General features: G+C 70.3%; 51 protein-coding genes (2 of these 51 only partly in view). 26 read left to right on the top strand and 25 right to left on the bottom strand.

The features are described from left to right. The 5 genes from HGN31_RS12535 to HGN31_RS12515 all read left to right on the top strand — a co-directional run. Positions 1-627, top strand: the 3' portion of a protein-coding gene (locus tag HGN31_RS12535; RefSeq protein ID WP_168783408.1) for a flagellar hook-length control protein FliK. It extends 123 nt beyond the left edge of the window; the window shows 627 of its 750 coding nt (coding positions 124-750); its start codon lies off the left edge, out of view; its stop codon occupies positions 625-627. 98 nt (positions 628-725) lie between these two features. Next, positions 726-1,619, top strand: coding sequence for a flagellar hook capping FlgD N-terminal domain-containing protein (locus tag HGN31_RS12530; protein WP_244961013.1), 894 nt, complete (start codon positions 726-728; stop codon positions 1,617-1,619). A 652-nt stretch (positions 1,620-2,271) separates the two neighbouring features. Beyond that, a protein-coding gene (locus tag HGN31_RS12525) for an IS3 family transposase (RefSeq protein ID WP_168783407.1) occupies positions 2,272-3,497 on the top strand; the annotation gives its coding sequence in 2 pieces (ribosomal slippage) (positions 2,272-2,614 and positions 2,614-3,497; 1,227 coding nt in all). A gap of 441 nt (positions 3,498-3,938) precedes the next feature. Next, positions 3,939-7,274, top strand: coding sequence for a carbamoyl-phosphate synthase large subunit (gene carB / locus HGN31_RS12520; RefSeq protein WP_168783406.1), 3,336 nt, complete (start codon positions 3,939-3,941; stop codon positions 7,272-7,274). 62 nt (positions 7,275-7,336) lie between these two features. After that, positions 7,337-8,662 (top strand): hypothetical protein, encoded by a 1,326-nt coding sequence (locus HGN31_RS12515; RefSeq protein ID WP_168783405.1) that lies wholly within the window; start codon positions 7,337-7,339, stop codon positions 8,660-8,662. 298 nt (positions 8,663-8,960) lie between these two features. Here HGN31_RS12515 and HGN31_RS12510 read toward each other — a convergent pair whose 3' ends face one another. Then, positions 8,961-9,458 carry a BrnA antitoxin family protein gene (locus HGN31_RS12510; protein WP_168783404.1) on the bottom strand — a complete coding sequence of 166 codons (498 nt, stop codon included), beginning with the start codon at positions 9,456-9,458 and terminating at the stop codon, positions 8,961-8,963. A gap of 225 nt (positions 9,459-9,683) precedes the next feature. Here HGN31_RS12510 and aroC point away from each other — a divergent pair, with 225 nt between their 5' ends. Beyond that, the gene (gene aroC, locus HGN31_RS12505; RefSeq protein WP_168783403.1) at positions 9,684-10,784 is read left to right on the top strand and encodes a chorismate synthase; all 1,101 of its coding nucleotides are present in this window, start codon (positions 9,684-9,686) and stop codon (positions 10,782-10,784) included. Here aroC and HGN31_RS12500 read toward each other — a convergent pair. The 5 genes from HGN31_RS12500 to recA form a co-directional block, all read right to left on the bottom strand. After that, positions 10,781-11,122: a carboxymuconolactone decarboxylase family protein gene (locus tag HGN31_RS12500; RefSeq protein ID WP_043130855.1), complete on the bottom strand. Its 342-nt coding sequence runs from the start codon at positions 11,120-11,122 to the stop codon at positions 10,781-10,783. The genes aroC and HGN31_RS12500 overlap by 4 nt on opposite strands. Before the next feature lie 75 nt (positions 11,123-11,197). After that, the gene (locus HGN31_RS12495; RefSeq protein ID WP_168783402.1) at positions 11,198-11,992 is read right to left on the bottom strand and encodes a class II glutamine amidotransferase; all 795 of its coding nucleotides are present in this window, start codon (positions 11,990-11,992) and stop codon (positions 11,198-11,200) included. Between the two features lie 70 nt (positions 11,993-12,062). Further along, positions 12,063-12,368, bottom strand: a complete 306-nt coding sequence (locus tag HGN31_RS12490) for a DUF1330 domain-containing protein (protein WP_036700055.1) — start codon at positions 12,366-12,368, stop codon at positions 12,063-12,065. After that, positions 12,365-15,025, bottom strand: coding sequence for an alanine--tRNA ligase (gene alaS, locus HGN31_RS12485; RefSeq protein WP_168783401.1), 2,661 nt, complete (start codon positions 15,023-15,025; stop codon positions 12,365-12,367). Before alaS ends, HGN31_RS12490 begins: the two co-directional genes overlap by 4 nt. A gap of 350 nt (positions 15,026-15,375) precedes the next feature. Beyond that, positions 15,376-16,449 carry a recombinase RecA gene (gene recA / locus HGN31_RS12480; RefSeq protein WP_036711437.1) on the bottom strand — a complete coding sequence of 358 codons (1,074 nt, stop codon included), beginning with the start codon at positions 16,447-16,449 and terminating at the stop codon, positions 15,376-15,378. A 232-nt stretch (positions 16,450-16,681) separates the two neighbouring features. Here recA and HGN31_RS12475 point away from each other — a divergent pair, with 232 nt between their 5' ends. The 3 genes from HGN31_RS12475 to HGN31_RS12465 all read left to right on the top strand — a co-directional run bounded on the left by HGN31_RS12475 (position 16,682) and on the right by HGN31_RS12465 (position 22,106). Then, complete coding sequence (locus HGN31_RS12475) at positions 16,682-17,842, top strand: RsmB/NOP family class I SAM-dependent RNA methyltransferase (RefSeq protein ID WP_168783400.1); 1,161 nt, start codon at positions 16,682-16,684, stop codon at positions 17,840-17,842. 44 nt (positions 17,843-17,886) lie between these two features. Next, complete coding sequence (locus HGN31_RS12470) at positions 17,887-20,010, top strand: ATP-binding protein (protein ID WP_168783399.1); 2,124 nt, start codon at positions 17,887-17,889, stop codon at positions 20,008-20,010. Between the two features lie 212 nt (positions 20,011-20,222). After that, on the top strand, positions 20,223-22,106 hold the full coding sequence (locus tag HGN31_RS12465) for a CHASE domain-containing protein (RefSeq protein ID WP_168783398.1): 1,884 nt from the start codon (positions 20,223-20,225) through the stop codon (positions 22,104-22,106). 923 nt (positions 22,107-23,029) lie between these two features. On the opposite strand, the gene HGN31_RS12460 is transcribed toward HGN31_RS12465, so the two are convergent. The 13 genes from HGN31_RS12460 to rsmI form a co-directional block, all read right to left on the bottom strand. Beyond that, a complete protein-coding gene (locus tag HGN31_RS12460; protein WP_168783397.1) occupies positions 23,030-23,875 on the bottom strand; it encodes a lysozyme family protein in 846 nt (281 codons plus the stop codon). Between the two features lie 64 nt (positions 23,876-23,939). Beyond that, positions 23,940-25,151: a cysteine desulfurase gene (locus HGN31_RS12455; protein WP_168783396.1), complete on the bottom strand. Its 1,212-nt coding sequence runs from the start codon at positions 25,149-25,151 to the stop codon at positions 23,940-23,942. Beyond that, the gene (locus HGN31_RS12450; RefSeq protein WP_168783395.1) at positions 25,148-25,726 is read right to left on the bottom strand and encodes a YIP1 family protein; all 579 of its coding nucleotides are present in this window, start codon (positions 25,724-25,726) and stop codon (positions 25,148-25,150) included. The genes HGN31_RS12455 and HGN31_RS12450 overlap by 4 nt, the downstream gene beginning before the upstream one ends. Beyond that, positions 25,723-26,235 carry a hypothetical protein gene (locus HGN31_RS12445; protein WP_244961011.1) on the bottom strand — a complete coding sequence of 171 codons (513 nt, stop codon included), beginning with the start codon at positions 26,233-26,235 and terminating at the stop codon, positions 25,723-25,725. Before HGN31_RS12445 ends, HGN31_RS12450 begins: the two co-directional genes overlap by 4 nt. Positions 26,236-26,242: 7 nt before the next feature. Then, on the bottom strand, positions 26,243-27,610 hold the full coding sequence (locus tag HGN31_RS12440) for a SufB/SufD family protein (RefSeq protein WP_168783394.1): 1,368 nt from the start codon (positions 27,608-27,610) through the stop codon (positions 26,243-26,245). Next, entirely contained in the window at positions 27,603-28,364 is a 762-nt protein-coding gene (gene sufC, locus HGN31_RS12435; RefSeq protein WP_043130836.1) for a Fe-S cluster assembly ATPase SufC, read from the bottom strand. The genes HGN31_RS12440 and sufC overlap by 8 nt, the downstream gene beginning before the upstream one ends. Before the next feature lie 22 nt (positions 28,365-28,386). Then, positions 28,387-29,916 (bottom strand): Fe-S cluster assembly protein SufB, encoded by a 1,530-nt coding sequence (gene sufB, locus HGN31_RS12430; protein ID WP_156113465.1) that lies wholly within the window; start codon positions 29,914-29,916, stop codon positions 28,387-28,389. 17 nt (positions 29,917-29,933) lie between these two features. After that, entirely contained in the window at positions 29,934-30,980 is a 1,047-nt protein-coding gene (locus tag HGN31_RS12425; RefSeq protein WP_168783393.1) for a cysteine desulfurase family protein, read from the bottom strand. Further along, the gene (locus HGN31_RS16555; RefSeq protein WP_168783392.1) at positions 30,977-32,557 is read right to left on the bottom strand and encodes a bifunctional phosphopantothenoylcysteine decarboxylase/phosphopantothenate synthase; all 1,581 of its coding nucleotides are present in this window, start codon (positions 32,555-32,557) and stop codon (positions 30,977-30,979) included. Before HGN31_RS16555 ends, HGN31_RS12425 begins: the two co-directional genes overlap by 4 nt. 440 nt (positions 32,558-32,997) lie before the next feature. After that, on the bottom strand, positions 32,998-34,512 hold the full coding sequence (locus tag HGN31_RS12415; RefSeq protein ID WP_168783391.1) for a YifB family Mg chelatase-like AAA ATPase: 1,515 nt from the start codon (positions 34,510-34,512) through the stop codon (positions 32,998-33,000). Between the two features lie 160 nt (positions 34,513-34,672). Next, complete coding sequence (gene gshB / locus HGN31_RS12410) at positions 34,673-35,617, bottom strand: glutathione synthase (RefSeq protein WP_036700083.1); 945 nt, start codon at positions 35,615-35,617, stop codon at positions 34,673-34,675. A 68-nt stretch (positions 35,618-35,685) separates the two neighbouring features. Further along, entirely contained in the window at positions 35,686-36,108 is a 423-nt protein-coding gene (locus HGN31_RS12405; protein WP_244961009.1) for a YraN family protein, read from the bottom strand. Continuing rightward, complete coding sequence (rsmI, locus tag HGN31_RS12400) at positions 36,108-37,028, bottom strand: 16S rRNA (cytidine(1402)-2'-O)-methyltransferase (RefSeq protein ID WP_168783390.1); 921 nt, start codon at positions 37,026-37,028, stop codon at positions 36,108-36,110. The genes HGN31_RS12405 and rsmI overlap by 1 nt, the downstream gene beginning before the upstream one ends. Positions 37,029-37,211: 183 nt before the next feature. On the opposite strand from rsmI, the gene HGN31_RS12395 reads away from it, so the two are divergent. The 3 genes from HGN31_RS12395 to murJ all read left to right on the top strand — a co-directional run bounded on the left by HGN31_RS12395 (position 37,212) and on the right by murJ (position 42,915). Next, positions 37,212-38,411 carry a penicillin-binding protein activator gene (locus tag HGN31_RS12395; RefSeq protein WP_168783389.1) on the top strand — a complete coding sequence of 400 codons (1,200 nt, stop codon included), beginning with the start codon at positions 37,212-37,214 and terminating at the stop codon, positions 38,409-38,411. A gap of 2 nt (positions 38,412-38,413) precedes the next feature. Further along, complete coding sequence (locus HGN31_RS12390; protein WP_244961007.1) at positions 38,414-41,215, top strand: [protein-PII] uridylyltransferase; 2,802 nt, start codon at positions 38,414-38,416, stop codon at positions 41,213-41,215. A 167-nt stretch (positions 41,216-41,382) separates the two neighbouring features. Next, positions 41,383-42,915 (top strand): murein biosynthesis integral membrane protein MurJ, encoded by a 1,533-nt coding sequence (gene murJ, locus HGN31_RS12385; protein ID WP_168783388.1) that lies wholly within the window; start codon positions 41,383-41,385, stop codon positions 42,913-42,915. A gap of 75 nt (positions 42,916-42,990) precedes the next feature. Here the strand turns inward: murJ and HGN31_RS12380 are convergent, their stop codons facing one another. After that, a complete protein-coding gene (locus HGN31_RS12380; RefSeq protein ID WP_168783387.1) occupies positions 42,991-43,701 on the bottom strand; it encodes a rhomboid family intramembrane serine protease in 711 nt (236 codons plus the stop codon). Between the two features lie 109 nt (positions 43,702-43,810). On the opposite strand from HGN31_RS12380, the gene trpS reads away from it, so the two are divergent. The 9 genes from trpS to ureG all read left to right on the top strand — a co-directional run bounded on the left by trpS (position 43,811) and on the right by ureG (position 50,600). Then, the gene (trpS, locus tag HGN31_RS12375; RefSeq protein WP_036706453.1) at positions 43,811-44,830 is read left to right on the top strand and encodes a tryptophan--tRNA ligase; all 1,020 of its coding nucleotides are present in this window, start codon (positions 43,811-43,813) and stop codon (positions 44,828-44,830) included. A gap of 227 nt (positions 44,831-45,057) precedes the next feature. Then, a complete protein-coding gene (locus tag HGN31_RS12370) occupies positions 45,058-45,915 on the top strand; it encodes an urease accessory protein UreD (protein ID WP_211096296.1) in 858 nt (285 codons plus the stop codon). Beyond that, positions 45,912-46,214, top strand: coding sequence for an urease subunit gamma (locus tag HGN31_RS12365; protein WP_168783386.1), 303 nt, complete (start codon positions 45,912-45,914; stop codon positions 46,212-46,214). The genes HGN31_RS12370 and HGN31_RS12365 overlap by 4 nt, the downstream gene beginning before the upstream one ends. Positions 46,215-46,223: 9 nt before the next feature. Continuing rightward, positions 46,224-46,787: a HupE/UreJ family protein gene (locus HGN31_RS12360; RefSeq protein ID WP_168783385.1), complete on the top strand. Its 564-nt coding sequence runs from the start codon at positions 46,224-46,226 to the stop codon at positions 46,785-46,787. Position 46,788: 1 nt separating this feature from the next. Then, entirely contained in the window at positions 46,789-47,094 is a 306-nt protein-coding gene (locus HGN31_RS12355) for an urease subunit beta (RefSeq protein WP_168783384.1), read from the top strand. Then, positions 47,095-48,798 (top strand): urease subunit alpha, encoded by a 1,704-nt coding sequence (gene ureC / locus HGN31_RS12350; RefSeq protein WP_168783383.1) that lies wholly within the window; start codon positions 47,095-47,097, stop codon positions 48,796-48,798. Between the two features lie 17 nt (positions 48,799-48,815). Beyond that, complete coding sequence (locus HGN31_RS12345; protein ID WP_231565608.1) at positions 48,816-49,280, top strand: urease accessory protein UreE; 465 nt, start codon at positions 48,816-48,818, stop codon at positions 49,278-49,280. A gap of 58 nt (positions 49,281-49,338) precedes the next feature. After that, entirely contained in the window at positions 49,339-49,959 is a 621-nt protein-coding gene (locus HGN31_RS12340; protein ID WP_244961223.1) for an urease accessory protein UreF, read from the top strand. Further along, positions 49,956-50,600 (top strand): urease accessory protein UreG, encoded by a 645-nt coding sequence (ureG, locus tag HGN31_RS12335; RefSeq protein ID WP_168783381.1) that lies wholly within the window; start codon positions 49,956-49,958, stop codon positions 50,598-50,600. The genes HGN31_RS12340 and ureG overlap by 4 nt, the downstream gene beginning before the upstream one ends. 162 nt (positions 50,601-50,762) lie before the next feature. Here the strand turns inward: ureG and HGN31_RS12330 are convergent, their stop codons facing one another. Further along, positions 50,763-51,842, bottom strand: coding sequence for a PA0069 family radical SAM protein (locus HGN31_RS12330; RefSeq protein WP_168783380.1), 1,080 nt, complete (start codon positions 51,840-51,842; stop codon positions 50,763-50,765). A gap of 165 nt (positions 51,843-52,007) precedes the next feature. On the opposite strand from HGN31_RS12330, the gene HGN31_RS12325 reads away from it, so the two are divergent. After that, the gene (locus tag HGN31_RS12325) at positions 52,008-52,205 is read left to right on the top strand and encodes a hypothetical protein (RefSeq protein WP_036700115.1); all 198 of its coding nucleotides are present in this window, start codon (positions 52,008-52,010) and stop codon (positions 52,203-52,205) included. A gap of 15 nt (positions 52,206-52,220) precedes the next feature. On the opposite strand, the gene HGN31_RS12320 is transcribed toward HGN31_RS12325, so the two are convergent. From HGN31_RS12320 to HGN31_RS12305, 4 genes are all read right to left on the bottom strand, one after another. Continuing rightward, positions 52,221-52,805 (bottom strand): HNH endonuclease, encoded by a 585-nt coding sequence (locus HGN31_RS12320; protein ID WP_036700180.1) that lies wholly within the window; start codon positions 52,803-52,805, stop codon positions 52,221-52,223. Between the two features lie 258 nt (positions 52,806-53,063). After that, the gene (locus HGN31_RS12315) at positions 53,064-53,729 is read right to left on the bottom strand and encodes an alpha/beta hydrolase (RefSeq protein ID WP_168783379.1); all 666 of its coding nucleotides are present in this window, start codon (positions 53,727-53,729) and stop codon (positions 53,064-53,066) included. Next, the gene (locus tag HGN31_RS12310) at positions 53,726-54,349 is read right to left on the bottom strand and encodes a DNA-3-methyladenine glycosylase family protein (protein ID WP_168783378.1); all 624 of its coding nucleotides are present in this window, start codon (positions 54,347-54,349) and stop codon (positions 53,726-53,728) included. The genes HGN31_RS12315 and HGN31_RS12310 overlap by 4 nt, the downstream gene beginning before the upstream one ends. Continuing rightward, positions 54,346-54,993: a GntR family transcriptional regulator gene (locus HGN31_RS12305; RefSeq protein WP_036700121.1), complete on the bottom strand. Its 648-nt coding sequence runs from the start codon at positions 54,991-54,993 to the stop codon at positions 54,346-54,348. The genes HGN31_RS12310 and HGN31_RS12305 overlap by 4 nt, the downstream gene beginning before the upstream one ends. 165 nt (positions 54,994-55,158) lie before the next feature. On the opposite strand from HGN31_RS12305, the gene HGN31_RS12300 reads away from it, so the two are divergent. From HGN31_RS12300 to HGN31_RS16550, 4 genes are all read left to right on the top strand, one after another. Further along, a complete protein-coding gene (locus HGN31_RS12300; protein WP_168783377.1) occupies positions 55,159-55,443 on the top strand; it encodes a hypothetical protein in 285 nt (94 codons plus the stop codon). A gap of 8 nt (positions 55,444-55,451) precedes the next feature. After that, entirely contained in the window at positions 55,452-55,925 is a 474-nt protein-coding gene (locus tag HGN31_RS12295) for a hypothetical protein (RefSeq protein WP_168783376.1), read from the top strand. Positions 55,926-56,008: 83 nt separating this feature from the next. Next, positions 56,009-56,758 (top strand): pyrimidine 5'-nucleotidase, encoded by a 750-nt coding sequence (locus tag HGN31_RS12290; RefSeq protein WP_168783375.1) that lies wholly within the window; start codon positions 56,009-56,011, stop codon positions 56,756-56,758. Between the two features lie 32 nt (positions 56,759-56,790). Further along, positions 56,791-56,819, top strand: the 5' portion of a protein-coding gene (locus HGN31_RS16550) for a hypothetical protein (protein WP_036700123.1). Its footprint extends 220 nt past the window's final position; 29 of the gene's 249 nt are visible here — the first part of the coding sequence; its start codon is at positions 56,791-56,793; the stop codon falls past the right edge of the window.

Genomic DNA, 56,819 nt, shown 5'->3' with positions numbered 1-56,819 from the left:
GACCGGAGCGGCGTTGCCGCGCCGCTAGAGGGGCTGCCAGCCACGTCGCCCAAGGTTGCGGCTATCTCCGGCACAGGCGAGCTCACCGGGCCGAAAGGCGTTCCGCCGGCCGAGCCGCTTCGCCAAATCGCGGATGCCATTGTGCGGACCCGCGACGGAATCGTCGAGATCACCCTCGACCCGATCGAACTTGGCCGTGTGACAGTGACCCTCGCGATGGACCGCCATGCGTCACTGGGGATCGTTGCCGAGCGCCCTGCAACGCTCGAGCTGATCCGCGGCCACACCGACCAACTCCTGCGCGACCTGCGCGATCACGGGATGCCGGACGCGCGTCTCGACTTCATCCGCGGTCCCGATGGCACCGCCGCAGAGCGTCACCTCCCCCCGCCCGCGCGGGCGGGCATCGACGACGGGCGGACGGGATCGAACCTCGCGGGCGGGCAGGGCTCCGGCAATCAGCCCTCGGGCGGGTCGAGCGACCATAACCAGTCGCAGCGACCGCCCGTCTACGACCGATCTCGAACGGTATCACTGGACGCAGTAGCGCAAACCGGGCCCGCGAGCGCCGACACCACCCCGGCGCTGCGTGCCCGGGGCAGCGGGCGCCTCGACCTGCGATTATGATCAGATCGAGGACGCTCATCAGCGACAGCTGAAACCTCCGCGGGCACCGGACCCAACTGCCCGCCGTCCCTCCATCCACGCAACACGCCGGACACTGCATGACCCAACTGCTCTCAGGCCTGCCGACCGTCTCCGCCACAACCGCGGCGCGGCCGCCTCTTCCCGGCTCCGCGACGGGCTACCCCGCGGCGTCTGAGTTTGCGGCCGCCCTCGACCAGAGCCCCCGCGCTGCCCCGGGCATCGCGACGTTTGAGCCCTACGCAGTCGGAGACGTCATGCGTGAAGCCCCCCCCGCCCTGCGTCTGATGAGCGCGAATGCACCGAGTCCAGCCACAGGCACAGCGGCCACTGCGCCCGACAGCGGCGAGCCGGCGCCGGACGCCGGGGTCACGGGGTCGGGGTTCGCTGGCGGGGATTTCCAGACCTTTCTCAAGATGCTGACCACGCAGATCAAGAATCAGGACCCCCTCAACCCGATGGAGGGCTCGGACTTCGCCGTCCAGCTGGCGACCTTCTCAGGGGTCGAACAGCAGGCGCGCACCAACCAGCTGCTCGAGCAGATGACGGCGGCGCGCGCGGAGGGGCTCGGCAGCGTGGCGGGCTGGATCGGGAAGGAGGTGCGCACGACGGCCCCCGTCTGGCATGGCGGCGATCCGCTACGGCTGGATATCCGCCCGGCAGAGAACGCCACTTCGGTGCAACTTGTGGCGCTCGACCGATACGGACGCGAGGCCGCGCGCGAGACGCTTCCCGCCCAGCCGGGCGAGATCACCTGGTCTGGCCGCGCGGCGGATGGAACAGGGCTGCCCCCCGGACCCTACAGCTTCAAGTTGGTCAGCCTGCGCGGGGCTGACATCGTGAAGACCGCCCCGGTCGGGGCCTACGCGCGGGTCACGGGCGCCGAGCTGACCTCGCAGGGCCTGCGGTTGACGCTGCCTGGCGGGGCAAGCGCGCTCGATAGCGAGGTGACGGCGTTGCGGGATCCGACGTGACGCGCGCGTGCGTTGCAGGAGAAGGCGTAACGCAACGAAGCTGTGGACGTGTGCCCGGCGGAGATGTGGGTCCGATCTCCACAGGGCGGCGACAGAGTGTGGAGGTTGTTGGGCGGTCATCCTGGTGCGGCGAGACCATGACGGCGGCGGAATCACTGCGGTGCGATGGAATCGCTGGGCAGGTTCCTGGTCGGGGCGTGCATTAATTAGCCACGTATGCCGCGCTGCTACTCGACGCATGGAAGCATCGCTCGCCCCGACAGCGAGCGAGTTGGCTGCTTTTGAAGCGGCCGAGCGCCGCGCCTGCATCGCTCCGATCCAAGGCCCCTTGTTGGCGCTAGCCAAGCATCAGTCCATCCGGTCAACTGCTCGCTTGCGAGCGGACTGGCTTTACGCCTCGCCCCTTTGCTGTCGATGGCCAGCCAGCAATTTCTTTCTGCCATCGTCCAGCAGTTCGCCAAGTAATGGGTGCGGCTGGCACAGTCAGGATGAGCCTATTTGGGTCGGCGTCCCACGAAGGCTGTGGGCCGATTTCAATCAATGCGCCACCATCCTCCCGCAATGGGTGATGGGTGTCCGGACAAGATATGCGTACATGAACTGGCCCCCTTTTCGACCGGACACCTGGGCATAATCATGGAGGCTTAGGCATATGCCTGAGCATGTGATCATGTCTGAGATCGAGATCATCACCGACGGCGGCCGCCGTCGTCGCTGGAGCGCGGCCGAGAAGCTGCGCATTGTCGAGGAGACGCTGGACAAGAGGGCCAGCATTTCGGTAGTCGCCCGCCGCAATGGCGTTGCCCCGAACTTGCTCTATCGTTGGCGCCGCCTGATGCTGGATGGGGGAGCCGTGGCCGTGTCGGAAGATGACGATGTGACCAGCAACCGGACCGTCCGGCAGATGGAAGACCGGATCCGCGAACTCGAGCGCCAGCTCGGCCGCAAGACGCTGGAGGCCGAGATCCTGCGCGAGGCCCTGGACAAGGCACGCTCAAAAAAACCGACCTTGCTCGCGCGGTCGCCTCTCAGGGACGGTTTCCGGTGAAGGTCGTCGCCGAGACCCTGGGGGTGGCCCGTTCCAACCTGATCGACCGCCTGCAAGGCAGGGCGAAGCCGCGTCGGCGCTATCACAAGGCGCAAGACGCGGCGGTGGTGCCGTTGATCATGGCGCTCGTGTCAGCGCGTCCCACATACGGCTATCGCAGGATCACGGCGCTTCTGAACCGCCAACTGCGGGCGGAAAGCCTGGCGCCCGTGAACCACAAACGGGTTTACCGGATCATGAAGGCCCACAACCTGCTGCTGGCGCGGGAATATTCCGAACGCCCCGAGCATGTGCACGACGGCAAGATCATCGTGATGCGCTCGAACCTGCGCTGGTGCAGCGACGGGTTTGAGTTCACCTGCTGGAACGGCGACATCGTCCGCGGCGCCTTCATCATCGATGCCCATGATCGGGAAATCATCGCCTGGCGGGCTGTGGTCAACGCCGGGGTCAGCGGCTCGGACATCCGGGACCTGATGCTCGAGGCCGTCGAGCGCCGGTTCGGCACATACCGTGCGCCTGCGGTCATCGAGATGCTGTCCGACAACGGCTCGCCCTACATCGCCAAGGACACGCAGGTCTTCGCCCGCCAGCTGGGCCTGAAGCCCTGCTTCACCCCGGTGCGAAGCGCGCAGAGCAACGGCATCTCGGAGGCTTTCGTGAAGACGCTGAAACGCGACTACGTCCAGGTCACGCCGCTGCCGGATGCCAGGACCGCCCTCGGATTGATCGGCGCCTGGATCGAGGATTACAACGAAAACCACCCGCACTCAGGGCTGAAGATGCGCTCGCCTCGCGAGTTCATCAAAGTTCAAACCGCAACGGCCTGAGTGTCCCGCGAAACGGGGGCAAGACCAGTACAGGCCACCGTCGATTGCAGCCGCTCTCGGCCTACCCAAGCCTGCGCGGGGAACCTGTCTACAAAATTAGACTGCCGTGTCGCTAGCGTAGGTAAGGCGCAAGGCGGGAGCGATCCGGGCTGATGCATAACGCGCAGTTTGCACCGTGAACCGTGTATGGTGACCGTGACCAATCCGTCGTCCGCGTCATCCCGGAGATCAGGCGCGACCCGCCCTCCTCCACCGAACACCCGCTTCCTCCACCGAAAACCCGCTCGCGACACCACGCCGCCCCCCCCCTCGCCCGGACGCGCCGCCCGAACGCAGGAAAGATCCCCCGTCCATCCCGCCCCTGCCACCCCACCCTTGCGCCCGAACCCGCGCCGACTATAACCCCGGACGATTTGCACACCGACGATCCGAGGGGCCGCCATGCCGAAACGTACAGACATCTCCTCGATCCTGATCATCGGCGCAGGGCCCATCGTCATCGGCCAGGCCTGCGAGTTCGACTACTCCGGCGCCCAGGCCTGCAAGGCGCTGCGCGAAGAGGGATACCGCGTCATCCTCGTCAACTCGAACCCGGCCACCATCATGACCGACCCCGAGATGGCCGACGCGACCTACATCGAGCCGATCACCCCCGAGATCGTCGAGAAGATCATCGCCGCCGAGCGGCCGGATGCGCTGCTGCCGACCATGGGCGGTCAGACCGCGCTCAACACCGCGCTGGCGCTGGCCGATGCGGGGGTGCTGCACAAGTATGATGTCGAGCTGATCGGCGCCCAGCGGGCCGCCATCGAGATGGCCGAGGACCGCAAGCTCTTCCGCGAGGCGATGGACCGGATCGGGCTGGAAAACCCCCGCGCCACCATCGTCAGCGCGCCCAAGCGCCCGGACGGGAAATACGACATCGCTGCCGGCGTGGCCGAGGCGATGACGGCGCTGGACGAGATCGGCCTGCCCGCGATCATCCGCCCCGCCTTCACGCTCGGCGGCACCGGCGGCGGGGTCGCCTACAACCGCGACGATTACGAACGCATCGTCCGCTCGGGCCTCGACGCGAGCCCCGTCGCGCAGGTGCTCGTCGACGAAAGCCTGCTCGGCTGGAAGGAATACGAGTTCGAGGTCGTGCGCGACCGCGCCGACAACGCCATCATCGTCTGCTCGATCGAGAACGTCGACCCGATGGGCGTCCACACCGGCGATTCTATCACCGTCGCTCCGGCCCTGACCCTGACCGACCGCGAGTATCAGCGGATGCGGAACGGCTCGATCGCGGTGCTGCGCGAGATTGGGGTCGAGACCGGCGGCTCGAACGTGCAGTGGGCGGTCAACCCCGCCGACGGCCGCATGGTGGTGATCGAGATGAACCCGCGGGTCAGCCGCTCGTCGGCACTCGCCTCCAAGGCCACCGGCTTCCCGATCGCCAAGATCGCCGCCAAGCTCGCCGTCGGCTACACGCTCGACGAACTCGACAACGACATCACCCGCGTGACGCCGGCCAGCTTCGAGCCGTCCATCGACTACGTCGTCACCAAGATCCCCCGCTTCGCCTTCGAGAAGTTCCCCGGCTCGAAGCCCGAGCTGACCACCGCGATGAAGTCGGTGGGCGAGGTCATGGCCATCGGCCGCACCTTCCACGAATCTCTGCAAAAGGCGCTCGCGTCGATGGAGAACGGGCTGACCGGCCTCGACGAGATCGCGATCCCCGGCGCCACCGAAGAGGGCAAGCCCGCCTTCATCCGCGCCCTGAGCCAGGCCACCCCCGACCGCATCCGCGTCATCGCCGAGGCGATGCGCGCCGACCTCACCGACGACGAGATCGCCCGCGTCACCCGCTTCGACCCGTGGTTCCTCGCCCGCATCCGCGAGATCGTGGACGCCGAGCACGAGGTCCGCCACCGGGGCCTGCCCGACGCCGACGGCCTGCGCCGCCTCAAGATGATGGGCTTCACCGACGCCCGCCTCGCCCATCTTGCGGGGCAGGACGAAACCCAGATCCGCCGCGCCCGCCGCGGCGCCGGCGTGACCCCGGTTTTCAAGCGCATCGACACCTGCGCCGCCGAGTTCGAGGCCCAGACCCCCTATATGTATTCCACCTACGAAGCCCCGGCGATGGGCGACGTGGAATGCGAGGCCCGCCCCTCGGACCGCAAGAAGGTCGTCATCCTCGGCGGCGGCCCGAACCGCATCGGCCAGGGGATCGAGTTCGACTATTGCTGCTGCCACGCCTGCTTTGCCCTGACCGCGGCGGGGTATGAGACGATCATGGTCAACTGCAACCCCGAGACCGTCTCGACCGACTACGACACCTCGGACCGCCTCTATTTCGAGCCGCTGACCCTCGAGCACGTGCTCGAGATCCTCCGCGTCGAGCAGGAGAACGGCACCCTCCACGGCGTCATCGTCCAGTTCGGCGGCCAGACCCCCCTCAAGCTCGCCAACGCGCTCGAGGCCGAGGGCATCCCGATCCTCGGCACCACCCCCGACGCCATCGACCTCGCCGAGGACCGCGAGCGCTTCCAGCGCCTCATCAACGACCTCGGCCTCAAGCAGCCCGTCAACGGCATCGCCCACTCCCCCGACGAGGCGCGCGAGATCGCCGCCCGCGTCGGCTTCCCCCTCGTGATCCGCCCGAGCTACGTCCTCGGCGGCCGCGCGATGGAGATCGTGCGCGACATGGACCACCTCGACCGCTACATCACCCACGCTGTCCAGGTCTCGGGCAAGAACCCGGTGCTGCTCGACAGCTACCTTTCGGGCGCGATCGAGGTCGACGTCGACGCCCTCTCGGACGGCGAAACCGTCCACGTCTGCGGCATCATGGAACATATCGAGGAAGCCGGCGTCCATTCGGGCGACAGCGCCTGCTCGCTGCCGCCGCACACGCTCGACGCCGCCACCATCGCCGAGCTGAAGCGCCAGACCGAGGCGATGGCCCGCGCGCTCAACGTCGTCGGGCTGATGAACGTGCAGTTCGCGATCAAGGGCGGCGCGATCTACGTGCTCGAGGTCAACCCGCGCGCCTCGCGCACCGTGCCCTTTGTCGCCAAGGCCACCGATTCGGCCATCGCCTCGATAGCCGCCCGGCTGATGGCGGGTGAGCCGCTGTCGGCCTTCCCCCACCGCGCCCCTTACCCCGCGGGCGTCGGCCCCGACACGCCGCTGCCCTACGCCGACCCGCTGACGCTGGCCGACCCGATCACGCCGTGGTTCTCGGTCAAGGAGGTCGTGCTGCCCTTCGCCCGCTTCCCCGGCGTCGACACGCTGCTCGGCCCCGAGATGCGCTCGACCGGCGAGGTGATGGGCTGGGACCGCAACTTCCCGCGCGCCTTCCTCAAGGCGCAGATGGGCGCAGGCACTCATCTGCCCGAGGGGGGCCGCGTCTTCGTCTCGGTCCGCGACACCGACAAGACGCCCGAGATGGCCGCCGCGATGCGCGACCTCGCCGCGATGGGCTTTTCGCTGGTGGCGACGGCCGGCACGGCGGATTTCCTGTCCGCGGAAGGGGTTGCGGCCGAGCGCGTGAACAAGGTCTACGAGGGCCGCCCGAACATCGTCGACCGGCTGAAGAACGGCGACGTGGCGATGGTGCTGAACACCACCGAGGGCACCCAGGCGATTGCCGACTCGCGCGACATCCGGTCTGTGGCGCTGTACGACAAGATCCCGTATTTCACGACCGCGGCAGGCGCGATCGCCGCGGTGGCCGCGATCCGCTCACGCGAGGAGGGGGACGTGGGGGTCAGGACGTTGCAGGGGTGATTTTCCTTGCGCGAGGGTACTATCCGCGCCACAATATCTAGTTATTGACGGGGAGGGTGGGAATGACCGCAGAGATTGCCATCTTGAACAAAAGCGCTGTCGCATTAGCGACGGACAGCGCGGTGACGATCTCTTCTGGAAGCTCGAACCATAAAGTTTTTGACAGCGCCGACAAATTGTTTGAACTTTCCTGCACGCAGCCCATTGGGATAATGATCTACAATGGCATGCATTTTGCGGGCATACCGCTGCAAGATCTTATAAAAGATTTCCGCTCTCAAAACGACAGTTATCAAACCGTCAAAGCGTGCGTCGAAAGCTTGCTGTCATTCTTAAACGAAAAAGGCTTAGCCGCTCCTTCTTCTGAAAAACGCTCATTCCTTCATAACTTAGTTTTTCCTGCCGCTCAAAAGATACGGAGAGACATTGAAGAAGAGGTTAGCAGACGCGTTTTTGCTGCCGTTCAGAACGGGAAAAAGATTGATTATCTTGGAAGAGACGCCGCCGAAGCTGTGTTACGCCAACTTAATAATGAAGTGGCAGGTCTTCCGCCTGGAAACTTCCTCTTGTCCAGCAACTCAAAAGATTTGGATGAGTGGGAGCGGGCGGAAATAACTGAGATCATAAGTGATGTGTTGGGCCATGTTGACGCTGATCAACAAGGGATGGCAGTCCAGTTAGTCGAGCGTCTTCTCTTGTCGCGTGACCTCTCCCCGAGTCGAACCGGTGTAATTGTTGCAGGCTTCGGAAGCGATGATATTTTTCCGACGTTACTGTCATTTGAGATGGAGGGGGTGTTAGCGGGAAGACTGAAATTTAACTGGACTGAAGAATGCGATATTGACCGAGCGGGACCTCGAGCTTTTATCAAGCCTTTTGCACAAAAAGAAATGGTCGAACGGTTTCTTTATGGACTGGACACCGGTACCCAAGATGAAATTGAGGAATTTGCTCGGCGGACGGTCGGAACTATCGCCGCTCGCGTGCTAGACCGAATAGCCTCTACTGACGATACTGCCCTTGAAGAGGTTCGGGCGGGTGCTCGGGAAGCTGAAGAGGCGTTCATCAAGAATTTACGAGACCAGGCGTTTACTGCGATCGTCGATAGGTCGCGACGGTCGGTCGAAGACATGATAGAGTTCATGCCAAAGCCGGAGTTGGCCAAGATGGCGGAGGCCTTGGTGGAACTGACGTCAATGAAACGTAAGGTCTCGGCTGGGCTTGAGACCGTAGGGGGCCCGGTTGACGTTGCGATTATCTCCCGATCGGAAGGGTTTGTCTGGGTGAAAAGGAAGCATTACTTCCCTATCGAACTGAACGCGAGGTACCTTACGCGCGTTCGTCCTAACTATGAGCCAAGGAGGGCGCAGAATGCAGGAGACGCTTAGCAGCCTCTGGAGGAAGGAACCCCTTCAGACCCGACGCTATAGTTTCGAGGATGTGGAAGCGCGCTTTCGCTTCGAACTTGACGAAGCGGTTCGGCGGACCAATCAGGAGATCACTGATGCTCTCGCAAGAACGCCTGTGCTGACGGCGGTGGAGGTACGAAGAGAAGAAGCGGCTTAGAAAGCTAGAACACTCTAGGACGAGGCGGGAGGAGAATGTCGCCTTTCTCCCGCCTCTGCACTGGTCAGGTGTCTGTTGTTCAACGAAATATCGACGGTACGTCACTAGAGGATGTTTCCTTTACTCCCTCACCCGTAACCAAGCCATCCGATCCGCCCGCTTCCCCGCCTTCTCCTCCCCCATCGGCACCCCCGGATCGTCGCTCATCCACTCCGCCATCTGCGGGTCGATATCGTCCATCGGCTTCTGCGTGTCGCCCCAGCCGGGTTTCGGGCCGTTCAGCCCCTCGCTGTCGCGGCGGCGCAGATAGTCCATCGTCTCGCGCCCCTCCAGCACGCCCGCCAGACGCGCGTGCATGAACCCGGCCAGCACCCGGTTCATCCGCGGCCCGTAGCCCTCGCCCAGGCTGCGGAAGAACCGCAGCACATCCTCCTCGATCATCAGCGTCACCCGCACCCGCTTGCCCGTGCCGCGCTCCCGCGCCAGCTCGTGCCAGGCGTCCGGCACCCGCCCCTCGGTCAGGATCTTCTGGTGCAGGTCCCACTCAAGCCGCCGCATCACGTCGGCCATGTAGTGATAGTTGACCCGCCGCGCCGCCTCGGCCTTGCTCTGCGCCATCGCCCGCCCTCCCCGGTTCACGCGCCCATCCTCGCCCCCGCGGGTTAACCGGGCGTTAACCACCCGGGCGGTGGCGTTCGCATGAACTGTGCATGAACGCTGCATGAACGTTGCACGAACGGCAGACGGGATGTGCATCCCCCTTTCGGGACCGGAGTCCCAAATGCGCGCCCCGCCTTCCCCTTCCCCCTCGCCTTGCGTATGTCCCCTGAAAACGGGGTTCTCATGAGCGTCAACAGCTTCGGCCGCATCTTCGTCGTCACCACCTGGGGCGAGAGCCACGGCCCCGCCCTCGGCGCCACCGTGGACGGCTGCCCGCCCGGAATTTCCCTTTCGGAATCAATGATTCAGCCGTGGCTCGACCGCCGCGCGCCGGGCCGCTCGAAGCTCACCACCCAGCGGCAGGAGGCCGACCAGGTCCGCATCCTCTCCGGCGTGTTCGAGGGCAGGACGACCGGCACACCGATCCAGCTGATGATTGAAAACACCGACCAGCGCTCGCGCGACTACGGCGACATCGCCGAGCGATTCCGCCCCGGTCACGCCGACATAACCTATTGGCAGAAATACGGAATCCGCGACTACCGCGGCGGCGGCCGCTCGTCGGCGCGCGAGACCGCCGCCCGCGTCGCCGCCGGCGGCGTGGCCCGCGCGGTCCTCGCCCAGCTCGCGCAACCCCTCCGCATCACCGGTTATATGGTGCAGATGGGCGAAAAGATAGCCGACCGCAGCCGCTTCGACCTGGGCGAGATCGAGCGTAACGACTTCTTCCTGCCCGACGCCGCCGCGGTCCCCGAATGGACCGACTACCTGACCGGCATCCGCAAGGATCAGGACAGCGTCGGCGCGATGGTCGAGGTTCTGATCCAGGGCGCGCCCGTCGGGCTCGGCGCCCCGGTCTATGCCAAGCTCGACACCGACCTCGCCGCGGCGATGATGTCGATCAACGCCGTGAAGGGCGTCGAGATCGGCGAGGGCATGGCCGCGGCCGGCCTCAAGGGCACTGAAAACGCGGATGAAATCCGCATGGGCCCGGACGGGCCGGTGTATCTGTCGAACCACGCCGGCGGCATCCTCGGCGGCATCTCGACCGGGCAGGACATCACCGTGCGCCTCGCCGTCAAGCCGACCTCGTCGATCCTCACCCCCCGCCGCTCGATCACCACGCGCGGCGAGGAGGTCGATGTGATCACGAAAGGCCGCCACGACCCCTGCGTCGGAATCCGCGCGGTGCCGGTGGCCGAGGCCATGGCGGCCTGCGTCATGCTCGACCACCTGCTGCTGGACCGCGCCCAGACCGGCGGGGTCCGCGGCCGGATCGGTTAGGCGGCGGCCGCCAGCTCGTCCCAGATCGCGAGCGCCTTCGAGCTGTACATCAGCGACGGCCCGCCGCCCATGGTCACCGCCATGGCGCAGATGTCGCCCAGCTCCTCGCGGGTGCCGCCGTGCTTCATGAGCGCCTGCACGTGGAACGCGATGCAGGGCTCGCAGCGGGTCGCGATGGCGATGCCGAGGGCGATGAACTCCTTCTCCTTCGCGCCCAGCACGCCGTTCTTCGTCGCGCCATGCTCGAGCGCCATGAACCCCTTGAGCGTCTCGGGGACGAGCTTGCTCAGCTCCTTGTTCATGGCGCGCTGCTCGGCCATCTTCTCGGTCGCAGACATTCGATTGCTCCTATATGAGACGCCCCGGCTTACCGCCCGGCACGGCGGCTCGGCAAGCCCCCGCACGCGAAAGGCTCAGGCGGCGGAGCGAACGGCCTCGATCCGGAACGGCGTGACCGTCACGCGCTCGCCTTCGAAGACACAGAACGACCCCTGCGGGATCTCGAGCCAGCCGGTCTCGTCACTCTCGAGCGGTTCCGACACCACGGCCCGCCCGCCGCGCGTCTCGGAGCAGCGGTGAAACAGCGTCGGCGCCTGGTCGTCGGACGCATAGCGCACCGCGTAGAGCCGTTCGCCGTCCGACAGCGCGCAGGTCAGCCGCACGTGCGGCGCCGTCCCCCGGGCGCGGGCCAGTGCCTCGAACCGTGCGGTGGCGCGGGCGAGAGCGCCGCAGGGATCGCTGTCCAGCCCCTCGCCGAGGGCGCAGAGGAACAGCGCCTCGCTGTCGGTCGCGCCCTTGCGGTGCGCGTAGAGATCGTCGGGGATCAGCACCTCGGCCGACCGGCGCCACAGGTCGTAGCCGCCGAACTGGCCGTTGTGCATGAAGCTCCACCGGCCGACGGTGAAGGGGTGGCAGTTGTTGCGGCTGGTCGCGGTGCCGGTCGAGGCGCGGACATGGGCCATGAAGAGATGCGAGCGCACCGTCGCCGTCAGGCTGCGGAGGTTCGGGTCCGACCACGCCGGCATGACGTCGCGGTAGAGGCCAGGTTCGGGCCGGTCGCCGTACCAGGCGATGCCGAAGCCGTCGGCGTTGACCGGGGTGTGGCAGCGCGTGGCCCCGTGGCTCTGGCGGACCAGCGAATGGCCCGGCCGGCTCACGATGTCTTCCAGATAAATCGGCTCGCCCAGATAGGCCGCCCAGCGGCACATGCCTGTCCCCTCGCGGTTTCTCGTGATTTGCCCGCAACGTAACAGGCAAATCTCAAGAAATCACTACGTTTCAGCCGGCGCCGTTTTCCTCGACGATCACAAGGTCGCGCTCGGACGCGCCGCGGGCATTGTCCAGCGCCGCCTGATATTCCGGCGAGCGATAGCAGGCCTCGGCCGCCGCGAGGCTCGGAAAGCGGGCCACCACGTTGCGGGCCCGGTCGTTCCCCTCGAGCTGCACGTAAGCGCCCGAGCGCGAGAGGAACACGCCGCCGTGCGCGGCAATCGCCGGACCCGCGGCTTTGGCATAGCGGCCGTAGGCCTCGGGATCGGTCACCTTGACGTGGGCGATCCACAACGCGGTTCGGGTCTCGGTCATGCGCGCTCTCCGATCAGGGTTTCGACGGCGGCGATGGCGGCGTCGGCCTCGGCGAGCGACGGCGCGCCGCCCTGGGCGCGGTCGGGCCGCCCGCCGCCACCCTTGCCGCCCAGTGCCGCGACGGCGGTCTGGACGATCTCGACGGCGCTGAGCCGGTCGGCGAGATCCGGCGTCACGGTTGCGGCGACGGTCGCCTTGCCGGCGTCCTCGGCCATCACCAGCACCGCGCCGGTCCCCAGCCCGCCCCGCATCTGGTCGGCCAGCGCGCCGAGCTCCTTGCCCGAAACACCCTCGACCCGCCGGGCGATCAGCTTGATTCCGTTGATCTCTTTCGGCGCCGCCTCGCCCTGCGCGCCGCCCATAGCGAGCTGCCGCTTGAGCTGGGCGATCTCGTTCTGCATCGCTTTGCGGTCGTCGGCCATGGCCTTGACCCGCGCCACGACGTCGCCCGCCTGTGCCTTGAGGAGGCCGGCGATGTCCGACAGTTGCCGCTCGGCATCCCGCAGATGCGCGAGCGCCGCCTGCCCGGTCAGCGCCTCGATCCGGCGGACCCCGGCGCTCGAGGCGCTGTCGCCCAGCAGCACGAAGGCGCCGATGTCCCCGGTGCGCGAGACGTGGGTGCCGCCGCAGAGCTCGATCGAGTAGGTGTCGCGGTTCGCCCCCTTGGCCGACCCCTCGCGGCGGCCCATCGAGACGACGCGCACCTCGTCGCCGTATTTCTCGCCGAAGAGCGCCTGCGCCCCCATCTCGCGGGCGTCGTCGGGCGCCATCAGCCGGGTCTCGACCGGGGTGTTCTGGCGAATGATCGCGTTCACCTCGGCCTCGATGCGGGCCAGTTCGTCAGGGGTCAGCGCCTTCCCGTGCGAAAAGTCGAAGCGCAGCCGGTCGTCGGCGTTGAGCGAGCCCTTCTGCGCGACGTGATCGCCCAGCGCCTCGCGCAGCGCCTCGTTCAGCAGGTGGGTGGCCGAGTGGTTGGCCCGGATCGCGCCGCGCCGGTCGTGGTCGACCGACAGCGCCGCGCCCTGCCCGCGGGTGATCTGGCCCTGCGTAACCTCGGCCTGGTGGATCACGAGGCTGCCGGACTTGCGGGTGTCGGTCACGCGGGCGGCGCCGGTGTCCGTCTTGATCAGCCCGGTGTCGCCCACCTGACCACCGCTCTCGGCGTAGAAGGGCGACTGGTTGACGACGATGGCCACCTGCGCGCCCTCACCCGCCGTCTCGGTCTCGGTCCCGCCCTCGACCAGCGCGAGGATCTGGCCCTCGGCCTCTTCGGTGTCGTAGCCGAGGAACTCGGTGGCCCCGAAACGGTCGACGAGCTCGAACCAGATCGCCGCGTCCTTCGCCTCACCCGAGCCGGACCAGGCGGCGCGCGCCTTGGCCTTCTGCTCGGCCATCGCGGCGTCGAACCCTGCGACCTCGACCGCCCGGCCCTGCTCGCGCAGCGCGTCCTGGGTCAGGTCGAGCGGGAAGCCGTAGGTGTCGTAGAGCTTGAACGCCGTCTCACCGGGCAGATCCGCCCCTTCCGGCAGCCGCGCGAGCTCGTCGCCCAGCAGCCGCAGGCCGCGGTCGAGGGTCTGGCGGAAGCGCGTCTCTTCGCCCTTCAGCGTCTCTTCGATCATCGCCTGGCCGCGGGCAAGCTCGGGGTAGGCGGCGCCCATCTGCCGGACCAAGGCCGGGACGAGCTTGTGCATCACCGGGTCCTGCGCGCCCAGCATATGCGCGTGGCGCATGGCGCGGCGCATGATCCGGCGCAGCACATAGCCGCGGCCCTCGTTCGACGGCATCACCCCGTCCGCGATCAGGAAGCTGGTCGAGCGGAGGTGGTCGGCGATCACCCGGTGGTGGACCTTGCCGGGCCCGTCCGGGTCGCTGCTGGTGGCGTGGGCCGAGGCCTCGATCAGCGTTCGCATCAGGTCGGTGTCGTAGTTGTCGTGCTTGCCCTGTAGCAGCGCGCCGATCCTCTCGAGCCCCATGCCGGTGTCGATCGAGGGGTTCGGCAGCGGCTTCATCGAGCCGTCCTCGAACTGCTCGAACTGCATGAAGACGAGGTTCCAGATCTCGATGAAGCGGTCGCCGTCCTCTTCGGCCGAGCCGGGCGGGCCGCCCCAGATCGAGGGACCGTGGTCGTAGAAGATCTCGGTGCAGGGGCCGCAGGGGCCGGTCGGGCCCATGCGCCAGAAGTTGTCGTCGGTGGGGATGCGGATGATGCGGTCGTCGCCGAGCCCCGCGACCTTCTTCCAGATCGTCGCGGCCTCGTCGTCGGTGTGGTAGACCGTGACCAGCAGCTTGTCGCCCGGGATGCCGAAGTCGCGGGTCAGAAGCTCCCACGCGTAGGGGATGGCCTCTTCCTTGAAATAGTCGCCGAAGCTGAAATTACCCAGCATTTCGAAGAAGGTGTGGTGCCGCGCCGTGTAGCCCACGTTGTCGAGGTCGTTGTGCTTTCCGCCGGCGCGGACGCATTTCTGCGCCGTGGTGGCGCGAGTGTAATCGCGGTGTTCGAGGCCGGTGAACAGGTTCTTGAACTGCACCATCCCCGAGTTGGCGAACATCAGCGTCGGGTCGTTGCGCGGGACCAGCGGCGAGCTGTCCACGCGGCGGTGGCCGTTCCGTTCGAAGAAGTCGAGATAGGTCGAGCGGATGTCGTTCAGACTGGCCATGAGCGGATTCCTGCGGCGGGATGAGGCGGTCACATCTAATCCCGCGCCCGCGCGCTGTCCAGAACGGGTGGGCGGTGGTCAGGGGCGGGAGCTGGCGGTAGGGGGTTTAGTGAGGAACCTCGGTTTCCCGGCGAGTTCCAAATGCTGGCGTCGGCCAGACCGATTAATCCACCCGATGCCACGCTTGCCAGCCTGCGGTGCCTCGGGCCCGCCCCCGCGCCAATTGATTGTAAGACTGACACCCGTGTTCAGGTCCCGGCACCAACGCAATCGGGTCGTCTAGGCAGTCGGCACTTAGCCAAAACGCCGCGAGCCCCACGCCGCACCGGCGGCGCGGGGCATTGACCGCCCTACTCCTCGGTCAGCGCCTCGTCGTCCCCCTCGGGCCCGGCGCCGAAATCGAGTCCGTGGCTCGCCCGGATACGGTCCTCGATGGCGAAGGCCACGTCGGGGTTGTCGCGCAGGAACTGCTTGGCGTTCTCGCGACCCTGCCCGATCCGCTCGTCACCATAGGAGTACCAAGCGCCGGATTTCTCGACCACGCCGGCCTTGACCCCCAGGTCGATCAGCTCGCCGACCTTCGAAATCCCCTCGCCGTACATGATGTCGAACTCGACCTGCCGGAACGGCGGCGCCACCTTGTTCTTGACGACCTTCACCTTGGTGGCGTTGCCCACCACCTCGTCGCGGTCCTTGATCGCGCCGGTGCGCCGGATGTCCAGACGCACCGAGGCGTAGAACTTGAGTGCGTTGCCGCCGGTCGTCGTCTCGGGGTTGCCGAACATCACCCCGATCTTCATGCGGATCTGGTTGATGAAGATCACCATGCAGTTCGACCGCCCGATCGAGGCGGTCAGCTTGCGCATCGCCTGGCTCATCAGACGGGCCTGGCTGCCCATCTGCATGTCGCCCATGTCGCCCTCGATCTCGGACTTGGGCGTCAGCGCCGCCACCGAATCGACCACCACGAGGCTGACCGCTCCCGAGCGCACCAGTGTATCGACGATCTCGAGCGCCTGCTCGCCGGTGTCGGGCTGCGAGATCAGCAACTCGTCAAGGTTCACGCCCAACTTGCGCGCATACTGCGGATCGAGCGCGTGCTCGGCATCCACGAAGGCGCAGACCCCGCCCTTCTTCTGCTCTTCCGCCACCACGTGCAGCGTCAGCGTCGTCTTGCCCGAGCTTTCCGGCCCGAAGATCTCGATGATCCGCCCCTTCGGCAAACCCCCGATCCCCAGCGCGATGTCGAGCCCGAGCGAGCCGGTCGAGGTCGCCTCGATCTCGGCCACCGGGTTGTCGGCGCCGAGGCGCATGATCGAGCCCTTGCCGAACTGCCGCTCGATCTGCGCCAGCGCGCTGTCGAGCGCCTTCTGCCGGTCCGCACTACGCTTGTCGTCCATCTTCAGGATGCTCGCCCCAGACATTCTTGCCCACCCTCTAATCCAATGCCCGGTTGCGCACAACGCGCCCGGTTTGTTCACTTCCTGCTCTCGTTCCCTGTTTGCCCCAGTATCGCTGCCGACGCAACGCCTTTGGTCCCGCTGATTCGAGAACTTCGGCGAAAGAAGTTAAGAAACGATTGACCGGGTTTCGGCTTGCCGCGGGTGGCTCGGCATCCCAATTAGGACCGATGCGTTTACCTGCCCCACGCCGCCCATGACCCCCGCCGCCCGCGCCAGCGCTTCGATCGAGATTCTCGACGACATCCTCGCCGGGACGCCCGCCGAGCCGCGGCTGATCCGCTGGGCGCGGTCCAGCCGGTATGCCGGATCGGGTGACCGGGCCGCGGTGCGGGACCTCGTCTTCGACGCGCTGCGCCGTCGCCGCTCGCTCGCGGCGCTCGGCGGCGCTGATACGGGCCGCGGACTAATCCTCGGCGCGCTGCGCGAGGCGGGCCACGACCCGGACACCATCTTCGCCGCCGCCCCCCACGCCCCGCCGCCCCTCACCGCGGCAGAGCGCGACGCAGGGCGCCCACCCTTGCCCGCCGAGGCCACCGACCTTCCCGACTGGATCGCGGACCGGCTGGCGGCCGATCTCGGCAACAACTTTCCCGCGGTGGCAAGCGCCCTGCGCGAGAGGGCGCCGGTGTGGCTGCGCGTCAACCTTGCGCGCGGCTCTCGCGAAAGCGCGCGCGAGGCCCTGATGGCCGCGGGGGTCGAGACATCCGCCGACCCGCGCTGCGACACCGCGCTTCTGGTGACGGCCGGCGCCCGAATGGTGCAGGGCTCAGCGGCCTATCGTGAGGGGCTGGTCGAGTTGCAGGACCTCTCGCCGCAGATGGCCTGCGCCGGTCTCGAGGTGGGGCCCAGTGTGCGTGTCCTCGACCTCTGCGCCGGCGGAGGCGGAAAGTCCCTCGCGCTCGCCGCCCAGGGCGCCAGGGTCACGGCCTGGGACGCCACGCCGGCCCGGATGCGCGACCTGCCGGCACGCGCCGCGCGGGCGGGGGCGGCGATCGACATCGCGCCGGCGCTTCCGTCGGGGCAGTTCGACCTGGTCGTGGCCGACGTGCCCTGCTCGGGCTCGGGCACCTGGCGGCGGACGCCGGATGCGAAATGGCGGCTGACCACGGCCGATCTGGAGCAGTTGGTCGCCGTCCAGGCCGGGATTCTCGACACCGCGGCCGAGCGGATCGCGCCCGGCGGGCGGCTTGCCTACATGACCTGCTCGCTCTTCGCGGCCGAAAATTCGGGGCAGATCGATGCCTTCCTTCAGCGAAATCGACGATTCGCACTGAAGAGCCAGCGCACCCTGACCCCGCTCGACGCCAGCGACGGTTTTTTCGTCGCCGAACTCAGTTCATTAATGCCTGCTTAACCTGCCGCCCCTATCGTCAGAGCGATTCTGATGACGAGGGTGGCATGAAGCTGATTGCCAGCGCGCGCGCGGCCACGATCCTTCCCCTGCTGATGCTGCCGCTCGCGGTCGCCTCGCTGTGGCTGCTGGTGGCACCGCACGTGGTCGAGCCGCGGGTGCTCGTCATCGTCGGCGCGGTGGTTGTGGCGTGGTATCTGCTCGGCGGCTGGATCGCCGTGCAGCGCCTGTCGCAGGGGGTGACCCTCGCGCGGCAGGCACGGGCGGCACGCGGCGCGCTTGCGGCCGAGCCGGGCTGCGCCTGGCTCGTCGATCCCGACGGGTTGGTGCGCGGACAGTCGCCGCAGGCCGAGCGGTCCCGCGACCTCCTGGGCGAACCGATCGCAGCGCTGTTGCAGCGGGGGCGCGCCGATCCGGGGGCGGTTGCAGCGCGGCTGCTCTCGCGGGCCGCCGAGGGGCGCGGGGCCGAGGTCGCGCTGCCGGACGGGCAGCGGGTGACGGCGGCACGCCTTCCCGGATCGCGGCTGCAGGTCTGGCGGATCGCTGTGCCCGAGCCGGCCGACGACGCCCCTGAACCCGGCTCCGAGGCCGCGCAGGTCATGCCCCTAGACTTGGCTGGTATGCCGGTGGCGATGCTCGACATGGACGCGATGGGACAGGTCAGGGCCGTGAACCCTGCCGCCGAGGCGTTGCTGGGGCGGGTGCCGTCCGGGGCGTCGATGGGCGACCTCCTGGACGGGCTGGGCCGACCGCTCTCCGACTGGATCGCCGAGGTCCGCGAGGGCCGCAGCCTCGGGCGCGGCGAGGTGATGCGCACCCGTTGCGAGGGGCAGGAGCGCGACGTGCAGGTGACGCTCGCGGCAGCCCCCGGGGTGGACCGCATCGTCGCCGTGCTGACCGACGCCAGCGCATTGCGCACGCTCGAGGACCAGTTTGTCCAGAGCCAGAAGATGCAGGCGATCGGCCAACTTGCGGGCGGAATCGCGCATGATTTCAACAATCTGCTGACGGCGATCAGCGGCCATTGCGACCTGCTGATGGTTCGGCGCGACACCGCCGACCCGGACTACGACGACCTCCACCAGATTTCGCAGAACGCCAACCGCGCCGCGGCATTGGTGCGCCAGCTGCTGGCGTTCTCGCGCAAGCAGACCCTGAAGTCCGAGATTGTCGACCTGCGCGACACGCTGTCGGACCTGACGCACCTGCTCAACCGCCTGGTCGGCGAACGGATCGTGCTGACGATCACCCACGACCCCGCGCTGCGTCCGATCCGGGGCGACGCGCGGCAGCTTGAACAGGTGCTGATGAACCTGGTGGTGAATTCCCGCGATGCGATGCCGTCGGGCGGCGAGATCGCCATCCACACCGAGAACCTGCGGCTCGGGACGGGCCGCACGATGGAGGGGGCCAACCTGCCCCGCGGCGATTACGTGCGCATCACCGTGACCGATCAGGGCTGCGGGATGCCACCGGAGGTGGTCGAGAAGATCTTCGAGCCGTTCTTCACCACCAAGCGCGTCGGCGAGGGCACCGGCCTCGGGCTCTCGACGGCCTACGGAATCGTGAAGCAGACCGGCGGCTATATCTTCTGCCGCAGCACGCCGGGTGAGGGCACGGTGTTCTCGCTTTACTTCCCCGCTCGCAAGGCCGGCAAGCCGCCGGCCCCGCCGCTCGAGGCGACGGCGCCGGCGACGCTGCCCGGCGGCGCGGCCGAGCGGCGGCGCGTCGTGCTGCTGGTCGAGGATGAGGCGCCGGTCCGCTCGTTCGCGCGGCGGGCGCTGAACCTGCGCGGCTTCGACGTCATCGAGGCCGACAGCGGCGAGGCGGCCCTGACGATCCTGCGCGACGAGGCGCTGACGGTCGATCTTCTGGTGAGCGACGTCGTGATGCCTGGGCTGGACGGGCCAAGCTGGGTCCGCGAGGCCTTGATCAGGCGGTCCGGCACGCCGGTGATCTTCATGTCCGGCTACACCGACGTGCCCCTGACCGAGGGACAGGACCCGGTGCCCAACGCGCTGTTCCTGGCCAAGCCGTTCTCTTTGAGCGAGCTTGCCGCCAGCGTCGAGCGGCACCTCAGCGACAGCGGCGGGATCGGGCCGGATGCGGGCCGGGCCGCTACGCCGCCGACTCGCCCGGCCGGGGCTGCCGCTCTTGCCGCGCGTTACTGAGCGATGCGCCGCGCGACCGCTGGACCCGACCCGATTGGCGCTTTACGAGGGCGCATGGTCCAGACCCGCCCGAGCGCCGCATGACCCCGTCCGAGCCCCAGGTCCTGTCCAGGGCTGCGGACAGCTTGTCGGCAACAGGGACGGCTGGCTCGGCGCACCCATCCCCCGATGCTCCTGTCGCGCCTTCGACCGCGCGGGCGTCGCGCTGGCCCATGATCGCATCGCTGGCCGCGACGCTGCTGCTGGGCGCGGCCCTGACCTTCGCGACGTCCCGGCTCGAGGACCGGGCGGCGGCCGCGCGCTTCGACCGGCTCGCCGATCTGGTCATCGGCAGCTTCCAGCAGCGGATGGCGCAGCATATCGCCCTGCTGCGGGCGACACGCAGCTATCTCGAGGCCGAGCATGGGGCCGTCGAGGCCGAAGAGTTCGCGAGCTACGTCGCCGACCTGCGGCTGGCCGAGAACTCGCCCGGCATCCAGGGGATCGGCTACGCGCCACTGGTCGATGCCGCGAGCCGTACGGCCGTCGGCGCGCAGCTCTCGGCGCGCGCCGGGCGGGAGGTCGCCGTCGCGCCCCCGTCCTCGGAGCAACCGGTCCTCGCACCCATCGCCGCGCTCGAGCCGCAGGATGATCGCAACCGCCGGGCGCTCGGGTTCGACATGTATTCCGAACCGGTTCGGCGCGCCGCGATCACCGATGCGCTGCGGCAAGGCGAGGCGCGCGCGACGGGCCCCGTCCAGCTGGTTCAGGAAATCACCGCAGACAAGCAGACGGGGTTCCTGATCTACCTGCCGACTCGGCAGACGCTTGCCGGCCTGCCCTCGGCGCGACCGGAGGCGGTGGTCTATGCCCCCTTCCGCGCGGGCGACCTGACCCGAGCCGTGCTCGCCGGCCTGCCCAACCTGCCGCTCACGCTGCGCGTCGTCGACCTTGGCGCGCCCGAGCCGGCGCTCTTCGACGATACCCCGGGGCCTGTGCCGCGGCAGCTGGCCGCGCGGACCGCGATCCGTGAGATCGATGTATCCGGCCGGCGCTGGCAGTTCACCCTGACGCCCACGGCCGAGTTCCGTACCGTCCGCGATCGCTCGGCCAGCATCACCGTCGGGGCCCTGTCGATCCTGCTCTTGGGGGCGGTGGGGGTCGCCATGCTGAGCCTGCGGCGCGCGCTGGATGCAGCGCGGCGCACCGCAGAGCTGGCCGAGCGGCAAGCGGCTGACCGCGCGCTGCTGCTTCGCGAGATGCAGCACCGGATCAAGAATCACATCGCCCGGATCCAGGCGATCGCCCGGCAAAGCGCCCGCGGCGCCCGCGATCTCGCCGATTTCGAACGCATCTTCGGCGGGCGCCTTGCGGCGATGGCCAAAGCGCAGGACGCGCTGGGGCGCGACGGCGCCGGCCGGGCTGACCTCCGAACGCTGCTCAGGGACGAGCTGGCGCAGGTGCTCGACCCTGCCGTCGTCGAGGCGACGCTCGACGGCCCCGCTGTGACACTGGGGGCGCGCGAGGCCCAGGCGGTCGGGCTGGTGGCGCATGAGCTGGTCACGAACGCCATGAAGTACAGCCGTCAGGGTCAGAGAGGCGGCGACGCGGGCGACGGTCTCTCCATCTTCTGGACGGAGGAGATGGTGGAGGGCGCGAGGTGGCTTGAAATCACTTGGCGAGAGCGTCCAGTCGCCGGGACTACCGCTTATGGTAACGACGCGCCAACTGGGACGGGTGATGCAATCGCTCGCGGGACAGCCGGCGCTGACGGCTCGGGTGAAGTTACTGCCGCAGACTCGGCGAACGGTGAACGCTCTCGAGTAGAGAGCAAAAGTATGTCGCGAGGTCGCGAGCGGGCCGAAATGGAAGACCGCGAAAGCCACGGAGCCGTCCGGCGACCTCGACCGGGCGCGCAAGGTGCGCCGCAACTGCCGGAGCGGCAGTCGGTCGCGACTCCGACGCCCGATCGCGCGCGTAGTCTGCCAGCAGACGGCGGGTTCGGAACGCAATTGATTGAAGCTTTGATTGAGGGCGATCTGGGCGGACGCTTTAACCGTAGCTTCGAGACGACGGGCATGATTGTGAAAATCAGTTTCCAACTCAAGGGCGAGTAAGTTCAGCAAAGGTTCAAGCCTCGCACCAACCGGGATAGGTCAGCTCGGCGGTCGTAAGGATACGACCGGGGGTCAGCACAAAGTAACGGCGTCTGCAGCTGATCGGCGAGCATGTTCGGCCAAAGCGACTCACTAGAGTCCATCCTATGTGGATTGTTTTCTTTTAAGCAGACACGTTCTGCGATCACGGCGAAGCGTACCGACAAAACCCGTCGGGCTGCGACAAAGGCGCGATGTCTACCCATGCGAGCCTGATCGCGGCGCTGCCCGCGCTAGCTGACGGCATTGAGCCGGCTTGAGAAACCTGCCCGGATAACCGGCCAAGATGTTAGGGCAGGACCGAGAGCACGTTGCACTGATTAAAAGTGTCGGAAGTCCCCTGCCCCCTTAAGCGAGGTCGGGAAATGGCAGGCCGCGCTCTGCCGATGGCGGATCCGGGGCTGGCCCTACCCCGGCTGCCGAGCAATTATCTGCTTGGTCGCGTTGCAGGCGACGCCTGCGTAGGATGGAATCTCCGGACGCGAGGGATTGGTGTTTAGCAACCGCGTCAAGCAATGAACTAACGCTGGTGTCCTTGGATATCGCCTGCCGCCGGTCGCAAGGCCGGGACAGTTTCCGAGTGTTCGAGACTGGAGCAGAACCCGCCCTGACTGAAGCGCCTCGATCTTGATCCATTTGCTGCACTAAACAACCCAACGGACGAGGTTGTCTGATGGCCGACGGGTCTTTTCTTGGCATTGGTTGGGGTGCTTCGATTTAGAAAAAGTTGACCCAGCATTCCCGTTTCTCACGTCCGCTCGTGTAGCATCCTCGTCGATGAACGCCGTGACGACCTCATTAAAAGGTTAAACAACTACCAGCCACTTGCATCGCTTGCTAACCGCCCATACAATCCCGCTGTCGTTGGCCGCACCCAACGACCCCTAAAGCGCATCCCCCTCCCCCTCACCTGCCGGCGTCTCGACCAGCCCCGGGACCGGCGCCCCCTCCTGGCCCCGCGCCTCGCGGTTCCGGGCGGCGAACAGCGCGCCGCGAGACGCCCCGATCAGCGCCCCGCGGCTGGCCGCGACCACCGCGAGCGAGCCCAGTGTCCCCGTCCGCGGCGCGCCGAGCGGGGCGCCGAGCAGTGTCAGGCGCTCGCGGGCGCGGGCGACCTTGCCGGGGTCCACGGGACCGGCGAGGGCGAAGCGGTTGTAGGTCTCGGCCGTCCCCACCATGCCGTCGAACCCGCGCTGCAGGAACGCGGCCCGCAGCTCGTCGAACCGGGCGAGATACTTCGTCGCGTTCACCGCCGTGCGCGAGTGGAACGCGCCGGCCGCGCGGCGCCAGTCGCCCGTCTCGGCGTAGAGGTCGCGCACGAAGCGCGCGGCATAGCGGGCGTTCTCGAGCGGGTCGAACATCTCGACCACCGAGCGGAAGTTCTCGCCGTGCCAGCGGTAGTTGAGCTGGAAACACCCGATGTCGAGGTTCAGGCGGCCTTGGTCTATGCGGTCCTGGGCGAAGGCCAGCGCCTCGGCCGGGTCGTCGAACCAGCTGCCCGCGCCCTCGGCATTGACGCTCCACGCCCAGGGGCGGACGACGCCGGCGCGGCGGCGGCCGGTCTCGGTCAGGGTCAGGGTGGCGAGGATGTCCGGGGGCACCCCGACCTCGGCGGCCGCGGCCAGTGCCGCCCATTCGCAGACCGCCGCCGGCTGGTCGGCCGGATCGACCGCCGCCCGCGCCGCCCACGGCGCCAGCACCAGCAACAGCAACATCATCAGCCGCGCCATGCTGCCCCCTGCGTCACGCCCTTGACGAGAGGCCTAGCACCGAAGGCTTAAGACGAGGTTGACGTCAGCCGAAAAGCTCGCGGCAGAAGCTCAGCCCCTCGACCAGCGCGTCGACCTCGGCGCGGGTGTTGTAGAGCGCAAAGCTCGCCCGCGCCGAGGCGGGGATGCCGTAGAACTGCATCAGCGGCATTGCGCAATGCGTCCCCGCGCGTACGGCGATCCCGCGTTTGTCGAGGATCGTGGCGATGTCGTGCGCGTGCGCGCCCTCCATCGTCATCGAGAAGATCGCGCCCTTCTCAGCCGCATTCCCCTGCACTGACAGCCAGTTGAGCGCCCCGAGCCGCTCGCGCGCATAGGCGCCGATCTCGGCCTCGTGCGCGGCGATCCGGGCCATCCCGATCTCCATGAGATACTCGAGCGCGACGCCGAGGCCGATCTGGTTCACGATCCCCGGCGTCCCCGCCTCGAAGCGCAGCGGCGGGTCGGCGTAGCTGACCGCCTCGCGCGTGACCTCGCGGATCATGTCGCCGCCGCCGAGGAAGGGGCGCATCTCGGCCTGCCGCTCGCGGCGGATCCAGATCGCGCCCGAGCCCGAGGGGCCGTAGAGCTTGTGGCCGGTGATGCAGTAGAAGTCGCAGCCGAGCGCCGCCACGTCGACCGGCATGTGCACCGCCGCCTGGCTGCCGTCGACCAGCACCGGCACATCGGTCCCCCGCGCGATCGCGCCCACGTCCACGATGGTGCCGGTGACGTTCGACATGTGGGTGACGGCGATCAGCCGGGTGCGCGGGCCGACCGCGGCCAGCACCTTTCCGGCGGGCAGGCTGCCGTCCGGCTCGGGCTCGACCCAGCGCAGCACGACGCCCTGCCGCTCGCGCAGGAAATGCCACGGCACGATGTTGGCGTGATGCTCGAGGACCGAGAGCAGGATCTCGTCCCCCGGCTGCAGCCGCGGCGCGGCCCAGGCGTAGCTGACGAGGTTGATCGCCTCCGTCGAGCCTGAGGTGAAGATCACCTCGTCCTCGTGCGGCGCGCCGAGGAAGCGGGCGATGATCCCGCGCACCCGCTCGTAATTCTCGGTGGCGAGGTTCGAGAGGTGATGCAACCCACGGTGGACGTTGGCGTATTCGCCCGCATAGGCGCGGCTGATCGCGTCGATGACGACCTGCGGCTTCTGCGCGCTCGCACCGTTGTCGAGATAGACTAGCGGCCGCCCGTTCACCTGCGTCGAGAGGATCGGGAAATCGGCGCGGATGGCGTCGAGGTCGAGGCTCATGTGGGCACCCCCGGGATCAGGCCGAGCGTCGCGGCGAGCATCGACATCAGCAGGCTGGTGAGCATCACGGTCCCGAAGATCCCCAGCACTACGAAGAACGGGTTGCGGAAGCCGTGCACCGCCATGGTCATCGCGACGATCAGATAGGCTGCGATCAGCAGCGTGGCGAGGCCGACGAGCGCGCCGAGCGGCGCCAGCACCACGGTCAGCACCAGTTGCAGCGCCTGCAGCGTGATCAGCACCGCCTCGACCCAGCCGATCGCGAGCAGGGCGTCGCCGAACTTGCCGGTCCCGCCGAATATGCGCCCGACCTCGGCCAGCAGGAACGCGGCCAGCGTCGCCGAGGCGACCTGCACGCCGGCCATCGCCATCGGCTTGCGGGCGAGCGTCGCCAGCACGCCGGCCCCCTCGGCCGAGCCGGGCAGGAGCTGCGCGCCAAGCCAGCTCAGCACCGCCGAGAGCGCCGCGGTGGCGAGCACGAGCGACCAGGCGTCGCCGGTCGTCAGCGGCAGGCGCCGCAGCTGTTGCCAGGCGATCAGCGGGTTGTGCAGGGTCAGTTTGATCAGCGGGATCATGCCGGCTCTCTTTGCAGGGTCAGGGCGCGCAGCCCGGCGATCCAGAACAGCAGGAAGGCCGCGCCGGCCACGGCGTGAACCAGCGTCAAGCCCGGCCCCGGCCCGACCAACCCGGCCACCAGCCCGACCAGAAGCATCACCGGCGCGGTCGCCGCCAGCGCCCAGATCAGCGCGAGGCGCGCAAGCCGCCCCTCGATCCGGCCCCCGGCCGCGCGGATCAGCGCGCCGGACAGGGTTCCCACGGCCATCACGATCAGCGGCATCAGGAACAGCGTCGCCAGCAGCGCCCCACCCAGACGGGCCTGCAGCGGCACCGAGGGGTCGAGCGTGGCGGCCCGCGCATGGCCGGGCCACTGGGCGACGAAATAGACCGCCATCGTGCCGAACAGCAGCGCCAGCATCGCCGGCTCAGGCATCGCGGCCATGCCCCGCACCGCCCGGCCCGGCGCCCGCCAGGTCGAGAGGATACGCGGGATCAGGCCCATGCCGCGCGGCGGACGGCGTGTCATGGCGTGCTCAGGCCCCCGCCCCGCCCGGTCCCGGCAGCGCCGTGGCCCGCGCGGTCAGCCAATCCTCGAGCCGCTCGCCGATCTGGGTCCGCAGCGCCTCGTCCTCGACCTCGTCCAGCGCGTCGGCGAGGAAGGACAGCACCAGCAGCACGATCGCCCGCTCACGCGGCACCCCGCGCGAGCGCAGGTAGAAAAGCGCCGTCTCGTCCAGCGCCCCGGTGGTCGAACCGTGGCTGCACTTCACGTCGTCGGCGTAGATTTCCAGCTCGGGCTTGGCGAGGAACTGGCTCGCCTCGTCCAGCAGCAGCGCCTGGCTGATCTGGTAGCCGTCGGTCTTCTGCGCCCCCGGCTTGACGAGGATCTTGCCCTGGAACACGCCCGTGGCGCCGTTCTTCAGCACCTTCTTGAAGACCTGCCGGCTTTCGCCGCGCAGGCCGCCGTGAGTGACGAACACCGTGTCGTCCTGGTGGAAGCCGTCGCCGTCGCCCAGCACCGCGGCTGCGACATGGGCGAGCGCGTCGTCGCCCGCGATGTCGATCCAGCTTTCCTGCCGCATATGCGCGCCGTCCACCGACAAGGCAAAGCTCTTCAGCGCGGCGCCCTCGGCCAGCCGGGCGAAGAGATGCGAGACCGAGACGCGCGGCTGCCCGGCCCGATGCGCGGCGACGTGGTTCAGGCGCGCGCCGGCGCCGAGGTCGGCCTCGATCACCACGTTGCCGCGGGCCCCCACGATGCCGTTCTCGAGCAGCGTGAGCGCCGCCCCGGGCTCGAGCCGCAGGACGTGGTGGCAGAGCACGTCGGCCGCGTCGTCGCTGCGGCGGTAGAGGATCTGGACCGGCCGCGCGACCGAGCCGGTCACCCGGATCACCGCCCCGTCCCGGGCGGCGGCCGTGTTCAGCGCCGCGAAGGGGCGGCGCACCGGCACCTGCCCGGCGGCCTCGAGCACGCCGTAGGCCGCCCCGACCCAGTGGCCCGGCTCGGCGTCTGCGCGGCTCAGCGGGGCGATCTCGATCCCTTCCGCCTCCAGCGGGTCCGAGGCCGCGGCGTCGAAGGCCCCGTCAACGAACACCAGCCGCAGCCGGTCGATGTCGGCAAACAGCGGCGGATCGCCGAGCGCCGGGTCCACGGCCACCGGCCGCGGCGCCTCGGCGTTGAACGGCGCGGGGTCGGTGTAGCGCCAGTATTCATCGCGCGGACGCGGTAGGCCCATGGCCCGAAGTCGCGCAGCCCCCTCGGCCCGCGCAGGGGCCAGCGTGCCGTCGCGCGCGATCCCCGCGGTCAGCCCGTCGAGCCGCGCGGCCAGCGCGTCGCGCGGAGCGGGCGTGCCGCCCTCGACAGTCGGGGTCTGCTGGGTGAGGGTCGCGGCGTCAGCCATCGACGGCCTCGCTCAGGATATCGGCATAGCCGTTCTGCTCGACCTCGAGCGCCAGCTCGGGCCCGCCGGTCTTCACGATCCGGCCGTCGTGCATGATGTGCACCACGTCCGGGCGGATATGATCCAGCAGCCGCTGGTAGTGGGTGATGACGAGGAACGCCCGCTCGGGCGAGCGCAGCGCGTTCACGCCTTCCGCCACCAGCCGCATCGCGTCCACGTCGAGGCCCGAGTCGGTCTCGTCCAGGATGCACATCCGCGGCTCGAGCATCGCCATCTGCAAGATTTCGTTGCGCTTCTTCTCGCCGCCCGAGAAGCCCACGTTGACCGGGCGCTTCAGCATCTCGGCGTCGATGTCGAGGCCCTTGGCCTTCTCGCGCACCACCTTGAGGAACTCGCCCGCGGTCAGCTCGGCCTCGCCGCGCGCCTTGCGCTGCGCGTTCACCGCCGTCCGCAGGAAGGTCATGTTGCCCACGCCCGGGATCTCGACCGGATACTGGAACGCCAGGAACAGCCCCGCCGCGGCGCGCTCCTCGGGCTCCATCTCCAGCAGGTCGGCGCCCTCGAGCGTCGCCGACCCCTGCGTCACCTCATAGCCGTCTCGGCCCGACAGCACATAGGAGAGCGTGGACTTGCCCGACCCGTTCGGCCCCATGATCGCATGGACCTCGCCCGCCGGGACGGTCAGGTCGACCCCCTTGAGGATCTGCCGCGAGCCGTCCTCGAGCTCGGCGTGGAGATTGGTGATGTTCAGCATTCCTGACCCCTCGGGCGCCGGCTCAGCCGACGCTTCCTTCCAGTGAGATGGCCACGAGGCTCTGGGCCTCCATGGCGAATTCCATCGGCAGCGCCTGCAGCACCTCGCGGCAGAAGCCGTTGACTACCAGCGCCACCGCCTCTTCCTCGCCCACGCCGCGGGCGCGGCAGTAGAAGAGCTGGTCGTCATCGACCTTCGAGGTGGTGGCCTCGTGCTCGACCCGGCTCGAGGTGTTCTTGACCTCGATGTAGGGCACGGTGTGGGCCCCGCACTGGTCGCCGATCAGCAGGCTGTCGCATTGGGTATAGTTGCGGCTGTTCGTTGCCCGCGGGTGCATCGACACGAGCCCGCGATAGGTGTTCTGGGCGCGGCCCGCGGAAATCCCTTTGGAAACAATGCGCGAGCGGGTGTTCTTGCCAAGATGGATCATCTTGGTCCCGGTGTCGGCCTGCTGGGCATTGTTGGCGATGGCGATCGAGTAGAACTCGCCCTGGCTCGCCTCGCCGCGCAGGATGCACGAGGGGTATTTCCAGGTGATCGCGCTGCCGGTCTCGACCTGGGTCCACATGACCTTGGCGCGCGCCTCGCGGCAGTCGGCCCGCTTGGTGACGAAGTTGTAGATGCCGCCCTTGCCCTCTTCGTCGCCCGGAAACCAGTTCTGGACGGTCGAGTACTTCACCTCGGCATCCTCGAGCACCACGATCTCGACCACCGCGGCGTGCAGTTGGGCGGTGTCGCGCTTGGGCGCCGTGCAGCCTTCGAGGTAGCTGACGTGGCTGCCCTTGTCGGCGATGATCAGGGTGCGCTCGAACTGGCCGGTGTTCTCGGCATTGATGCGGAAATAGGTCGACAGCTCCATCGGGCAGCGGACGCCCGGCGGGATGTAGACGAACGAGCCGTCCGAAAAGACCGCGCTGTTCAGCGTGGCGAAGAAGTTGTCGGACTGCGGCACGACCGAGCCGAGGTACTTGCGCACCAGTTCGGGGTGGTTGCGGATCGCCTCGGAGATCGAGCAGAAGATCACCCCCGCCTTGGCCAGCTCGTCCTTGAAGGTCGTGCCCACCGAGACGCTGTCGAAGACCGCGTCGACCGCCACCCGCCGCGCCTCGGCCGGGGCGCCCTCGGCGCCCTCGATCCCGGCGAGGATCGCCTGCTCCTTGAGCGGAATCCCCAGCTTTTCATAGGTGGCGAGCAGCTTCGGGTCGACCTCGTCCAGCGACTTCGGCTTGACCGCCATGCTCTTCGGGCGGGCGTAGTAATACTGGTCCTGATAGTCGATCTCGGGATAGTTGAGCATCGCCCAGCGCGGCTCCTCCATCCCCTGCCAGCGGCGGAAGGCGGCCAGCCGCCACTCGGTCATCCACTCGGGCTCGTCGTTGCGCTGCGAGATCAGCCGGACGATGTCCTCGTTCAGCCCCTTCGGGGCGTATTCCATCTCGATGTCGGTGTCCCAGCCGTATTTATAGGACCCCATGCTGGCCACGGTCTCGACCGTCTCGCGGTCCACGCCCTCGCGGACGTCCAGTTCCTGCGGGCCCGTCTCCGCCATCATGGTTTCAGCCATCGGCCTCACCTTCCCTGCTTGCTCTGCCAGCGGGCGCGGGCGGAAAGCCACGCGGCGGCAAAGCGGTCCAATTCCTCTGGCGTCGTCGTCGCCCCGAACGACACCCTGAGCGCGCACCCGGCATCCGCCTCGGGCACGCCCATCGCCCGCAACACCCCGCTGGACCGGACCTTGCCCGACGAGCAGGCCGACCCCGCCGAGACGGCGAAACCGGCGAGGTCCATCTGCATCACCTGCGTCTCTCCGCGCCAGCCGGGCGTCAGGATCGACAGCGTCTGCGGCAGCCGGGGGGAATCGCGTCCCGGCAACATAGTGTTTCCGTCATGATCTTCCAGCCTCATCGCCAGCCGGTCGCGCATTTCGGCCAGTTTTTCCGCCATTCCCGCCGCGAGGTCGCGCTGCGCCGACACCGCCGCGGCCGCGAAACCCGCAATTCCGGCAAGGTTTTCGGTCCCCGCACGGCGCCCGCTCTCTTGCCCGCCGCCGCGCAGCCGGGCCGGGCGGTCGGCGCCCGCGCGCAGGATCAGCGCGCCCACGCCACGCGGGCCGCCCAGCTTGTGGGCGCTGACGAACCCCGCCTCGACGCCGAGCCAGTCGAAGGCGAAGGGGATCTTGCCGAACGCCTGGGTCAGATCACTCACCGCCAGCCCCTGCGGCAGGTCCTGGATCACCCCGGTCTCGCTGTTGGCGAGCTGCAGCGCGGCGCCCGCCGGGTCCGCGGCCGTCACCCGCCCGCTCGGCTCGACCGGCAGCGTCTCGGCGCACCAGGCGCGGACCGCGTCATGCTCGATCCCGGCGCAGGCCAGCCCCTGCCCCTCGAGCGCCAGCGCCGCCGCCTCGGTCGCGCCCGAGGTGAACACGATGTCGGCCTGCGCCGCGCCCAGCGCCTCGGCCAGCGTCTCGCGCGACCGCTCGAGCAGCATCTTGGCCGCCCGCCCCTCGGCATGGACGCTCGAGGGGTTGCCGGTCACGTCCAGCGCCTCGGCCATCGCCGCCCGCGCCTCGGGGCGCAGCGGCGCGGTGGCGTTCCAGTCGAGATAGACGCGGCTCACGGCGCCTCGTCCGGCGCGGCCGCCCCCTCGCCCAGCGCCGCGGCGATGCGCCCGGCGAGGCGGCGCGCGACCTCGGTCTTGGGCAGCCGCGGCCACGGCTCGGCGCCGTCCGCGGTGACGAGCACCACGGCGTTCTCGGCCCCCCCCATGATCCCGGTAACGGGGCGGACGTCGTTGGCGACGATCCAGTCGCAGCCCTTCCGCGCCCGCTTGGCGGTGGCGTTGGCCACCACATCGTCGGTCTCGGCGGCAAACCCCACCACCAGCGCGGGGCGCTGGTCCGAGCGGCTGATCCACGCGAGGATGTCCGGATTCTCCGCCATCTCGAGCGCCGGGGGCCGGCCCGAGCCGTCCTTCTTCAGTTTCCGGTCGGCCGCGTTCACCACCCGCCAGTCGGCCACCGCGGCGGCCATCACCGCGGCATCGGCCGGCAGCGCGCCTTCCACCGCGTCGCGCATCTCGCGTGCCGTCTCGACCGCGATCACCTCGACCCCCTCGGGCGGCGGCACCTCGGCCGGGCCGGTGACGAAGCTGACCCGCGCGCCCAGATCGCGCAGCGCCGCGGCGATCGCGGCGCCCTGCGCGCCCGACGAGCGGTTGGCGATGTAGCGCACCGGGTCGATCGGCTCATGCGTCGGGCCGGAGGTGACGATGACGTGGCGACCGTCGAGCGGGCCGGGCACGGTGGGACGCGCGGCGCCGGGGGTGAGGCGGTCGGCGTCGGTCGGTGTGGTGGATTCCGGTTGGGCCTGCACTGGGCGAGCGGCGCGTGTCGCCGCGGGGCCGCCTGCGGCAAGACCCGAGTCATCAGCCGTGTTGCTCGGCTCCGCATCAGTCCCGCCCGCATCAAGCGGCGCCCCCTCGCCCCACCCCGCGAGCGGCGCCTTCATCTCGCCACGCCCGGCTGCGCCAGCGGCCGCGCGGACGGCAGAATCCGGCGTGAGCCGCAGGATGGCGTCGGTCAACCGCAACGGCGCCTCTGCCCCCCGGGCCGGTGCTTCGCCCGAGCCGCCACCCGAACCGGGCCCAGCCGCGCCCCCACCCAAGGCCTCGCGGATCGCCGCAACGATCGCCGCAGGCTCGGCCATCCGCCCCTCGCCCCACTCGCCGCAGGCCATCGCCCCGACATCGGGCCCGACCGTCAGGATCCCGTCGCCGCGCAGGGTGTCCAGGTTGCGGCGCGTGGCCGGATGCTCCCACATCCGCACGTTCATCGCCGGCGCGATCAGCACCGGCTTGTCGGTCGCCATGAGCAGGGTCGAGGCGAGGTCGCCCGCCAGCCCCGCCGCCATCTTCGCCATGAGGTCCGCCGTCGCCGGCGCGACCACGACCAGATCGGCCGCGCGCGACAGCTGGATATGCCCCATCTCGGCCTCGCGCGTGAGGTCCCAGAGCGCGGTGTGGCACGCCTCGCCCGACAGCGAGGCGAGGGTCAGCGGGGTGACGAACTGCGCGCCCCCCTCGGTCAGGACGGTGGTGACCCTGACGCCCTCCCCGGAGAGCAGCCGGATCAGCTCGGGCGTCTTGTAGGCCGCGATCCCGCCCCCGACGATCAGCAGAACCCGCCGCCCCTGCATCCCAGCCTCCGCCTCTCGACCATGCGCCCTTCGGCGCCTCGACGGGCGCCGGTCACGCCAGTCCTAGGCGACCCGTGGCGGCGGGGCAAGGAATGGGCGGGGCGGCGCGGGAACCTAGCGGCCAGCGGCCAGCGGCCAGCGGCCAGCGGCCAGCGGCCAGCGGCCAGCGGCCAGCGGCCAGCGGCCAGCGGCCAGCGGCCAGCGGCCAGCGGCCAGCGGCCAGCGGCCAGCGGCCAGCGGCCAGCGGCCAGCGGCCAGCGGCCAGCGGCCAGCGGCCAGCGGCCAGCGGCCAGCGGCCAGCGGCCAGCGGCCAGCGGCCAGCGGCCAGCGGCCAGCGGCCAGCGGCCAGCGAGGGGGTGGCTCTCCGAGCCAACGTGCAAGCGCAAAATCCGCCGCACGCGCAAAAATGTTGCGTCAGATCCTCGTTGCTCCTCCCTCCTTCACGCCGCCGCGGCAAACGGCAGCCGATAGCTGATCGCCTCGGCCAGATGCGGGGCGCGCACCCGCTCACTGCCGTCGAGGTCGGCGATGGTCCGGGCCGTCCGCAGCACCCGGTGGTACCCGCGCGCGCTCAACCCCAGCCGCTCGGCCGCGCGCAGGATCAGGCTGCGGCCCTCGGCATCGGGGGCCGCGATCTCCTCGAGCACCCCGCCTGAGGCATCCGCGTTCACCCGCAGCGTCGGGTGCGCGGCAAAGCGGTCGGCCTGCACCGCCCGCGCCGCGGCGATCCGGGCGGCGATCCCGGCGCTGGCCTCGCCCGCCGCGGGCTGCTCGAGATCGCCGATCGCCACAGGCGGCACCTCGATTCTCAGGTCGAAGCGGTCCATCAGCGGCCCCGACAGCTTGCCGAGATAATCCGCCCCGCACTGCGGCGCGCGGGCACAGGCGCGCGCCGCGTCGGCGAGATGCCCGCAGCGGCATGGGTTCGCCGCCGCCACCAGCAGGAAGCGGCACGGATAGCGCACGTGCGCATTGGCCCGCGCCACCACGACCTCGCCGGTCTCGAGCGGCTGGCGCAGCGTCTCGAGCACCTGTCGAGGGAACTCCGGCAGTTCGTCCATGAACAGCACGCCGTTATGGGCGAGGCTGATTTCGCCCGGCCGCGCCCCCCGCCCGCCCCCGACCATCGCCGCCATCGAGGCGGTGTGATGCGGGTCGCGGTAGGGCGCCGCGCGCGAGATTGCGCCCTCGCTCAGCATCCCCGCGAGCGACTGGATCATCGACGTCTCGAGCGCCTCGGCCGGCGTCAGCTCGGGCATCAGCCCCGGCAGGCGGGCGGCGAGCATCGACTTGCCCGACCCCGGCGGCCCGACCATCAGCAGATGATGCCGCCCCGCCGCGGCGATCTCGATGGCGCGCTTGGCCCGCTCCTGCCCGCGGACGTCGGCCATGTCGGGCCCCGGCGCGGGGGGCCGCACGTCGCCGGCCCGCGCCTGCGGCACCGGGGCGCGGCCGGTCAGGTGGTCGACCACCTGCCGGAGGCCCTGTGGCGCCACGACGGGCACCGCCCCGACCCACGCCGCCTCGGCCCCGCAGGCGGGCGGGCAGATCAGCGTGCGCTGCTCATCCGCCGCCGCCACGGCAGCCGGCAGCGCCCCCGCCACCGGCACGAGCCGCCCGTCAAGCGCCAGTTCGCCGAGCGAAACCACCGTCGCCAGCTCGTCGGCCGGCACGAGATCGAGCGCGGCCAGAATGGCAAGCGCGATGGGCAGGTCGAAATGCGAGCCCTCCTTCGGCAGATCGGCGGGCGAGAGGTTCACCGTGACCCGCTTCGACGGCATGGCAATGGCCATCGCGGCGAACGCCGCCCGCACCCGCTCGCGCGCCTCGCTCACCGCCTTATCGGGCAGGCCGACGACGGTAAACGACGGCAGCCCGGGCGACACCGCCGCCTGAACCTCGACCAGCCGCGCCTCGATCCCGTCAAAGGCGACGCTGTAGGCGATTGCGACCATCCGCTGCTCCCTCGGCTCGAGGGGACGTTAGCGGCGAGCGGTTGATAAAAAGTTAACAGCGACCAGGCAAAGGGGAATGCTCTGCGCCGGCGCGTTCACGACGGATAACCTTTCGAGGGTGCAGCCAGACGTAGCGACGCGACCGTGAGCGCCAGCGAACTCACCCGGCCCGGCGACGCTCGATCGCCTCCCAGATGAGCGCAGCGGCGTTAACCCCATCGAACCGCTCGAGTTCCTGAATTCCGGTCGGCGAGGTCACGTTGATCTCGGTCAGCCACCCGTCGATCACGTCGATCCCGACGAAGATCTGCCCCTTCTCGCGCAGGACCGGCCCGATGCGGGCACAGATCTCGCGCTCGCGCTCGGTCAGGCCGACCTTCTCGGGCCGGCCGCCCACGTGCATGTTGGACCGGGCCTCGCCCTGCGCCGGGACGCGATTGATCGCCCCCACGGGTTCGCCGTCCACCAGGATGATGCGCTTGTCGCCCTTGACCACGGCGGGCAGATACTTCTGCACGATCACCGGCTCGCGGTTCATGCCGCCGAACAGCTCGAGCAGCGCCGACAGATTGGCGTCGGCCTGCGGAAGGTGAAAGACGCCCGCGCCGCCATTGCCATAGAGCGGCTTGAGGATGATCTCGCCGTGACGCTGCCGGAAGCCGCGGATGGCCTGCACGTCGCGGGCGATCATGGTCGGCGGGGTGAGGTCGGGGAAATCGAGGACCATCAGCTTCTCGGGTGAATTCCGCACCCAGAACGGGTCGTTGACGACCAGCGTGGCTGGATGGATGCGGTCGAGCAGGTGGGTCGAGGTGACGTAAGCCATGTCGAACGGCGGGTCCTGCCGCAGCCAGACGACATCGAATCCGGACAGGTCGACGGTCTGCCACTCACCGAAGTCGACGTGGTTTCCCGCCTCGCGGCGCAAGGTGACGTCGCGCCCGTGCGCGAGCAGCCGCCCCTCGTCGAAGATCAGCCGATCGGCCGTGTACTGGAACAGGCTGTGGCCCCGGGCCTGCGCCTCGAGTCCCAGTCGAAAGGTCGAATCCCCGTCGATCGAGACCGCCTCGATCGGGTCCATCTGCAACGCGACCTTGAGGCTCATCCCGGCTCTCCGCTCACCATCAATCGGTGCCGGTTGTCGCGCGACCGGCGCGGCGATGCAAGGCGCGGTCAGTTCAGGCCGAACGCGTTCTCGATGATCTCGACCCGGCCGGTCGCGTCCACCAGCGCGGCGTCGAAGCGGATGTCGGTCAGCGCGCCACCCGGAAGCTTGTCGGCATATATGAGCGCTGCCGTGCAGATGCGGTCCATCTGCCGACGCGACAGCCGGGCGGCGGCCGCGTCATGGGTATCGGCCTTTTTCACCTCGACGAAAACCACGGCCTCGCCGTCGCGGACGATCAGGTCCACCTCACCGGCCGGGCTGCGCCAGCACCGCTCGAGAACCTCGGCCCCGCGGTCCAAATAGTGATCGGTCACGAGAGCCTCGGCCGAATGGCCGCTGGCGTGTGCTGCCAGTCCCCGGGCGGCGCGCACCCCGGCGGGGGCGGTTCCGGGGCGGGTCTGGGTGGCCCAGGGCATTGCGGTCTGCATCACTCACCCTCCTGCATGGCCAGAGCCATGCGATACACATCCTTGCGCGCCCGGCCCGTCTCGGCCGCCACGGCGGCGGCGGCGTCGCGCACCGACATCATCGCCAGCCGCCCGGCGAGGGCGGCCCGCACACCGTCATCGTCGGCCGGTTCCGCCGGGCGGGGACCCAGCACCACCACGACCTCACCGCGAAGCCCCTCGACGGGGATGCCTGCCGCGACTTCGGCGACCGTGCCCTGCCGGACTTCCTCGAACTTCTTCGTCAGCTCCCTGCACACCGAGATAGCGCGATTCGGGTCAAGTTCGCACAACTCTTCCAACATTTCCTTAACGCGCCTCGGGCTCTCGAAGATGACCGCCGTCGTGCCGACCCCGGCCACCTCGGCGAGCCACCGGCGGCGGGCGCCATGCGCCGAGGGGGCGAAGCCCGCGAAGAGGAACCGGTCGGTGGGCTGACCAGCGACGCTCAAGGCCGCGAGCAGCGCCGAGGCGCCGGGCACGGCGTGGACGCGGCCACCGGCGGCGGTGACCTCGCGCGCCAAGGTGAAGCCGGGGTCGGCCACCAGTGGTGTTCCCGCGTCCGAGGCATAGGCGACCGCCTCGCCGCGGCCGATGGCGGCGAGGATCCCGGGGGTCGAACGGGCGGCATTGTGATCGTGGTGGGCCACGATGCGGCGGCCGCGGAGCGGGATGCCGTGGATCGCGAGCAGGTGGCGGAGCGTGCGGGTGTCCTCGGCCGCCAGAAGATCGGCGGCGTTGAGCACGTCCAGCGCCCGCAGGGTGATGTCGCGCGCCGTTCCGATCGGGGTCGCGACGAGGTGCAGCCCCGGCTCGAGCCGTGCGGCCAGCACGCCTGCCGGCACCGGCTGGGGGGCTGCGTGGACGGCGCCGCCGCTGCCGTCGTCGTCTGATCCCGCCATGTTAAACCTCCGCTGCGAATGCCCCGTCCGCGGTGCCGGGTCGCACCGCCCCGGCGCGCGCCCGGACTGCGCGCACACCGGCCGGTGCGCCCCTGACCTGCCGGGTCGGTCAGGTTGCCACGCGGCACGGAACAAGACTACCCTGCCCGGCATCCGGCACCCCAGAAAGAGGGAATCACCCGCATGTCCGCCACTCTCACGGCCCGCCCGGCTGCGCTCTGGCGCCGCCCCCTGCTGCGGGTCGCGGCCCTCGTCTCGGCGGCGGCGCTCGCCGCCTGCGCGCCCACCGAACCCACCGCCACCGGCGCGCAGACCGGCCCGATGATCGATCCGTCGCAGCCGGTCCAGGTGGCGCTGCTCGTGCCCGGCGGCTCGGGCGATCCGAACTACGACTACATGTCCCGCTCGATGGCCAACGCCGCGCGGATGGCGGTGGCCGACGCGCAGGGCGCGCGGATCGACCTGCGGGTCTACGAATCGGGCGACGACGCGGGCCAGGCCGTCGCCATGGCCAACAAGGCCGTGGCCGAGGGCGCCAAGGTCATCGTCGGCCCGCTGCACGGCGAATCGGCCAACGCGGTCGGCAACGCCGTCCGCGGCCGGGTCAACGTGCTGTCCTTCTCGAACAATGCCGACATCGCCGGCGGCAACCTCTTCGTGCTCGGCAACACCTTCGGCAACACCGCCGACCGGCTCGTCTCGTACGGCGTCAAGCAGGGCCTGCGCCGCTTCCTGATCGTGCACGAGAACGACGTCGCCGGTCAGCTCGGCGGCGCCGCGATCGAGGGTGCCATCGCCCGCAACCGCGGCACGATGGTCGGCAAGACCGGCCACGGCCTCAGCCGGGCCGAGATGGACGCCATCGCCCCGACCATCGCCCGCGCGGCGGCCCAGAACCAGGCCCAGGCGCTGTTCCTGACCGGCAACCACGCCGAGGCCCTGCCCGAGATCACCGCGGCGCTCGCCAGCGCCGGCGTGTCCTCGCGCTCGATCCAGCTCATGGGCCTGACCCGCTGGGACGTCCCGGCGAGCCGCGCCGGCCTGCCGCAGCTGCAGAACGGCTGGTTCGCGGTCCCGGATCTCGGCCGCATGGCTGCGTTCAACGCCCGCTACCGCGCCGCCTATGGCGAGAACCCCCACGACTTCGCCACTCTCGCGTATGACGGCGTCTCGGCCATCGCGGCCAACGTCCGTGCCGGGCGCGCGAATGCCGTCACCACCGCGGGCCTGACCCGGGGGGCGGGCTTCGCCGGCATCCAGGGGCCGTTCCGTCTGCGGCCCGACGGGTCGAACCAGCGCCAGCTGTCGGTCGCCACGCTGCAGGGCGGCAAGCTGGTCGTGATCGATCCCGCGCGGTCCAGCTTCGGCGGCTTCGGATTCTGAACTTGGCCCACTCCGATCCGGGCGCCGCGCCCGGCCGTGACGCGGTGACCGCCATCCAGAGCGCCCCGGCCCTGCCCGGGGCGCACCCGCTCTTCGACCCGGCCACCGCCCAGGTGGCCATCGACGCGGCGCTCGTCGGCGCGACCGACGCCCGCGACATCCGCGCCCGCACCGTGGCCCTGCTCACCACCGCCCGGGCCGAGGCGATGGCCGACATCGTCGCCGGCCTCGCCACCCACCCCCGCAAGGGACGCGAGACGGTCCGCGCCATCGCCGCGCTGACCGACGCCACCGTGCAGGCGATCCACCACGTGGCCACCGTGCACCTGCACCCCAACCTCGCGCCGACCGAGGCCGAGCGCCTCGCCGTCATGGCCGTCGGCGGCTACGGCCGCGGCGAGATGGCGCCGCATTCGGACGTGGACCTGCTGTTCGTCCACCCGTGGAAGCCCGCCGGCTGGATCGAGAGCGTCGTCGAGTCGATGCTCTACATGCTCTGGGACCTCAAGCTGAAGGTCGGCCAGGCCACCCGCTCGGTCGACGAATGCCTGCGGCTGGCCGAGGGCGACATGACCATCCGCACCAGCCTGCTCGAGCACCGGCTGATCTGCGGCGACGCGGTGATCGCGCAGGAGCTGCGCGATCGGCTCTGGCCCGAGCTCTTCAGCCGCACCGTCCCCGAGTTCATCCAGGCCAAGCTCGCCGAGCGCAGCGCCCGCCACCAGCGCCAGGGCGGGCAGCGCTACGTGCTCGAGCCGAACGTCAAGGAGGGCAAGGGCGGCCTGCGCGACCTCCAGACACTCTACTGGATCGGCAAGTACATCCACCAGGTCGACCGGGCCATCGAGCTGGTCGATCTGGGCCTCTTTACCCGCGAGGAGCACACGACCTTCTGGGCGGCCGAGGACTTCCTCTGGGCGGTGCGCTGCCAGCTGCATCTCGCCGCCGGTCGGGCCGCCGACAAGCTCAGCTTCGACATGCAGCTCGAGGTGGCCGAGCGCATGGGCTACCGCGATGCGGGCGGGCGGCGGGGCGTGGAAATCTTCATGCAGGAGTATTTCCGCCACGCCACACGAGTGGGTGAGCTGACCCGCGTGTTCCTGACCGCGCTCGAGCAGCGCCACCTCTACCGCGCGCCCCTGCTCGAGCGGTTCCGCCGCCGCCGCGTCCGGCCGGGCTTCCAGGTCGAGACCGGCCGCCTGACCGTCGCCGACCCCGAGCATTTCTTCGACGACCCGCTGAACATCCTGCGCCTGTTCGAGGAGGCGTTGCGCACCGAGATCCTGCTGCATCCCGACGCCATGCGCCGGGTGGCCCGCAACCTGCGCCGCTTCGACGACAGCGTGCGCACCGACCCCGAGGCGGCGCGCATCTTCCTTGACCTGCTCCTGCGCCACGGCAACCCGGAACGCGCGCTCAGGCGGATGAACGAGCTGGGCGTGCTCGGCGCCTATATCCCCGAGTTCGAGCGCATCGTCGCGATGATGCAGTTCAACGTCTACCACCACTTCACCGTGGACGAGCACCTGATCCAGTGCGTGGCCGAGCTGGCCCGGATCGAGCGCGGCGAGGTGGTCGAGGACCTGCCCATCGTCAGCCGGATCATGGGCGGCCCGATCGACCGGACGGTGATCTACCTCGCCACGCTGCTGCACGACATCGGCAAGGGCCGCCCCGAGGATCACTCGATCATCGGCGCCCAGCTTGCCCGCCGCATCTGCCAGCGGCTGGGGCTGTCGGCCGAGCGGACCGAGCTGGTCGAATGGCTGGTGCGAAACCACCTGCTCATGTCCGACGTGGCGCAGAAGCGCGACATCGCCGACCCGCGCACGCTGCGCGACTTTGCCAAGGCGGTGCGCTCGCGCCGCCGGCTCGACCTGCTCTTGGTGCTGACGGTCTGCGACATCCGCGGGGTGGGTCCGGGGACGTGGAACAACTGGAAGGCCGAGCTGCTGCGCAAGCTGCACCGGCTGACCGCGGATGCACTGGAGAACGGGCTCGAGGACGTGAACCGCGAGCAGCGGGTGGACGAGGCGCGGCGCTCGCTCAGGCATCTCTTGACCGCGCAGGGCTGGGCGCCGGCCGACATCCGGGCCGAGACGGGGCGGCATTACGACAGCTACTGGCAGGGCCTGCCGACCGACAGCCAGCAGGTGTTCGCGCGGCTGCTCAAGGGCATCTCGGCCGAAGAGATCCGCATGGACCTTGACCCCGACCTGCGGCGCGACGCGACCCGGGCGGCGTTCGTCATGGCCGACCACCCCGGCCTCTTCTCGCGCCTCGCCGGGGCGCTGGCGCTGGTGGGCGCGAACGTGGTGGACGCGCGCACCTATACGACCCGCGACGGCTATGCGACCGCGGTCTTCTGGGTGCAGGACGCCGAGGGGCGGCCCTATTCGTCGGACCGGCTGCCGCAACTGCGCCGGATGATCGAGCGCACGCTGGCGGGCGAGGTCGTCCCGCGCGAGGCCTTCGCCGACCGCGACAAGGTCAAGCGGCGCGAGCGCGCGTTCCGCTTTCCAACCCACGTCACCTTCGACAACGAAGGATCCGAGATCCACACGATCATCCAGGTCGATACCCGCGACCGGCCGGGGCTGCTCTATGACCTGACCCGGACGCTGGCCGCCAACCACATCCAGATCGTGAGCGCCGTGATCGCCACCTACGGGGCGCAGGTGGTGGACAGCTTCTACGTCAAGGACATGTTCGGGCTGAAGATGCACCAGCAGTCCCGTCGCGACGCGCTGGAGCGCAAGCTGCGGCAGGCGATCCGCGAGGGCGCCGAGCGGGCGGCGGGGTAAGAAGGCGGCAGCCATCGTCCCCGGTGACGGCTGCCGATGGGTATTTGCGCCAGAAAGAAGCGGGGCGCGCGGCGCTGGGGCTGGTGGCGCCGTGCGCGGCCCCCTTGCGGCGGGCGGGTCCGCGGGGCTAGGGCGACGCGCGAAGGGCAGGACCGGAAGGGACGAGAATGCGCGGCGGCTTGGTGCGGGGCTTTGTCTCGGTCGGATTGTGGACGTTCCTCTCGCGCCTCTCGGGCTTCGTGCGCGACATCCTGATGGCCGCCTGGCTCGGGACCGGGCCGGTGGCCGAGGCGTTCCTCGTCGCGCTGTCGCTGCCCAACATGTTCCGGCGCTTCTTCGCCGAGGGCGCCTTCAACACCGCCTTCGTGCCGCTGTTCTCCAAGAAGCTCGAGGGGGGCGACGATCCCCAGCGCTTTGCCCAGGACGCCTTCTCGGGGCTGGCGTTCGTGGTCGCGGTGTTCTCGGCCGTGGCGATGATCGCCATGCCGGGGCTCGTGTGGCTGATGGCGGCGGGGTTCGCGGGGGACCAGCGCTTCGACCTCGCGGTCGAATACGGGCGGATCACATTCCCCTATATCCTGCTGATCTCGCTCGCCTCGATGGTGTCGGGGGTGCTGAACGCCAACGGCCGCTTCACCGCGGCGGCGGCGGCGCCGGTGCTGCTTAACCTCCTCTTCATCGCCGGGATGCTGCTCGGGCGCGCGCTCGGCTGGGATCTCGGGCTGACGCTCGCCTGGGCGACGCCGCTGACCGGGGTGGCGCAGCTCGCGCTGGTCTGGTGGGATGCGAGCCGCACCGGCTGGCGCTTCATCCCGCGCCGGCCGCGGCTCACGCCGGACATGAAGCGGCTGCTGACCATCGCGCTCCCCGCGATCTTCGCCGGCGGCGTGGTGCAGGTGAACCTGCTCGTCGGCCGCCAGGTCGGCTCGTTCTTCGAGGGCGCGATCGGCTGGCTCAGCTACTCGGACCGGCTCTACCAGCTGCCGCTCGGGGTGGTGGGGGCCGCGGTCGCGGTGGTGCTGCTGCCCGAGCTGGCGCGCCGCCTCAGGGCGGGCGACGAGGCGGGCGGACAGTCGGCCTATTCGCGGGCGACCGAGTTCGGGATGTTCCTCACTCTGCCCGCCGCCTGCGCCATCGCGGTGATCGCCGTGCCGATGGTGGCGACGCTGTTCGAGCGCGGCGCCTTCGACGCCAACGACACCCAGCAGACGGCCCGCGCGCTGATCGTCTACGCCCTCGGACTGCCCGCCTTCGTCATGCAGAAGATCCTGCAGCCGCTCTATTTCGCGCGCGAGGATACCCGCACGCCCTTTCGCTTCGCGCTGGTGTCGATGGTGGTCAACGCGGCGGTGGCGTTCGGGCTGATGGGCACGGTCGGGTTCCTCGCCGCGGCGCTCGGAACGACGATGGCCGCGTGGTTCATGGTCGCGCAGCTCTGGTGGGGGACGCGCGGGATGGGCACGGCCGCCCGGGCCGACGCGCGGCTCATCCGCAGCCTGCCGCGCATCCTGATCTCGTCGCTGCTGATGGCGGCGGGGCTCTGGGTCCTGCGCCGCTGGCTCGCCACCGACGGAGAGGGCGACCCGCTGGGCCTCGCCATCCTCGTCTTCGGCGGCGCCGCGCTCTATTTCGCGCTGAGCTTCGCCACCGGCGCAATCCGCCCCGCCGACCTCAAGGCCGCGGTGCGCCGCAAGCGCTGACCGCGCGTCGTTCTTCCTTGCGCAAATATCCTCCGGGGGTCCGGGGGTGGAAAACCCCCGGTCCGGCGGGGCCGCTCAGCGGTGGCGGATGCGCCCCCGCAGCCGCGCCAGGCCGCCCGGGACCAGCACGAAGGACATCAGGAACCCGATCACGAACCCCGCCACCTCGGCGATCCAGTTCTTCCCCGCGCCGCCGAACAGCACCCCGAAGATCAGCTGGAACGCGAGCAGGAAGCCGATCAGCGTGAAGGCGCGGAACTGGTTGGCGTGCTCCTCGCCCAACCGCGCCCAGAGCAGGAAGGTGAACGCGCCCAGCAGCCCGTAGACCGCCGGATACCCGCCCACCAGCGGATCGAATCGCATCTGCGGCAGCGCCGCCGCGATCGCGGCATAGACCGCCGCCCCGCCGACCGCAGCGCTGGCAAAGACCACCGCCACCGCCCAGGGCCGCATCGCCCGCGCCACCATGTTGCCGAGCGCCAGCAGGAACACGAGCACGAAGAGCGCGTGGGTCATCGAGTAATGCACGAACGGATAGGTCAGCAACCGCGACAGCTGCCCGCCGGCAACGCTGTGGCGGTCCCAGGCGCGGATCAGGAACTCGGGCGCGAAGGCCGTCCGCTCGACCATGATCTGCCGCGCCGCCTGCCCCGCGCCGGTGCCGCCCGACAGGAACCCCAGCCGCCCGAGGCCGAAGTAGAGCTCGGAGGCGAGGATCGGCAGCGCCAGCAGCCAGATGACCGCGGGCACGGGGTTCACGGGGCTTTCGTCGTATCCGGCTCGCATCTGTCGTCCTCTCGCGTGGCGCAGCACGCGCCCGTCCGGGGGCAGGGAGTTGCGCCCGTTCGGACCAAGGGGTAATCCGGCGCCGATCCTTTTTCCAGCAGGCAGGCCGATGGCGCGCGTTCACTCTCCCCGCATCTTTTCCGGCATCCAGCCGTCCGGGGGGCTGACGCTCGGCAACTACCTCGGCGCGCTCAAGCGCTTCGCCGAGGGCCAGGGCAAGGTCGAGACGGTGTTCTGCCTCGTCGACCTGCACGCCATCACCGTGTGGCAGGACCCCGAGGCGCTGCGCCGCCAGACGCGCGAGCTGGCGGCGGGCTTCATCGCCGCGGGCGTCGATCCGGCGCAGTCGATCCTGTTCGCGCAAAGCCACGTCCCGGCCCATGCCGAGCTCGGCTGGATGCTCAGCTGCGTGGCGCGGATGGGCTGGATGAACCGCATGACCCAGTGGAAGGACAAGGCCGGCAAGAACGCCGAGGCGCAGTCGCTGGGCCTCTTCGCCTATCCGGCGCTGATGGCGGCCGACATCCTCGCCTATCAGGCGACCCACGTCCCGGTGGGCGAGGACCAGAAGCAGCACGTCGAGCTGACCCGCGACATCGCCGCCAAGTTCAACCACGACTACGACACCGACTTCTTCCCCCTGCCCGAGCCGGTGATCGAGGGCGCCGCGACCCGCGTCATGTCCCTGCGCGACGGCACCAAGAAGATGTCCAAGTCCGACCCCTCGGATGCGAGCCGGATCAACCTGACCGACGACGCCGACACCATCGCCCAGAAGATCCGCAAGGCCCGCACCGACGCCGACCCCCTGCCCGGCAGCATGGAGGGGCTGAAGGACCGCCCCGAGGCCCGCAACCTCGTGAACATCTACGCCGCCCTGTCGGGCGAGGCGCAGGACGCGGTGCTGGCCCGGTTCGAGGGCCAAGGCTTCGGCGCCTTCAAGCCGGCGCTCGCCGATGTGGCGGTGGCCGCGCTCTCGCCCATCACCGCGCGGATGAGCGAGCTGGTGGCCGACCCCGACGCCATCGACCGCATCCTGCAGGACGGCGCCGCCCGCGCCGACGCCATCGCGGCGCCGATCGTGGCCGAGGCGCGCGAGATCATGGGGATGATCCCGGCCCGCCGCTGAGGCGGGCCCCAGCGGCGCACGGCGCGCCTGACCCGCGCACGGGCGCGGCCTCACGCCCGCACTCCGCGCACGGGTCAGGGCCCGGCCCCTCGGCCCCATCCCGCCACGGCCCAACCCACGCCCACACTGCCCAATCCTCGGGCAAACTGCGCGTCGGGCGACCGGGGACGTAACGGCGCCCGCCCCGGCCCCTTCCGACGGCGGCCCCCGCCGCGCAGCCTCGGGCCATGCTCGATGCCCAGGTCCTGACCCCTCTGCCGACCGCCCCCCGTCCCGTGCGCCACCAGCGCAGCCACGGGCGCGCGCGCGTGGCGCTGGAGGGCGGGCGCATTGCGGCGCTCGCGCAGTCCGGGTCGGCCAAGGCGATGCTGCACCTGCCGCCCGCGACCGAGACGCCGCAGGTCGTGTTCCTCAACACCTCGGGCGGGCTGACGGCGGGGGACCGCCTCGCCTTTGCGCTCGACCTCGCCGACGGCCGCGCCACCGCCACCACCCAGACCGCCGAGCGCGCCTATCGCGCCGAGGGCGGCCGCGCCGCGGTCGAGGTGACGCTCAGCGCCGGTCCCGGCGCCCGCCTCGACTGGCTGCCGCAAGAGACGATCCTGTTCGACGGCGCGGCGCTCGACCGGCACACGCGCGTCGACCTCGCCCGCGACGCGCGTTTCCTCGGGATCGAGACCATCGTCCTCGGCCGGGCGGCGATGGGCGAGACGGTCGCCACCCTCTCGCTGACCGACCGGCGCGAGATCCGCCGCGGCGGCGCGCCGCTGCTCATCGACCCGCTGCGGCTCGACAGCGCCGCGCTGGCGCGGGGCGGCCAGCCGGCGCTGCTGGCCGGCGCACGGGCCTTCGCCACGCTGATCCTCGCCGCGCCGGGGGCCGAGGACGCGCTCGCGCCCGTCCGCGCGGCGCTGACCGAACCCGGCGTCACCGCCGCCGCGACCGGCTGGGACGGGCGGCTGATCCTGCGCGCCCACGCCCCCGACGCCTGGCCGCTGCGCCGCCAGCTCGCGCGGATCGTGGCGCTGCTGCGCCCCGAACCCCTGCCCCGTTGCTGGCAATTCACCCCCGAGAGGGCCGCATGAACCTGACCCCCCGCGAAAAGGACAAGCTGCTCGTCGCCATGGCGGCGATGGTGGCGCGCAACCGCCTTGCCCGCGGCGTCCGGCTGAACCACCCCGAGGCCATCGCGCTCATTGCCGATTTCGTCGTCGAGGGCGCCCGCGACGGCCGCAGCGTGGCCGAGCTGATGGAGGCCGGCGCCCAGGTCGTCCGCGCCGAGGAATGCATGGAGGGCATCCCCGCGATGATCGAGACCGTCCAGGTCGAGGCCACATTCCCCGACGGCACCAAGCTCGTCACCGTCCACCACCCGATCCGCTAGGAGCCGCCGATGCGCCTGCCCCCTCTCGCCGTCCTCTCGCTCGCCGCGCTGACCCTGCCCGGCGCCGCGCTCGCCCATCCCGGCCACCCGCTCGGCGGGCTGGCCGCTGGCGTCGCGCATCCGCTCGGCGGGGCGGACCACGTGCTCGCCATGGTCGCGCTGGGTGCGCTGGCGGCGCAGACCGGCGGGCGGGCGGTCTGGGCGCTGCCCGCGGGGTTCGTCGCGGCGATGCTGGCGGGCGGGGCGGCGGGGGCGGCGGGGCTGCCCTTCCCGGCGGTCGAGCCGGTGATCCTCGCCTCGGTCATCGTCCTGGCCGCGCTGGTCGCCCTTGCGGTGCGGCTGCCGCGCGCCGCGCTCATCGCCATGAGCGCGGTCTTCGGCGCCGCCCACGGCTGGGCGCACGGGGCCGAGGGGCCCGCCACCGGCCTTGCCGCCTATGCCGCCGGGTTCGCGGCGGCGACGGCCGCGCTGCACCTCGCGGGCATCCTCGCCGCGCGGCTGCTGCCGCGGCTCTCGACCCGGATCGTGGGCGGGGCGACCGCGCTCGCCGGCGTCGTGCTGGCGGTGGCCTGAGATGATCCCCGGCGAGATCCTCCCCGCGCCCGGCACGCTGACGTTGAACGCCGACCGCCCGGCGCTGACGCTGATGGTCGCCAACACCGGCGACCGCCCGGTGCAGGTCGGCAGCCACTATCACTTCGCCGAGACGAACCCCGGGCTCGACTTCGACCGCGCCGCGGCGCGGGGGATGCGGCTCGACATCCCCGCCGGCACCGCCATCCGGTTCGAGCCGGGGCAGCGCCGCGCGGTGCAGCTGGTGCCGTTCGGCGGTGCGCGGCAGGTCTGGGGCTTCAACAGCCAGATCATGGGGGCGCTCTAGATGCCGGTCGAGATCACCCGCCGCGACTATGCCGCGATGTTCGGCCCGACCACCGGCGACCGGGTGCGGCTGGGCGACACCGCGCTGGTGATCGAGGTCGAGCGCGACCTGACCCTCTACGGCGAAGAGGTGAAGTTCGGCGGCGGCAAGGTCATCCGCGACGGCATGGGCCAGTCGCAGGCGACGCGCGCCGAGGGCGCGGTGGACACGGTCATCACCAACGCGCTGATCCTCGACTGGACCGGCATCACCAAGGCCGACATCGGCCTGCGCGACGGGCGCATCGCCGCCATCGGCAAGGCTGGCAACCCCGACACCCAGCCGGGCGTCACCATCGTCATCGGCCCCGGCACCGAGGTCATCGCCGCCGAAGGCCGCATCGTCACCGCCGGCGGCATCGACTGCCACATCCATTTCATCTGCCCCCAGCAGGTCGACGAGGCGCTGGCCTCGGGCGTGACCACGCTGATCGGCGGCGGCACGGGGCCCGCGCACGGCACGCTCGCCACCACCTGCACGCCCGGGCCGTGGCACATCCGCCGGATGCTCGAGGCCGCCGACAGCCTGCCGGTGAACATCGGCCTCGCCGGCAAGGGCAACGCCAGCCGCCCCGCGGCGCTGGACGAGATGGTCCGCGCCGGGGTCTGCGCGCTCAAGCTGCACGAGGACTGGGGCACCACCCCCGCCGCCATCGACTGCTGCCTCGGCGTGGCCGAGCGTCACGACGTGCAGGTGATGATCCACACCGACACGCTGAACGAAAGCGGCTTCGTCGAGAACACCCTCGCCGCCATCGCCGGGCGCACCATCCACGCCTATCACACCGAGGGCGCAGGCGGCGGCCATGCCCCCGACATCATCCGCGTGGTCGGCTCGCAGAACGTCATCCCGTCCTCGACCAACCCGACCCGGCCCTACACCGTCAACACCATCGAGGAACACCTCGACATGCTGATGGTCTGCCACCACCTCGACCGCCGCATCCCCGAGGACGTGGCCTTCGCCGAAAGCCGCATCCGGCGCGAGACGATCGCCGCCGAGGACATCCTGCACGACCTCGGCGCCTTCTCGATCATCTCGTCGGACAGCCAGGCGATGGGCCGGGTGGGCGAGGTCGTGACCCGGACCTGGCAGACGGCGCACAAGATGCGCGTGCAGCGCGGCCGCCTGGACGGCGAGACGGGCGAGAACGACAACCTGCGCGCCCGCCGCTACGTGGCGAAATACACCATCAACCCGGCGGTTGCGCACGGGATCAGCGCCCACGCCGGCAGCGTCGAGCCGGGCAAGCGCGCCGATCTGGTGATCTGGCACCCCGCCTTCTTCGGCGCCAAGCCCGAGATGGTGCTGGTCGGCGGCCAGATCGCCGCGGCACAGATGGGCGATGCGAATGCCTCGATCCCGACCCCGCAGCCGATGGCCATGCGGCCGATGTTCGGGGCGCTCGGCCGGGCCCGCCGCGCCGCCGCTGTCAGCTTCGTCAGCCGCGAGGGGCTAGAGGCCGGGGCCTGCGACGGGCTGGGCAAGGCTGCCGTCGCGGTCGAGGGCACCCGCGGCATCGGCAAGCGCGACATGCGCCTGAACGACGCGACGCCGGTGATCGAGGTGGACCCCGAGACCTACGAGGTCCGCGCCGACGGCGTCCTGCTGACCTGCGAGCCGGCGGCCGAACTGCCGCTCGCGCAACGCTATTTCCTGTTCTGACCGAGAAGGAGAGACCCATGCTCATGGCCGATGGAGACACGCTCGGCACCGCCTGCGCCACCACCGCCGAGACCGCCGGCCGGCGCGTCGTCGGGCGGGTCGTCATGGACTACGAGGCCCGCTGCCTGCGCCGCCGCCGCCTGATGACCGAGGGGGGGGCGGCGTTCATGGTCGATCTGCCGCGCACCGTCAGCCTCGACGCGGGCGCGGCCTTCGTGCTCGAGGACGGCTCGGCCGTCGAGGTGGTGCCGGCGCGCGAGCCGGTGCTGCGGGTCGAGGGCGACCTGACGCGGCTGGCCTGGCACATCGGCAACCGCCATTGCCCGTGCGAGATCCACGCCGACCACCTGGTGATCCGCGCCGACCCGGTGCTGGAGCAGATGCTGGCGCAGCTTGGGGCGCGGGTGACGCGTACCCTCGCCCCCTTCCGCCCCGAGGGGGGCGCCTACGGGCATGGCCGGACCTTTGGCCACAGCCACTGAGGGTGCCGCGGCCGACGCCTTCGCCGACGCCGTCTCAGATGGTGCCGCCGCGGCCCGGCTGGTCGCGGTGCAGCTTCTCTCGCCGGCCTTTCCCACCGGGGGGTTCGCCTACGCGCAGGGCCTCGAATGGGCGATGGACGCGGGGATCGTCACCGACGCCGCAACGCTCGAAGACTGGATCGGGGCGGTGCTGGCGCACGGGGCGCTCTGGTCCGACGCGGTGCTGATGGCGCTGGCGCTGCGGCCGGGCGCCGACCCCGCGCGGCTCGACGCGCTGGCCCGCGCGCTCTGCCTCTCGCCCGAGCGGCTGACCGAGACGCTGGAACAGGGCGCGGCCTTTGCCCGCACCGCCGCCGCGCTGGGACTGGGCGCCCCCACCCCGGCCGCGCTGCCCGTCGCCGTGGGGCGGGCGCTGGCGCCGCTGGGCCTGCCCGCGCCCGAGGTGCTGGCGCTTTACCTGCACGGGCAGGCGCTCAACCTGACGCTGGCGGCGGTGCGCTTCCTGCCGCTCGGGCAGACCGACGGGCAGCGCCTGCTCGCCGCGCTCGGCCCCGCGATCCGCGCCACCGCGGCCCGCGCGTCGGCCGCCGACGAGGCTGCGCTCGGCACCTGCGCGCTCGGCGCCGAGATCGCCCAGATGCGCCACGAAACCATGCCCACGAGGATCTTCCGCTCATGACCGAGTTCTCCGACGCCCATCATCCGCCCGCCCACGGTCCCCTGCGCGTCGGCATCGGCGGCCCGGTCGGCGCGGGCAAGACGACGCTCACCATCGAGCTTGCCCGCGCCCTCGCCCCGCGGCTGTCGATGGCGGTGATCACCAACGACATCTACACCCGCGAAGACGCCGAGGCGCTGATGCGCGCCCAGGTGCTGCCGTCCGAGCGCATCCGCGGGGTCGAGACCGGCGGCTGCCCGCACACCGCGATCCGCGAGGACGCCTCGATCAACCTCGCCGCCGTCGCGGACCTCTCGACGGCCTTCCCGGACCTCGAGCTGGTGCTGATCGAGTCGGGCGGCGACAACCTCGCCGCGACCTTCTCGCCGGAGCTGGCGGACCTGACGATCTATGTGATCGACACGGCGGCCGGGCAGGACATCCCGCGCAAGAAGGGGCCGGGGCTGGCGCGCTCGGACCTGCTGGTGGTCAACAAGACCGACCTCGCGCCCCATGTGGGGGTCGATGCAGGGCTGCTGGAAACCGACGCCCGCGCCGCACGCGGCACAAGGCCGGTGGTGATGGCGGCGCTGCGGCACGGCACAGGGGTCGATCAGGTGGTGCGCTACATCGTCGAGGCGGGGGGTCTCGCCCCGCGCTGACCCCGGCGCGGCGTCGGGCCGCGCAGGTCGGCGCACGGTGTGGCACCTCTGGGGGCTGGCTACGATAACGGGCCGGAAGGTGCGGAACGGCGCGCCTCGGGCGCCTCGGGTCGCGGGCAACCGCTACGGCCCGACGCACGCCCGGACGCGGCCATGCCCGGCCTAGAACAGCGCCAGCTGATCCCCCGCCCGCGGCGGCGGGCCGAAGCGCGCGGCGTCGAGCGGCGGGCTGTCGGTGTCATACCCCAGCCGCTTGCGGGCAAGGCGGAAGCGCTGGTGGAGCAGCTCCGCCTCGACCCCCTCGCCGCGCATCCGGCTGCCGAAGCGCGGGTCGTTGTCGCGCCCGCCGCGCATCGCCTGGATCCGGGACATCACATGGGCCGCCTTGCCGGGGTGGTGCCGGTCCAGCCAGTCGCGGAACAGCGGCGCCACCTCGAGCGGCAGGCGGATCGGGATCATGCTCGCCGTCGCCGCCCCCGCCTCGCGCGCCGCGGCCAGCAGCGCCTCGATCTCGTGGTCGGTCAGGCCCGGGATCATCGGCGCGCACATCACCCGCACCCGCACCCCCGCCCCGGCCAGCGCCCGGATCATCCCCAGCCGCGTGGCCGGCGCCGGCGCCCGCGGCTCCATCTGCCGGGCCAGCCCGGCGTCGAGCGTCGTCAGCGACACGCCCACGAAGACCTGCCCCCGTTCCGCCATCGCCCCGATCAGGTCGAGGTCGCGCAGGATCGTGCGGCCGCGGGTCACGATGCTGACCGGGTGGTTCCACGCCGCCAGCACCTCGAGGCAGCCGCGCATGATTCCCAGCCGCGCCTCGACCGGCTGATAGGGGTCGGTGTTGGTGCCGAAGGCGAGCGGGGCGACCGCATAGCCGGGCCGGGCGATCTCCTCGGCCAGGCGCGCCGGCGCCTCGGGCTTGGCGGTGATCCGGGTTTCGAAATCGAGGCCCGGCGAGAGGCCGAGATAGGCGTGGGTGGGCCGCGCGAAGCAGTAGATGCAGCCATGCTCGCAGCCCCGATAGGGGTTCACCGAGCGGTCGAAGGGCACGTCGGGCGACTGGTTGCGGGTGATGATCCGGCGCGGCCGCTCGGTCGTGATCTCGGTCCTGAGCAGCCGCTCGTCGGGCGGGCTGTCCCAGCCGTCGTCCTCGGGCACGGACTGATAGGGCTCGAACCGGCCCGCCGGGCGGTGGGCGGCGCCGCGGGCCTTCAGCGTCTCGTCGGGGTTGCGGGGCGGCAGCATCCCCCGAGATTAGAACATTGTGCGAACATCGGCAATCCCGCCGGTCCCACGGCTCGCCTCATGCGCACAAGCCCGCCGCGGCTGCCACCAATCGGCGGGAAACCCCGCGGGCGCCTTTTCAATCCCCGCCCGCTTCCCCATATTCACAGGGAATCGGAGGTCCGAATGCCCCTGCCCCACTTCCTCGCCCTCGTCGCGGCCGTCACCGTGGCCGCCGCGCTGTCGGTCGTAGCCGCGCTCATGGTGGGGGTGCCGCTCACGGTGCTGGCGCTCGGCGCGGCGCTGGCGGCGCTGGTCGCGCATCTGGCGGTGCGGCTCGGGCATGGCTTCGACGGCGGCCCGCCGCATTCGCCGCAGGCCTAAGGCGTCAGCAGCGCCTCAGCACTCCAGCTCGGCGTCCCAGTACAGGTAATCCATCCAACTCACGTGCAGGTGGTTCGGCGGAAAGCGCCGGCCGGCGGCGTGCATCTCTTCCGACGAGGGCCGGCGCGGCGCCCGCCGCAGCTTGAGGCCCGACGACCGCAGGCTCTTGTTCGCCTTCTTCAGGTTGCAGGGCGAGCAGGCAGCGACCACGTTCTCCCAACTCGTGAGCCCGCCCTTCGAGCGCGGCACCACATGGTCGAAGGTCAGGTCGCCGCGCGAGCCGCAGTACTGGCAGCAGAACTCGTCCCGCAGAAAAAGATTGAAGCGCGTGAAGGCCACGCGCTTCCTGGGTTTCACATAGTCCTTGAGCACCACGACCGAGGGGATGCGTATCGCCTCGCGCTGGCTTCGCACGACCTCGTCATACTCGGCGAGGATCGCCACGCGGTCGAGGAACACCGCCTTGATCGTCTCTTGCCAGGGCCAGAGCGACAGCGGGTAATAGCTGAGCGGACGGTGATCGGCGTTGAGCACCAGCGCCGGGTTGCGCCTGAGTGCGGCCGGGTCGCGCACGAACTGGGTGCGGAAATCCGTATCCAACCGTCGATCGTCCAGCATCCGCGCGCGCCCCTTTCCGACCGCCTGCCCCTTGGACTTCTGACGCCGACTATATCCTGCGTCAGACGGCTGGCAAGCCTCTGCATATGGCCGTGTTGACGCAGCAATGCCCCGCCCACGCGACAGGCGCATGACGGTGGCGCGACAGGCCCGTGACAGGTAACTGCCGCCCCTGCCGCATCTTTCTGGTGGAGATACGCTCGGTTTCGGCGAACCGCGCCGCAGACGGCGCGCGCAGGGTCAGCGCGGCGGGGCCTCGCCCAGCACGCGGGTGATGAACCCGAGCGCCGCGCCCAAGCCGTCGGGCGAGATGCCGTGCCCGGTGCCCGGCATGGTGTGGGTGGCGACGTCGAACCCGGCGCCCTTCAGCGCCCGCTCGGCCAGCCCGAGGTCGGCATAGGGCACCATCGGGTCCTGGTCGCCGTGGATCAGCATGACCGGCGGGCGGACCCTCACCTCGCCCAGCATCTCGGGCGCGAGCAGCCGGCCCGAGAACCCGACGATCCCTGCCACCGGCGTCGCGCGCCGCGGCAGGACGTGCAGGGCCATCATCGTCCCCTGCGAGAACCCGACCACCACCATCCGGTCCGGCGTCAGCCCCTCGGCCGCCAGCACCGTGTCGAGGAAGGCGTCGATGTCGGCCACCGACTTCGCCATCGAGGCCCTCGCGTCGGCCTCGCTCGACCCGTCGAGCCAGGGGATCGGAAACCACTGGTAGCCCATCGGATTGTTGACGGAGCGCTCGGGCGCGTCGGGGGCGTAGAAGGCGGTGCGCGGCAGATAGCGGCCCAGCGGCTCGGCCAGCCCCAGCAGGTCCGCACCGTCGGCGCCATAGCCGTGCAGGAACACCACGACCGACGAGGGTTTCTCCGGGCCCCGGCGTCCCGATTGCAGCGTGCGCGTCATGTCGTCCCCTCGCGTCCCTTGGCGAGCCGGTAATAGGCCCAGAGCCCCCGCGCCGCAACCGACCGCCACGGCCGCCACGGCTCGGCCAGCGCGGCGAGCGCCCGGCCCCGCGGGCGCTCGGGCAGGCCATAGAGCAGCCGCGCGGCCTCTTGCAGGGCGAGGTCGTCGGGCGCGAAGGCGTCGGCCCGGCCGAGCGCGAACATCAGGTAGATCTCGGCCGTCCAGCGCCCGATGCCGGGCAGCGCCACCAGCGTCTCGATCACCGCCTCGTCGGGGGCTCGGGCCAGCGCCGCATAGTCGATCCCCGCGGCGGCGATCCCGCGCAGGTAGCGGATCTTCTGCGCCGAGAGCCCGCAGGCCCGCAGCGCGTCATCCCCCGCCGCGAGGATCGGCGCCGGCCGATCCAGCCCCGCCGCCGCGAGCCGCCCCGAGATCGCCCGCGCCGAGGCCACCGACAGCTGCTGCGAGACGACCGCATCGAGCAGCGCCGGGAACCCGTCCGCGCGGCGCCGCAAGGGCAGCGGCCCGAGGTCGGGCAGCACCCGCGCCCAGACCGGGCAGACCGCCGCCAGATGCGCCGCCCCCTCGGCCAGGTCGGCGTCGGCGGCGATCAGCCTCACCGGCGGTCCTGCTCGATGGTGTTGGCCCAGGCGCGGGCGGATTCCTTGAGCCGCGTCTCGAAGGCGGTCGAGATATGGGTGCGCAGCGCCGCCTCGGCGGCCTCGGCGTCGCCGGCGGCGATGGCATCGACGATGGTCTGGTGCTCGGCCAGCGACTTCTCGCCCCGTCCCTCGGCGGCCAGCGAGGTCCGCGCCATCAGCGCCATGGTGCGGTGCACGATGTCGAGCTGCTGGACGAGATAGCGGTTGTGCGAGGCGAGGTGGATCTGGTGATGGAAGCGCCGGTTGGCGCGGCTCAGCGCCTGCGGGTCGTCGATGATCCGGCGGTCCTCGATCACCATCTGGCCCAGCACCCGCGCCTCTTCCCGCGTCGCGTGGCGGGCGGCGAGGCGGGCGGCCAGCGCCTCGAGCTCGGTCCGCACGGTGTAGAGTTCGGCCAGCTGGTTGTGGTCCAGCGTCGCGACGATCAGGCTGCGCCCGTCGCGGGTCAGCATCGACTGAGTCTCGAGCCGCTGCAGCGCCTCGCGCACGGGCGTGCGGCTGACGCCGAAGCGTTCGGCCAGCTCGGATTCGACCAGCCGGTCGCCGGGGCGATAGGTGCCGTTGTCGATCGCCGACAGGATCAGGGAATAGGCGTCCTTCATGGGCGGGCAGGTTCTGCGCGGCGAGGCCGAAATGCAAGGCGGCGAACGATGGCCAATCCCGGCGGTGGCGTCGCGCGGCAACCTGCCGCGCGATGACGGCTGTCACATCAGGTCAACATTTACCGGACGAGGTGGGTCCGTCGACGTCCTGCCCCGGAACCTGTGATGCTGATCGCCGACAACCGCCGCCGCCTCGCCCCCGCCGTCGAGGCGCTGACCCGCGGGACCTCACCGCGCCTGCAGAACCCCGATGCCCCGAACGCCGTGCCCGCCTGCCTGCCTTTCCTCACCGGCACCGGCGCCAACCGGGCCTCGAAGACGCCGCGTCCTCGAAGGCCGACCCGACCGGGCAATGGCACCCACACCGGCGCGGCGAAATACACGACGAGCTGGACCACCGGTCAGCCCGGATCGCCGGCCTCGGCCAGCGAGGGACACGCAGGGCGATGAACCGGTTCATGAGCGTGGCGGCCACGGCCATTTGGGCGGCGACGGCGACGGGCGGAGGGGCCGGCGGCCTGGGGGCGGTCGGTCCGGCCACCCCGGCGGCGCGCGGCGCGCAGCAGATGGCGAGCACATCCGAACCGGACCTTCGCCGGCAGGTGACGATCGCGGGGCAGCCGCCCGCGGTGCTGTGGGCCGCGGAACGGCTGGGACCGGCCAACCCCGACGCCTTCCCCCCCGGTCCGTCGGATCATGTGCTCCGGGCGGTGCTCGACTATGGCTCGGCAGATGCGGTGGCCGCGCTGGTCGGGGGCGGTCCCACCGAGGCGCTTCGGATCGACGCGCCGGCGTGGTTTCCGGCCGCGCTCTCGCCCGGCCAGCCCCTCGATGTCATCCGCCACCACGGCGCGCAGGGCTTCATGGATGCGGACGTCATGACCGTGCCCGCGGCGCCCGGCCTCATCCTGCTCGAGCGCCGGTCGTCGTGACCGCCGCCCGCGTCCCGTGCCTTGCCGGCGCGGCGGCGCTGCGTTAGCCGGCCGTCCAGGACGCGGCGCGGAGGGGGTGAGCGATGACAGCCGAACACCGAGCGAACGGCGGCGCGGCCGCCACACGCGCCGCGCTGGCTGCGGATTTCGCCCACGTCGACGTCTGGATCTTCGATCTCGACAACACGCTCTACCCACCCGAGGCGCGGCTCTTCGACCAGATCGAGCGGCGGATGACGGCGTATGTCGAGCGCCTGCTGGGCGTCGCGCCGGCCGAGGCCGACCGGCTCAGGGCCCATTACTGGCGCGAGCACGGCACGACGCTCGCCGGGCTGATGGCCGAGCACGGCATCGACCCGGTCGCCTACCTCGACGAGGTGCACGCCATCGACATGGGCGCACTGACCCCGGACCCGGACCTTGCTGCGGCGATCCGGGCGCTGCCGGGGCAGAAGATCGTCCACACCAACGCCGACGCGGCCTATGCCGGCCGCGTCCTCGCCCATCGCGGGCTCGGCGTCTTCGACGCGATCTACGGCATCGGCGAGGTGGGCTATCACCCCAAGCCCGACCCGCGCGCATTTGCCGCGGTGCTCGAGGCGCATGACATCGACCCCGCCCGTGCGGCCATGTTCGAGGATGACCCGAGGAACCTCGAAGTGCCGTTTTCGCTGGGAATGCGTACGGTTCTGGTCGGCCCCGGCCGGCACGGACCGGACCCGCTGGCTGCCGACCACCGGCACGGCGACCATGTGCTTTGGCGGACCGCGGCACTCGGCGACTTCGTCGCGGCGCTTGCCGCAGCCCTGCCCGGCGTGGCAATGTCGCGCTGATCCGATCACACGACCCGACCACGAGGCTTATAATGGCGCACCCCAACACCTCCTCGGCCAC

The sequence above is a fragment of the Paracoccus sanguinis genome, assembly GCF_012689545.1.
Classification (GTDB): Bacteria; Pseudomonadota; Alphaproteobacteria; order Rhodobacterales; family Rhodobacteraceae; genus Paracoccus; species Paracoccus panacisoli.
The sequence above is the reverse complement of the archived record's forward strand: the minus strand, read 5'-3'. Positions and strand labels throughout refer to the sequence as shown.

Excerpts from the sequence above, each read along its gene's own strand:
- HGN31_RS12530 (WP_244961013.1), top strand. The coding sequence starts at position 726 with ATGACCCAACTGCTCTCAGGCCTGCCGACCGTCTCCGCCACAACCGCG.
- carB (WP_168783406.1), top strand. The coding sequence starts at position 3,939 with ATGCCGAAACGTACAGACATCTCCTCGATCCTGATCATCGGCGCAGGG.
- HGN31_RS12515 (WP_168783405.1), top strand. The coding sequence starts at position 7,337 with ATGACCGCAGAGATTGCCATCTTGAACAAAAGCGCTGTCGCATTAGCG.
- HGN31_RS12510 (WP_168783404.1), bottom strand. The coding sequence starts at position 9,458 with ATGGCGCAGAGCAAGGCCGAGGCGGCGCGGCGGGTCAACTATCACTAC.
- aroC (WP_168783403.1), top strand. The coding sequence starts at position 9,684 with ATGAGCGTCAACAGCTTCGGCCGCATCTTCGTCGTCACCACCTGGGGC.
- HGN31_RS12500 (WP_043130855.1), bottom strand. The coding sequence starts at position 11,122 with ATGTCTGCGACCGAGAAGATGGCCGAGCAGCGCGCCATGAACAAGGAG.
- HGN31_RS12495 (WP_168783402.1), bottom strand. The coding sequence starts at position 11,992 with ATGTGCCGCTGGGCGGCCTATCTGGGCGAGCCGATTTATCTGGAAGAC.
- HGN31_RS12490 (WP_036700055.1), bottom strand. The coding sequence starts at position 12,368 with ATGACCGAGACCCGAACCGCGTTGTGGATCGCCCACGTCAAGGTGACC.
- alaS (WP_168783401.1), bottom strand. The coding sequence starts at position 15,025 with ATGGCCAGTCTGAACGACATCCGCTCGACCTATCTCGACTTCTTCGAA.
- recA (WP_036711437.1), bottom strand. The coding sequence starts at position 16,449 with ATGTCTGGGGCGAGCATCCTGAAGATGGACGACAAGCGTAGTGCGGAC.
- HGN31_RS12475 (WP_168783400.1), top strand. The coding sequence starts at position 16,682 with ATGACCCCCGCCGCCCGCGCCAGCGCTTCGATCGAGATTCTCGACGAC.
- HGN31_RS12470 (WP_168783399.1), top strand. The coding sequence starts at position 17,887 with ATGAAGCTGATTGCCAGCGCGCGCGCGGCCACGATCCTTCCCCTGCTG.
- HGN31_RS12465 (WP_168783398.1), top strand. The coding sequence starts at position 20,223 with ATGATCGCATCGCTGGCCGCGACGCTGCTGCTGGGCGCGGCCCTGACC.
- HGN31_RS12460 (WP_168783397.1), bottom strand. The coding sequence starts at position 23,875 with ATGGCGCGGCTGATGATGTTGCTGTTGCTGGTGCTGGCGCCGTGGGCG.
- HGN31_RS12455 (WP_168783396.1), bottom strand. The coding sequence starts at position 25,151 with ATGAGCCTCGACCTCGACGCCATCCGCGCCGATTTCCCGATCCTCTCG.
- HGN31_RS12450 (WP_168783395.1), bottom strand. The coding sequence starts at position 25,726 with ATGATCCCGCTGATCAAACTGACCCTGCACAACCCGCTGATCGCCTGG.
- HGN31_RS12445 (WP_244961011.1), bottom strand. The coding sequence starts at position 26,235 with ATGACACGCCGTCCGCCGCGCGGCATGGGCCTGATCCCGCGTATCCTC.
- HGN31_RS12440 (WP_168783394.1), bottom strand. The coding sequence starts at position 27,610 with ATGGCTGACGCCGCGACCCTCACCCAGCAGACCCCGACTGTCGAGGGC.
- sufC (WP_043130836.1), bottom strand. The coding sequence starts at position 28,364 with ATGCTGAACATCACCAATCTCCACGCCGAGCTCGAGGACGGCTCGCGG.
- sufB (WP_156113465.1), bottom strand. The coding sequence starts at position 29,916 with ATGATGGCGGAGACGGGCCCGCAGGAACTGGACGTCCGCGAGGGCGTG.
- HGN31_RS16555 (WP_168783392.1), bottom strand. The coding sequence starts at position 32,557 with ATGCAGGGGCGGCGGGTTCTGCTGATCGTCGGGGGCGGGATCGCGGCC.
- HGN31_RS12415 (WP_168783391.1), bottom strand. The coding sequence starts at position 34,512 with ATGGTCGCAATCGCCTACAGCGTCGCCTTTGACGGGATCGAGGCGCGG.
- gshB (WP_036700083.1), bottom strand. The coding sequence starts at position 35,617 with ATGAGCCTCAAGGTCGCGTTGCAGATGGACCCGATCGAGGCGGTCTCG.
- HGN31_RS12405 (WP_244961009.1), bottom strand. The coding sequence starts at position 36,108 with ATGCAGACCGCAATGCCCTGGGCCACCCAGACCCGCCCCGGAACCGCC.
- rsmI (WP_168783390.1), bottom strand. The coding sequence starts at position 37,028 with ATGGCGGGATCAGACGACGACGGCAGCGGCGGCGCCGTCCACGCAGCC.
- HGN31_RS12395 (WP_168783389.1), top strand. The coding sequence starts at position 37,212 with ATGTCCGCCACTCTCACGGCCCGCCCGGCTGCGCTCTGGCGCCGCCCC.
- murJ (WP_168783388.1), top strand. The coding sequence starts at position 41,383 with ATGCGCGGCGGCTTGGTGCGGGGCTTTGTCTCGGTCGGATTGTGGACG.
- HGN31_RS12380 (WP_168783387.1), bottom strand. The coding sequence starts at position 43,701 with ATGCGAGCCGGATACGACGAAAGCCCCGTGAACCCCGTGCCCGCGGTC.
- trpS (WP_036706453.1), top strand. The coding sequence starts at position 43,811 with ATGGCGCGCGTTCACTCTCCCCGCATCTTTTCCGGCATCCAGCCGTCC.
- HGN31_RS12370 (WP_211096296.1), top strand. The coding sequence starts at position 45,058 with ATGCTCGATGCCCAGGTCCTGACCCCTCTGCCGACCGCCCCCCGTCCC.
- HGN31_RS12365 (WP_168783386.1), top strand. The coding sequence starts at position 45,912 with ATGAACCTGACCCCCCGCGAAAAGGACAAGCTGCTCGTCGCCATGGCG.
- HGN31_RS12360 (WP_168783385.1), top strand. The coding sequence starts at position 46,224 with ATGCGCCTGCCCCCTCTCGCCGTCCTCTCGCTCGCCGCGCTGACCCTG.
- HGN31_RS12355 (WP_168783384.1), top strand. The coding sequence starts at position 46,789 with ATGATCCCCGGCGAGATCCTCCCCGCGCCCGGCACGCTGACGTTGAAC.
- ureC (WP_168783383.1), top strand. The coding sequence starts at position 47,095 with ATGCCGGTCGAGATCACCCGCCGCGACTATGCCGCGATGTTCGGCCCG.
- HGN31_RS12345 (WP_231565608.1), top strand. The coding sequence starts at position 48,816 with ATGCTCATGGCCGATGGAGACACGCTCGGCACCGCCTGCGCCACCACC.
- ureG (WP_168783381.1), top strand. The coding sequence starts at position 49,956 with ATGACCGAGTTCTCCGACGCCCATCATCCGCCCGCCCACGGTCCCCTG.
- HGN31_RS12330 (WP_168783380.1), bottom strand. The coding sequence starts at position 51,842 with ATGCTGCCGCCCCGCAACCCCGACGAGACGCTGAAGGCCCGCGGCGCC.
- HGN31_RS12325 (WP_036700115.1), top strand. The coding sequence starts at position 52,008 with ATGCCCCTGCCCCACTTCCTCGCCCTCGTCGCGGCCGTCACCGTGGCC.
- HGN31_RS12315 (WP_168783379.1), bottom strand. The coding sequence starts at position 53,729 with ATGACGCGCACGCTGCAATCGGGACGCCGGGGCCCGGAGAAACCCTCG.
- HGN31_RS12305 (WP_036700121.1), bottom strand. The coding sequence starts at position 54,993 with ATGAAGGACGCCTATTCCCTGATCCTGTCGGCGATCGACAACGGCACC.
- HGN31_RS12300 (WP_168783377.1), top strand. The coding sequence starts at position 55,159 with ATGCTGATCGCCGACAACCGCCGCCGCCTCGCCCCCGCCGTCGAGGCG.
- HGN31_RS12295 (WP_168783376.1), top strand. The coding sequence starts at position 55,452 with ATGAGCGTGGCGGCCACGGCCATTTGGGCGGCGACGGCGACGGGCGGA.
- HGN31_RS12290 (WP_168783375.1), top strand. The coding sequence starts at position 56,009 with ATGACAGCCGAACACCGAGCGAACGGCGGCGCGGCCGCCACACGCGCC.